Consider the following 55,554-nt stretch of genomic DNA (forward strand, 5'->3'; position numbering starts at 1 on the left):
CCTTCATAGACGAAGCCGTCCGGCGTGGTCAGCTTGCCCTGACCCTCGCGCAGACCAGCCACGAAGGCACCGGTATAGACCGTTCCATCGGCATAGGTCGCCTGACCCTCGCCATGGCGCTGGCCGTCCTTCCAGGCGCCGTTATAGACATAGCCGTCGGGATAGGACATGCGCCCCTGCCCGTCATTGCGCGCGTTCCTGAAATTGCCTTCATAGACCATGCCGTTGGCATAGCGGGCCTTGCCCTCGCCCTCGATCACCCCCTCGGCCCACTGCCCTTCATAGGTCGAGCCGTCGGGATAGGTGATCTTGCCGGACCCGTCCGGCCGGTCGTTCTTCATCTGGCCGACATAGACCGAACCGTCGGGATAGGTGATCTGGCCCTGCCCCTCCATCCGGCCCTCGACCCAGTCGCCGCTGTAGACATAGCCATCGGTGCCGGTGAAGGTGCCCTTGCCGTGACGGCGGTCGGCCTTGAAGCTGCCGTCATAGACATCGCCATTGGCATAGGTCGCAACGCCCTGGCCCTCGCGCTGGCCGCGCTGCATCTGCCCCTCGTATCGGTCGCCCGAGGCCTGGACCAGCACCCCCGTTCCCGACATTTGCCCGGCCGCCCAGATGCCGTCATAGACCATGCCGTCGGCCATGGTCAGCTTGCCCTTGCCGGCCCGCTGTCCGGCCAGCATCCCGCCTTCGTAGACCGCGCCGTCGGGATAGGTGATCCGGCCCTGCCCCTCCTTGACGCCGGCATTCCACTGGCCCTCGTATTTGTAGCCGTTGGGCTGGGTCAGCGTGCCCTTGCCCTGATGCAGTCCCTTGACGAACTGGCCCGTGTAGACGCTGCCATTGGCGTAGCGCGCCACCCCCTCGCCGGTGATCTCGCCGGCGATCCAGTCACCCTCATAGGTGCCGCCATCGGGATAGGTGATCTTGCCGCGCCCCTCGGGCTTGCCCTTGACGAACTGGCCGACATAGACCGATCCGTTGGGAAAGGTGGCCTTGCCCTGCCCCCGGATCTCGCCCTCGACCCAGTCGCCCTCGTAGACATAGCCGTTGGGCAGCGTATAGGTGCCCTGCCCGTGCTGACGGCCGTTGCGGAACGTGCCTTCGTAGACACCGCCATCATCGTATTGCTTGGTGACGACCTGCGCATCCGCGCCGCTTGCGCCCGCCATCAGCGCCAAAGCCAATGCACCCGCCGTCGCCGCTGCCGCTGCCCGTTTCATCGCCACGCCCTTCGTCTTTTGCCAAAGGTCTAACCCATGGCCGCGCCGCGCGCAAAGCCCGACTTTCCCTTTCCGGCGCCATCCCCTATCACGGGCGCGAGAGAAGCCCGGGGCCACGCCATGACCGACCGTTTCCGCCTGACCATCGGCCAGTTGAACGCCACCGTGGGCGATCTGCCCGGCAATGCCGCCAAGGCACGCGACGCATGGCAGGCCGCGCGCGAGGCCGGCGCCGACATGCTGGCCCTGCCCGAGATGTTCATCACCGGCTACCAGACCCAGGATCTGGTGCTCAAACCCGCCTTCACCGAAGACGCCATGGCCCGGATCATGCGGCTGGGCGCGGATTGTGCGGATGGTCCCGCCCTGGCCATCGGCGGTCCGTGGCGCGACGGCGACGGTCTCTATAATGCCTGGTTCGTCTTCAGGCAGGGCAAGCTGGTCGCCCGCGTGCTGAAACACCACCTGCCCTACAAGCAGCTTTTCGACGAATTGCGCCTGTTCGACAGCGGCCCGATCAGCGGCCCCTATCCGGTCGGACCCGCCCGCATCGGATCGCCGATCTGCGAGGACGGCTGGTATCCCGACGTGACCGAGACGCTGGCCGAGACCGGGGCCGAGATCCTGATCGTGCCGAATGGCAGCCCCTATCATCGTGACAAGCTGGATCTGCGCATGGGCCACATGGTCGGTCGCGTGATCGAAACCGGCCTGCCGCTGGTCTATGTCAACATGGTGGGCGGCCAGGACGACCAGATCTATGACGGCGCCAGCTTCGTGCTGAATCCCGGCGGCAGGAAGGCGGTCCAGTTGCCGCCCTTCACCGAGATGCTGGCCCATGTCGATTTCATCCGCACGGGCGAAGGCTGGCAGGCCCAGCCGGGCCTGATGGCGCCGCAACCCGATGCCTGGGAACAGGATTATCAGGCGATGATGCTGGGCCTGCGCGAATATCTGCGCAAATCCGGCTTTCGCAAGGTCGTGCTGGGCCTGTCGGGCGGCGTCGATTCGGCGCTGGTGGCCACCATCGCCGCCGACGCGATCGGGCCGGAAAACGTCCGCTGCGTGATGCTGCCATCGCAATACACCTCGCAGGCCAGCCTGGATGATGCCGCCGATTGTGCACGGCGTCTGGGCACGCGGCTCGATACCGTCCATATCGAAGGGGCCCGCGACGCGGTGACCGATGCGCTGGCCCATCTGATGGCCGGCACCGCGCCCGACACCACCGAGGAAAACATCCAGTCCCGCCTGCGGGGCGTGATGCTGATGGCGATCAGCAACAAGTTCAACGAGATGCTGCTGACCACGGGCAACAAGTCCGAGGTCGCGGTCGGCTACGCCACGATCTACGGTGACATGGCCGGCGGCTATAACCCGATCAAGGATCTCTACAAGACCCGCGTGTTCGAGACCTGCCGCTGGCGCAACGCCAATCACCGCGACTGGATGATGGGTCCGGAGGGCGAGGTGATTCCGCCGCAGATCATCGACAAGCCTCCCTCGGCGGAGCTGCGCCCCGACCAGAAGGATCAGGATTCGCTGCCGCCCTACGAGGTGCTGGACGCGATCCTCGAAGGGCTGGTCGAAAAGGATCTGGCCCTGAAGGATCTGGTCGCCCGGGGCTTTGACGCCGAAACCGTCAGGAAGGTGGAAACGCTGCTCTATGTCAGCGAATGGAAACGCTATCAGGCCGCGCCCGGCCCGCGTATCTCGACCAGGGCCTTCTGGCTGGACCGGCGCTATCCGCTGGTCAACCGCTGGCGCGACGAGGTGTAGACAAAAAAGGGGGCTCCGCCCCCGTCCCTTCGGGACTCCCCGGGGATATTTCACGACCAAGGCAAAATGGAAAACGCCTCATCCGCGCGGGATGAGGCGCCTGCTTCGGGGGCGGTCATCGGCATCCCCGCCCGAACCGCAAGACAATTCATATGCTGCCAGGGTCGGGGAAAGGCGAACCGCCTGCTTTGAACGGCGAATAACCCGCCGGGGTGCAAAACGCCGGCCGCGCCATCAGATGCAACGGCCGCCATCCACCTCCATCGCGACGCCGGTGATCATCGAGGCCTCGTCCGAGGCCAGGAAACAGGCGGCGTTGCCCAGATCCTCGGGTGTCGAGAAGCGGCCCAGCGGGATCGTGGACAGGAATTTAGCCCGCATCTCGGGCGTGTCCTCGCCCATGAAACTTTTCAGCAGCGGCGTTTCGCCCGCGACCGGGTTCAGCGCGTTCACCCGGATGCCGAAAGGGGCCAGTTCCACCGCCATGGCGCGGGTTGCGGTGATCAGCCAGCCTTTCGAGGCATTGTACCAGTTCAGTTTCGGCCGCGGCGAAACCCCCGCGGTCGAGGCCACGTTCACGATGGCGCCCCGCCCGGCCTGCTTCATCAGCGGCACGATCTTGCGCGCGATCAGATAGATCGACTTGCAGTTGATCGCCAGAACCCGGTCGAAATCGGCTTCGGAAACCTCTTCCATCGGGGTAGGCAGATGGGTGACGCCGGCATTGTTCACCATCACGTCGATCCGTCCATAGGCGTCGATGACCTCGGCCACCATCGCCCCGACGCTGCCCGCATCCGCCACATCGGCCCGGATCGCCCGGCCGCCGATCCGGGCCGCGATCTCGCGGGCGGCAGCCTCGTTGATGTCGGCCACCACGACCTGCGCGCCCTCGGCCGCGAATTTCCGCGCGATCCCCGCCCCGAAGCCCGAGCCGCCGCCGGTGACGATGGCCACCTTGTCCTGAAGTCTCATCTTCTTTCCCCTCTTTCCCCGTCTTTCAGGGCACCTCGATCTTGCCCATCAGCGGCACGTCATCCCGCTGACTGACGCTGTGCCGTTCGATCATGCGGTGCACGACGGGATCGCCCTCGCCCCGGTGCAGCGCGCGCAGCGCGACCGTGACCTCGGCATCGGTCTTGGTGCGGCGCAGGTTGTGGCGGACATATTCGTCCCAGGTGGCGATGTGATAGCTTTCCGACCACAGGTCAGGATGTTCCAGATCGCGCAGAAGGGCCCAGTTCCGGGCTCCGTCGCGCCGGCGGATGTTGCGCCGCTGGCGCATGAGGCGCAGGAACTCGGCCACGTCGTCCTGCGCGATGCGGTAATCGACCATGATCATGATCGGCCCCGATCGCCCACGCAAATCCAGCCGCAGGGCCGGTTCGCGAAAGCGGTTCACCGGGTCCAGATCGGCGGTGCCGAATTCGGGGGCCTTGAACCAGACGCCGATGAGGGCGCCGAACAGCAGCACGAAGCCGGCAAGGGTCAGCGCCGTGCCGGTCCCCTCGGCCCCGGCGACGCTGCCCCAGACCCAGGATCCGGCCGCCATGCCGCCGAAGGTCAGGGTCTGATACAGCGCCAGCGCGCGCGCCACGACCCAGCGGGGCGTGGACAATTGCACCGTCACGTTGAACAGCGACAGCGCCAGCACCCAGGACGCGCCCGCAGGCAGCATGGCCAGCGCGTGCAGCCAGATCGAACCGGTCTGCCCCAGCACGATGGCCGAACCGGCGAAGCCTGCGAAGGCCAGACGCACGATCATCTCGTTGTCGTGGCGCGCGCGGATGCGCGGGCTCAGCACCGCGCCGGCGATCGCGCCCAGCCCATAGCAACCCAGAAGGAAGCCGAACAGCAGCGAGCCGCCCTGGGGCTGGCTCTTGGCGACCAGCGGCAGCAGCGCCAGCACCGAGACGGCGGCAAAGCCGAACAGGGCGCCGCGCAGGATCACCCGCATCAGGTTGGGCGACAGCGCGACATAGCGCAGGCCCGCCGCGACGGCGGGGCCGAAGGCTTCGGGCGGGGCGTTGCGCGGGGCGATGCCGGGCTTCCAGCGGCTCAGCGCCGCCAGCAGCGGAACATAGCTCAGCGCATTGACGGCAAAGGCGGCGGCGGCACCGAAGGCGGCCACGATGATCCCGCCCGCGGCCGGGCCGACGCTGCGCATCATGTTGAAGCCAACCGAATTCAGCGTCACCGCCGAGGGCAGGTCGGCGCGCGGCACCAGATCGCCCATGCTGGCCTGCCAGGGCGGATTGTAAAGAGCCTGCCCCGCCCCGATCAGGAAGGTAAAGGCCAACAGCATCCACGGCGTCAGCCAGCCCTGCCAGGCAACGATGGCCAGGATCACCGACACGCCCGCCATCAGGCATTGCGCCGCGACCAGCAGCGTCTTGCGGTCGAAGATGTCGGCCAGCGCGCCCGAGGCGATGGCAAGCAGCATGATCGGCATCGTGTTGGAGGCCTGGACCAGTGCGATCAGCGTCGCGCTGTCGGTCAGTTGCGTCATCAGCCAGGCCGCGCCGACCGCCTGGACCAGCCCGCCGAAATTGGACACCAGGGTCGCGCTCCAGAGCATGCGGAAGTCGCGATGGCGGAACGGCGCGAGGGCCGAGGGGCGGGGCGCGGTGGGCTCGGACAAGACTTTGCCTGTATCGGGTTTGCCCGCAGCCTAGTCAGACCGGCCCGGAACGGCAATGCGGTCCGAAGCGGATCGCAGGCTGCGACGCGATCCGGCCTTTCGCCGATCTGCGCCGGGCTCGGGAAATCGGAGACGGAAGGACGTGGCCCCAAGCGAAAGCCCCCGGCGCCAAGAGGGGCCGGGGGAATCGAGACATCGGTGAGGTTGCCGCCCCCGCGGGGTCAGGCCCGGTTCACCAGCCGGATGATCAGCAACAGAATGACCGCGCCGATGGTGGCGTAGATGATCGAGCCGATGATCGAGCCTTCGGCACCGATGGCCAGCCCCATCGCAGGAAACAGGAAGGCCGCGATGACCGCGCCGACAATGCCCACCACAATGTTCATCAGCACGCCCTGGCCGTGCCCCTTCACCATGAGACCGGCCAGCCACCCGGCGATGGCCCCGACGATCAATGCAACGATAAGACCCATTGGACTCTGCCTTTCTGAAAGTTCGCGTTCATATTCTCGCACTTGCGTGAAACCAAACGCACGCTGATTTGTTCCCTTTTCGTAAAAACTTGATCGAGATGACGCCCATTGGCAACAAGACCGGCCGAATCGGCTTGATCGGAATGTGCATGGGTTGACGCTGTTCGCATGGGGCGGGCTGATGACCTCATGCAGGAATCACGGCCGGTTCTGCCGCCGGCGGTGACATCCGGAACGAACTCTTGCTGCCTGCGGCCGCGCCTCTGCCGGCGATGGTCCGCGACAAATGAAGGATTGAACGCATGCTGCGCCTCGTTTCCCTTGCTTCGGCGATTGCCCTTGGGCTTGCCGCCTGCGCGCCCACGACCCAGACGACATCCGCCTCGCTGCTGGCCGGTCCGCCGGTTCCGGCGGTCTATCAGGCCCGCACCGATACCGGGCCGCAGGGCGAGCCGGTCAATATCCCGGCCGTTCGCGCCGCCTATCTGACCGAACGCAACCAGCGTCAGCAGGTCGCCTATAACGGTCCGGAAGACCCCGGCACGATCATCGTCGATCCCTATGCGCGGGTTCTCTATTATGTCACCGCGCCCGGCGTGGCGATGCGCTATGGCGTCGCGGTCGGCCGCGCCGGCAAGGGCTATAGCGGCACGGCGACGATCCGGCGCAAGCAGGAATGGCCCGACTGGCGCCCGACCGACAACATGATCCGCACCGAACCCGAGCTTTACAGCCAGTTCGCCGGCGGATTGTCGGGCGGGCTGGACAACCCGCTGGGATCGCGCGCGCTGTATCTCTACGAGGGCGGCCGCGACACCTATTACCGCATCCACGGCACGATGGATCCGTCCTCGATCGGCAAGGCCACCTCGGCCGGCTGCATCCGCATGTTCAACCAGGATGTCATGGATCTGTTCAACCAGGTCGAACTTGGCACCAAGGTGAAGGTGCGCAGCCAGGCCGAGAGCCTGCGCATCGAAGGCCCGATGCGCGAAACGCCCGAGGGTTACGTCCAGCCCGAGGGTGGTGGCATGGCGGCGGCCGATGCCGGCGTTCCCGGCGCCACGGCGGGCGGGGCGCCGACGACCACCGTCATCACCGCCAGCGGCGTTGCGCCGGTCGACAGCATGGGCTTCGCATACTGAGGCGGCCGCGCGACGCGACGTCTTGCAAGGCCCCGGCACCGCGCCGGGGTCTTTGCCGTTGCAAAGGGACGCGAATTTTCGCACCCTCCGAAGCGGATTGCGCCGGATCCAGGGGATTGCGATGCCGAATTACACCAAGCTGGAAAAGGAAATCCTGACGCCGGGTCAGGTCGCGCTGGTCGCGGCCAGCCGCGCCCCGGCGATCGGCGCGCTGAAGGATGCGGCGCTGTACCGCGCGATAGCCGAGATCGAGGCCGAGATGACCGGGGCCAGCGGCCCGGTCACCGAGGGCCGGCCCGGTGCGGCCGATCTTCTGGCCACGGCCCTGCGTCGGCTTCACCTCGAGCGGCGCAAGCGCAAGCTGCCCCTGGCGCCCGCTACCAAGGCCGCAGGGCAGCAGCCCGCCGGGGACAAGCCGTCGCGCGCTGTGGCATCGTCGGCCGCGCGCCGCGCCCCCGCGTCGAGCACGCGCAAACCGGCAGGGCGAGCCAAGGCCGAGACCCGCAAGACCGACCTGCGCACAGGCTCGCGCCGCGTGGCGAAGGCCAAGGCGCCCGCGACCCAGCCCGCATCTGCACCGGCACCGGCACCCGCCGCCCAGCCCGCGGCCCCGGCCGAACCGCCCGCCCCGACGGTCACGCCCGACGCCTCGACGGCGGCCGCAAACGAAGCGAAGTCACTGCGCAAGGCCGCGCGCAAGGCTGCGCGCAAGGCCGAACGCAAGGCCGCGCGGCTGGCCCAGATGGAGGCCGAGAAAAAGGCCCGCACCGCAGAACGCAAGGCCGCCCGGCAGGCCGAAAGGGATGCGAAGAAAGCCGAAAAGCAGGCCGCGCGTGACGCCAGAAAGGCCGCCCGCAAGGCCGAACGCGCCGCCGACAAGGCCAAGATCGAGATCGCCGAGGCGGCGGTCGAACTGAAGAAGACCCGCAAGAAGGCGAAGAAGGGCTGAGTCCGGGCCGCAAGGCAGGCTCCTTTCGGAAAGAGAGATTGTCGTGACGCGCATCCTTGCGATCCTGGCGATCCTGCTTCTTCCAACCGCCCCGGTCGCCGCCCGGCCCGCCGTCGATGCCGTCCACGGCCGCCCCCCGGCCCGGCAAAGCGACGAGATCCGCTGCACCGATGACGGCCGCGATTGCGTGCGGCGGTCCCGCTATGTGGCGGATGTCTGCAAGCTGGTGGAACGCAATGCCGCGCAGCGCGGGCTGGATCCGAATTTCCTGGCCCGCCTGTTGTGGAAGGAAAGCCGGTTCGAGCCGGGCGCGATCAGTCCGGTCGGCGCGATGGGGATCGCGCAATTCATGCCTGAAACCGCCCGGCTTTACGATCTGGACGATCCGTTCAACCCGGCCCAGGCGATCTTCAAGGCGGCGTGGTATCTTCGCTATCTTACGGACATGACGGGCAATATCGGGCTGGCCGCGATTGCCTATAACGGCGGCGAGGCACGGGCGGCGCGGTTCATTGCCAGCGAAACCGTGCTGCCCTACGAGACGCAGGACTATGTCGAGGCGATCACCGGATTCAACGCATGGCGCTGGCGCGACAATCCGCCCGAGACGGCGGACCTGAAGCTGGCTCTGGATCCCGACCGGCCGTTCCGGCCGGCCTGCGAATCGCTGGCCGGCAATCGCGGCCTGCGCGAATTCGTCGTCGAGCCGCGCGTCTTTCCCTGGGGCGTGATCGTCGCCAGCCATCGCAGCCGCGCGGTCGCGCAGGGACAGGTGGCGCGGCTGAACCGGACGCTGCGCCCGCTTCTGGATGGCAGGCGCGTGGGCTATGTCAGAAAGCGCCTGAGCGGAATCGCGCAGCCCGTCTATACCGCCCAGATCGGCTATGAAAGCCGGGGCGAGGCCTATGCCTTCTGCATCAGGCTGAAACGGCTGGGCGGCAACTGCATCGTGCTGAAGAACTGAACCGCGGCGCGCGGCCTACAGAAAGCTTTGCGGGTCGATATCCACCGCCAGCCGCAGGTTGGTCGGCAGCTTGTGCGGCGCCAGCCAGTCGGCGATGGCCGCTTGCAGCGGCGCCTGACGCGGGGCGTGGATCAGCATCCGCATCCGGTGACGCCCCCGGATGCGGGCGATGGGCGCGGGCGCCGGACCCCACAATTCGGCGCCGGCGTGATCCAGAGGTCCGGCATGGGCGGCAAGGTGGCGGGCGAAATCGCTGACCACGCCAAGGTCGGGATGCGACAGGATCACGCCCGCCAGCCGGCCGAAGGGCGGCATCCCGGCGGCCTGGCGGCCGGCGGCCTCGGCGTCCCAGAAAGCCTCGTCATGGCCCGACAGGATGGCGCGGATCACCGCGTGGCCGGGCTGGTGGGTCTGCAGCAGCGCAAGGCCCGGCGCGGCACCCGACTGGCGACCGGCCCGGCCCGCGACTTGCCGCATCAGCTGGAAGGACCGCTCGGCCGCGCGCAGATCGGCGCCTTGCAGGCCCAGATCGGCGTCAATCACGCCGACCAGCGTCAGGCGGGGAAAGTTGTGGCCCTTGGCGACGATCTGGGTGCCGATGATGATCTGGGTATCGCCATCGGCGATCCGGGCGATGGTGTCCTTCAGCGCGCGGGCCGAATGGAACAGGTCGGATGACAGGATCGTCGCCCTGGCGTCGGGGAAGGTCGCGGCGACCTCTTCGGCGATGCGTTCGACGCCGGGGCCGATCGGGGCCAGCCTGCCCTCGGCCCCGCAGGCGGGGCAGGCGGTCGGGATGGGGCGCGTCTCGCCGCATTGATGACAGACAAGGCGGTTCTGGAAACGGTGTTCGACCATCCGCGCGTCGCATTGATGGCAGCCGATCTGTTCGCCGCAGGCGCGGCAGACGGTGACCGGGGCAAATCCGCGCCGGTTCAGGAACAGCAGCGATTGTTCGCCGCGGGCCAGCCGCGTCTTGACCGCCCCTTCCAGCGTGGGCGAGATCCAGCGTCCTGCCGGCATCTCCTCGGCGCGCAGGTCGATGGCGGCCATGTCGGGCAGTTCCGCCTCGCCATAGCGGCTTCGCAGGTCCAGCCGGGCATATTTGCCGCTGGCCGCGTTGACCCAGCTTTCCAGGCTGGGCGTGGCCGAGGCCAGAACCACATGCGCCCCCGCGATCGAGGCGCGCAGCACCGCCATGTCGCGGGCGCTGTAATAGACCACATCCTCCTGCTTGTAGCTGCTGTCATGTTCCTCGTCGACGACGATCAGGCCCAGATCGTGGAAGGGCAGGAACAGGGCCGAGCGGGCGCCGACCACCAGCCCGACCTCGCCCCGGCCCGCCATGTGCCACAACCGGCGGCGTTCGGTCCGGGTGATACCGCTGTGCCATTCGCCGGGCCGCGCCCCAAAACGCGCCTCGACCCGGTCCAGGAATTCCGCCGACAGCGCGATCTCGGGCAGCAGGACCAGCGCCTGACGACCGGCGCGCAGGCATTCCGCGACGGCTTCCAGATAGACCTCGGTCTTGCCCGATCCGGTGACCCCGCGCAGCAGGGTGGTGCCATAGCCACCCTTGCGGATGGCGGCGCGCAGGGTGTCGGCGGCGGCCTGCTGATCGGGGGCCAGCGGCTTGCCGGGCCGACCGGGATCGAGGCGCGGATAGGGGGTATCGCGAGGAGCCTGGATCTCGGCCAGCGTGCCTTGTGCCACCAGGCCCTTGACGACCGAGGTGCCGACACCGGCCAGTTGGGCCAGTTCGGACGGCGCGAAACCGGCGCCGCCGTGGCGGGCGATGACGTCCATGACGCGGCTTCTCGCCTCGGTCATGCGCGCGGGCGGATCGCCGGCGGGCACGATGAGCCGGCGCGCGGCGGGCGGCTGGTCCAGGTCGGGGGCGCGGGTCGCCATGCGCAGCATCAGCGGCGGCGGGGTCAGGGTGTAGTCGGCGGCGCGGCTGAGGAAGTCGAGGAACCCCGGCCGGAACGGTTCGGCATCGAGGATCCGGGCCACGGGGCGCAGCTTGGCCAGGTCGAAATCGCCCCTGCCCTCGCCCCAGACCAGGCCCAGAACGCGGCGCGGCCCCAGCGGCACCAGCACCAGCGCACCCTGCCGCACGCCGTCTTCGGGGGCGAGGTAGTCCAGCACGCCGACCGGCTCGCAGGTCAGGACCGCGATGCGGGATCGGGGGGCGAGGAAGGCGGCGGGGTCGGGCATCATGCGCGATAAAGACGCCGGGGGATGCAGGTTGCAAGGGGTTCTCGACCGTCCAGGGCTTGCGGTCGGCCCGCACTGTATCAGCCCCGCCCCGGCCGCGCCCATCCGCCCCATGGGACCGGCGCCCGGACGCCGCCATGCGCGTGACATCGCATGCAAGGCATGCCCGGATCATGCATGGCCTGACACGATCATGGCTGCGCCCGCCCGCGGACGGCCGCAGCCCTTCGCGCCATTCCCGGGCGCGGCCCGCCGCCCCTTTCCGGGCCACGGCTTTTGCGCTATCACCCGGCCCGTAGCCTATCAGAGGAGCCGGGCCATGAAATTCTTTGTCGATACCGCCGATGTGGATGCCATCAGGGAGTTGAATGAGTTGGGTGTGCTGGACGGCGTCACCACCAATCCCTCGCTGATCCTGAAGGCCGGCCGCAACATCGAAGAGGTCACCCGCGAGATTTGCGATATCGTGGACGGACCCGTCAGCGCCGAGGTCGTCGCCGAGAAGGCCGAGGACATGATCCGCGAGGGCAAGCACCTGGCCAAGATCGCCGACAACATCGCCGTCAAGGTGCCGCTGACCTGGGACGGGCTGAAGGCCTGCAAGGCGCTGTCCAGCGAAGGCCAGATGGTCAACGTCACCCTGTGCTTCAGCCCCGCCCAGGCGATCCTGGCGGCAAAGGCCGGGGCAACCTTCATCAGCCCGTTCATCGGGCGGCTGGACGACATTCACCTGGATGGCGTGGACCTGATCGCCGATATCCGCGAGATTTATGACAATTACGGCTACGAGACGCAGATCCTCGCCGCCTCGATCCGTTCGGTCAATCACATCATCGAGGTCGCCAAGATCGGCAGTGACGTGATTACCGCACCTCCGGCCGTTATCAAGGCGATGGCCAAGCACGTCTTGACCGACAAGGGGCTGGAGCAGTTCACTGCCGATTGGGAAAAGACCGGTCAGAAGATCGGCTGAAACAGCCGCGGCAAGGCGGCGGAAAGGGGCAGAATGAGCGTCGAATCGACCGCCGAGGCACAGCAGGATCCGGGTCTGGATCCGGAAACCCGAGACCGGTTGCTGGCCGATCCGGGAATCCTGCTGGCCGATCGCGACCTGATGCGGGCGCTGGTCGCCGCCCGCGAATCCGAGATCGGCGAGAACGTGATCGACATTCGCGGCCGTGCGATGGAGGCGCTGGAGACCCGGCTGGACCGGCTCGAGTCGCAGCACGAGAACGTCATCGCCGCCGCCTATGACAACCAGTCGGGCACGGCGGTCGTTCATCGCGCCGTGGTCGGGCTGATGGAATCGGCCGATCTGACCGAGCTGGTGGACAGTCTCCAGGCCGATATCGCGCCGCTGCTGCGGGTCGAAACCCTGCGGCTGGTGGTCGAGGAAGAACCCGAGATCGCGCATCTGCCCGAGGATGTGGTGATCGCCCCCGAAGGCGCGTTGGGCCGGATTGTCACTGCGGGAAGGCGGGTGCCGCGCGGCGACGACATCGTGCTGCGACCGGCCTCGCCCATCACCCGCCCGATCCATGGCCGCGACGTGGCGTCCGAGGCGCTGCTGCCGCTGGATCTGGGCGCGCGGCGGCCGCGGGCGATGCTGGTCATGGGCAGCGCCGATCCGGCGCGCTTCATGCCCGCGCAGGGCACCGACCTGCTGCGCTTTTTCGGGCAGGTGTTCCGGCTGATCCTGCTGGGCCGCCTGAAATCGTGACCGCGGCGCCCGGCCCGCTGGCCCTTGCCCCCGCCATGGCGGCGGCCCTGGCGCGCTGGCTGGAAACCGAGGCCGCGACGCGCGACCGCTCCGATCATACGATCCGGGCCTATCGTGCCGACCTGCTGGCCTTCCTGGCCTTCCTGGGTGGCCATCAGGGCGCGCCCGCCACGCCGAAATCGCTGGCCGCGCTGCGACAGACCGACATGCGGGCCTTTGCCGCCGCCGAACGGGCGCGGGGACTGGGCCCACGGTCGCTTGCGCGGCGGCAATCGGCGGTGCGCAGTTTTCTGCGCTGGATCTCGGATCGCGAGGGGTTCGACCTGTCGCCCGCGCTGTCCAGCCGCAGCCCGAAATACGCCCGGTCGCTGCCCCGGCCGCTGTCGCCGGCCGAGGCGCGGGACGCGCTGGAAGTCGTGGCCGACGGGCATGGCAGCCCCTGGGTCGCGGCCCGCGACGTGGCGGTGATGACGTTGCTCTGGGGTTGCGGATTGCGGATTTCCGAGGCGCTGGCGCTGCACGGGCGCGACTGGCCCTTTCGCGAGGCGCTGACCATCACCGGCAAGGGAGGCCGGCAGCGGCAGGTGCCGATCCTGCCGGCCGCGCGCGCGGCGGTCGGAACCTATCTGGCGCAATGCCCGTGGCGGCTGGCGCCCGATCAGGCCCTGTTCCGGGGCGTGCGCGGCGGGCGCCTGGGACAGGACCAGATCGCCGGGGCGTTGCGACGGGCGCGGGCGTCGCTGGGCCTGCCGCCCAGTGCCACGCCACATGCCCTGCGCCATTCATTCGCCACACATCTGTTGGCCGCCGGCGGCGATCTGCGCACGATCCAGGAATTGCTGGGCCATGCCAGCCTGTCCACCACGCAGGTCTATACCGGCGTGGACGACGCGCACCTGATGGCGGTCTATCGCGCGGCGCATCCGCGCCGCTAGCGGCCGCGGCATCGCCGCTTCCGGTGGAACCGTCAGGCGGCTTGAACCGCCGCGCGCCGCTGGCCATGTCCTGGCCTGCACCTTCCGGCGCGACGCCACGGGGCCGTCGCGTCTCGCAGGGGGTTGAAGGCAGGGGAAAGATCGCGCCTTGTCGCGGCGAACCGGCGCGCGGGCAGGCGCGTTATGGCACAACGATCAGAAGGATGCGACGATGACGACTCATGCGATCTTCAACCGGCCGATGGATGCCGAGGTGCCGCACGGCCTGGATCAGGCGATCTTCGGGATGGGCTGCTATTGGGGGGCCGAACGGCTGTTCTGGCAACAGGACGGTGTCTGGCTGACCGAGGCAGGCTTTGCCGGCGGCTCGACCGAAAACCCGACCTATGAGCAGGTCTGCAAGGGCGATACCGGCCACGCCGAGGTGGTGCGCGTGGTCTTTGACAGTTCGCTGATCAGCTACGATCATCTGCTGCAATTGTTCTGGGAAAACCACGATCCGACGCAGGGCGACCGGCAGGGAAACGATGTTGGCCCGCAATATCGCAGCCTGATCATGGTCTTCAATTCCAGCCAGCGACACGCCGCCGAGGCCTCGAAGATCGATTACGGCAACCGGCTGGCGGTCGAGGGCTTTGGCAAGATCACCACGCAGATCATCGACAAGGGCGCGTTCTGGCCGGCCCCCGAGGCGCATCAGCAATATCTGGAAAAGAATCCCGACGGTTATTGCGGGTTGAAGGGGACAGGGGTAGAGGCGTCCCTGCCCAACCCGGACCCGATCTGATGCCCACCTTCACCGCCCTGACCCATCTTGCCGGCCGCGAACCCGCCGAGGCGCTGGCCGAGGCCTGCGAGGATCTGACCCCCGAACCCGTCGGCGCCGGCGTGTTCGAGATCGAGGACGGATCGGATCGCTGGGAGGTCGGGCTCTATTTCCTCGAAGCCCCGGACGAGGTGGCCCTGGCGCTGCTGGCCGCCGCATGGCGGGCCGAGCCTTTCGTGATCTCGGAACTGCCCGAGGTCGATTGGGTGGCCCATGTGCGGCGCGAACTGACACCGGTCGAGGCGGGTCGCTTCTTCGTCCATGGCGCCCATGATGCCGACAAGGTGCCCCAGGGCGTCGAGGCCCTGTGCATCGAGGCCGCGATGGCCTTTGGCACCGGCCACCACGGCACCACCAAGGGCTGTCTGGAGGCGCTGGACCGGCTGGCCGATGACGGCTACCAGGCGCATCGGATTGCCGATATCGGCTGCGGCACGGCGGTTCTGGCGATGGGGGCGGCACGGATCTGGCCGGTCACGGTCGTGGCCGGCGACATCGACCGCGTGGCGGTCGATACCGCGGCGGCCAATGTGATCGCAAACGGGCTGGACGGCCGGGTGGAATGTATCGAGGCCACGGGTTTCGATCATCCGATCCTGGAACAGGCCGCGCCCTTCGATCTGGTATTGGCGAACATCCTCAAACAACCGCTGATCGATCTGTCGCCCGAAATGGCGCGCCATGTGTCGCCCGGCGGCAAGATCATCCTGTCCGGGATCCTCGGCGATCAGGGGCAAGATGTCATCGCGGCCTATGAGGCGGCGGGATTTGCGCTGGACCGGCGCGACGATCTGGGCGAATGGGTCACATTGACGATGACCCGCCGGCCGGCCGGGCCGGCCTGATTGCATCGGCTGCAAGGCCGCGCTAGCCATGCGGGCCAGGGGGATGCGGGCCGATGCCGGAGATCACGAGATGAGCGCGCGGGCCGATATTCCGGCGCCGCACCCGGCCAATCCGCTGGTCGCGGCGGTCTGGATGCTGGGTGCGGTCGCGTCCTTCACCTCGATGGCGGTGGCCGGGCGCGCGGTGTCGCTGTCGCTGGACACGTTCGAGATCATGGCCTGGCGCTCGCTGGTCGGGATCGCGATCGTCGGCGGCCTGATCACGCTGCGCGGCCGCTGGCATGTCGTCAACCTGCGCGATCCGGGGCTGCACCTGGCCCGCAACATCTGTCATTTCACGGCGCAGAACCTGTGGTTCTTCGCGATCTTCTCGATCCCGCTGGCGCAGGTCTTCGCGCTGGAATTCACCGCGCCGCTTTGGGCGCTGGTGCTGTCGCGCTTCTTTCTGGGCGAACGGTGGACGCAGGCGCGGATGATTGCCGCCGCCCTGGGGTTCGCGGGTATCCTGCTGGTGGCGCGGCCGGGCGCGGCGCCCTTGACACCGGGCCTGATCGCGGCGGCGGGCAGCGCGGTGGGTTTCGCGCTGACCTATATCCTCACCAAGCAGCTGACCGCGCGGGTCGGCGTCGCCTGCATCCTGTGGTGGATGACGGTCATGCAGGCCGTCCTGGGCTTTCTCCTTGCCGGGCTGGACGGGGATGTCGCCCTGCCCTCGGGCCAGACGGCCTTGTGGATCGCGCTGATCGGCGGGGCCGGGCTGACGGCGCATTTCTGCATCGCCAACGCCCTGCGGCTGGCGCCCGCGACGCTGGTCATGCCGTTCGATTTCCTGCGCCTGCCGGTGATCGCGCTGGTCGGCATGGTGTTTTACGACGAGCCGATCGGACCTCTGGTCATCCTGGGCGCGACGCTGATCCTGACGGGAAACTATTTCAACATCAGGGCAGAGGCGCGCAGGCGGGCTGCGGTCTAAAGCGGTATGATTCCAGGTCGAAACGTATCCTGCCTTCTTGAAACATTGGCTGCATCCATTGGGTGAAAAGCAGTCGAGCAGAAGCCATTCCCTGCACATCAAGGTCATGTTCCGCTAACCGCCCGATCGGCGGGCGCGTCACGATCGCGATCGGCGGCTGCCGCCCTTGTCGCAAAGGCGCGATCCTGATGCGCATCGCCTTGTTCAGCACGCCGGCAGGCCGGGTTGGGACGACGGGCGCGCAGGGCGAGGATCGGCGGCACGGCTCGCCGGCTTGCGCGACCGATCTCAGCGGCGGACCAGTTTCCGCTCGATATAGTCGCGCAGTTCCTCGACCTCGGCGCGGCTTTCGCGCAGCCCGTCCATCGCGGCCTGCAGTTCCGATTCGGTCCCTGCAAGGCGGCTGGACAGGTCTGCCTCGACCTCTTCCAGGCGCGCGACGGCCTGGTCGCGCTGTTCTTCGGTATCGTGCAATTGCTGGGCCATTCGGTCCAATTCGGACATGTCGGCACGGGTGCGCCGGGTCAGGCGATGGACGATCCAGCTTGCGATCCAGCCCAGCAGGAAGGCGCCGAACAGGATGATGGCGGTGACGGTGATGAATTCGGTTCGGTTCATGCGCTCTGGTTCTGGTCGCTCTGGTTTTCGCTATGGCGCGGGGGTGGTGTCTTGCTGTTCCTGCCCGGTCGCGGATGTCGCGGCATCCTCGGGCCGGGGCGAGGGGCGGGGCGTGTCGGCGCCGGGCGTCTGAACCGGAAGCCTAACGGTTTCGTCGCGATCGTCCAGTGCCGGAACCTGTTCGCTGACCCCGACGGTCGCCGGAACCGCACGGCTTTCGCCCGCCTGCGGCCTTTGCGGTCCCTGAACGGCATCGATCGACGTGGCCGCGCCGCCTTCGGGCGCCATTCCCGAGGAGGTCGCGATGTCCGGCGCGGGCGGTCCCTGCAGCGGCGCGACCGGCTCGCTGGTGACACCCTCGCGCAGGATCGGCACCGGCAGCGGGGTATTGCGGATCGGCATCTCCGACAACAGACGGAACTCGATGCGCCGGTTCTCCTCGCGCCCGGCCTCGGTGTCGTTGCTGGCGATGGGCTGGCTTTCGCCATAGCCGCGTGCGGTCAGGTTGGCGGTGTCGATCCCGGCCTCGGCCATCGCCGCCACCAGCGCCTGCGCACGGGCACGCGACAGATCGGCGTTGAACCCTTGCGATCCCTGCGCATCGGTATGCCCGCCGGCCTCGATCTGGAAATCCGCGCATTCGGTCATCGCCTCGGCCAGCCGCGCCAGCGTCGGCTGCGGATCGCCCGCGATGGTGGACTTGCCCGGCTCGAATCCGATCTCGGATTCGGACATGATCAGGTTCAGCCGCCGCACACATTCCTGACCATCGGGCAGGTCCAGCGCCGGGTCCAGCCGGCGGTCATAGCGGATCGACAGGGCATAGCGCGCGCCGGCCCCGATCCGGTTCGACAGGGCGGCCGCGGCATTTTCGGCGGCATTCGGATCGCCCGAGGTGCCGGCCATCCGCAGCATGTCGGGAGTGACCTGAACGGTCCCGCTTTCCAGAACGGCCATCGCCTCCAGCGCGCCGATCACGCGCACCGTCCAGCCATCCGGCACCGCCGCATCGCTGCGCAGGCTGCTGTCCACCTCGGAAAAGCGGGCGCGGGCAAAGCTGTCCACCGCCTCGCGCATCGGCACGTCGGCGATCCGGCCGCGCATCGACAGCGCCCGGTCGCCGCTCAGCGCGGCGATGAATTCCGCCGGCCCGGCATCCTGCCCGGATTCACGCTCTAGTTCGGCATGAAGCGAAAAGACGCGCGGCAGGGCCTGTTCCAGCCGACCGGCCGCTTCGTCAAAGCGCACCTGCGTCACCGCCTCGGGCGCGGTCAGAGCCACGTCGGCGTCCGAAATCGTGACCGTTCCCTGCCCCAGCCGCGCCACCGCCGCGATGGCCTGCTCGGCGGCCTCGTCCCAATCCGGGCTTGGTGCGCCAAGGCCCAGGGTGCAGCCCGGCTTGCCCTGCAACCCCGCGCTCAGCGCCGCCTCAAGGATCCGCTGTCGCCCGTCTTCGGTTGCGGCCGAGCAGGCCTCGAACCTGGGGCCGTCGCCGTCGATGACGAATCGCATCGTGAACGGCGCGATGACCGGACGCGGCGCGGTGATCTGGCTGGTCAGCCTGACGCCCTTGGGCACGGCGCGTTTCAGCGCGGTTTCCAGCCGGCCCTTTTCGGCGCGGCTGTCGGTGATCGCGGCCACCGTCACCGCGCCCGGCTGGATCGAGATCTTGGCGCTGCCGGCCATCTGGGCAGCCTGGATGCCGTAATCCAGCGCCGCCTGCCAGCCCTCGGGCAGCTTGTAATCGGCGGTCTCCAGCAGGTCGGTCACTTTCGGCGCCGAGGTTTCGCTGCGCAGCGACCGCAGCAGCGCGTTGCGGTCGGTCGAGGCCGGAACCAGCCCGATCAGCGAAATGCCCTGCGGGTTGCGCAGCAATTCGACCTTGAAATCGGGCGGGTCCAGCGCCTCGGCGGCGGCGACGGTCATCTGATCCAGGATGCGACTGGAATCGACTGCCGTGGCGGCCTGCGTCATGGCGCGGAAACGGTCCACCTCGCTTGGCGCGGTGCCTGTCAGCCGCACCTGCAACCCGTCAGTCTCGACCCCGGCCCAGTCATATCCTGCGCTGCGCAGCGCGACCTGGACATCCTGCAACGACCGATCTTCGATGAAAGCCGCCGTGGATCGCGCGCCCCACCAGCTCAGCCCGCCCGCCAGAGCGAGGACGAGGATCGTGGCCAAAGTCGGGGAAATCCTGCGGCGCAAGGGTGCCATGCGATGGGCCTTCGGCTGTTGCGGGTCGCATCCCTCTAGCGTCGGCCCGCCGGGCGTGCAATCAGCTCAGCCCGGCAAGGGCGAGAAACAGCGCAAGGATCAGCCCGGCATCGCGGTTCGACCGGAACAGGCGAAGACAGCTATCACCATGATCCGGCTTGAAATTCTTCAGCTGCCAGGCCAGATGCGCGGCAAAGCCGGCCAGACCGATAGCGGCGATCAAGAGATTGCGATGGCTCAGCAGGATGGCCAGCCCCAGCAGGGCGACCGCCAGCATCGCGATGCGCGCCAGATAGCGGGGGCTGTTTCTGCCGAACAGGCGCGCGGTGGATTTGACCCCGATCAGGGCGTCATCCTCGACATCCTGATGGGCATAGATCGTATCGTAGAAGATGGTCCAGGCGATGCCGCCCAGCCAGGCCACGACAGGGGCCAGATCGACCTGGCCCGCATGGGCCGCATAGGCCAGCATCACCCCCCAGTTGAAGGCAAGACCCAGGAAGATCTGCGGCCACCAGGTAAAGCGTTTCGCGAATGGATAGATCGCCACCAGCGCCAGCGAGATGACGCCCATCCAGATCGCCGCCGGGCCCAGTGTCAGCAGGATCGCCAGCCCGACCAGCCCCTGTGCCAGCAGCCACAGATAGGCGCCGCGCAGGCTGATGGCGCCCGAGGGAAGGGGCCGCGACCGGGTGCGGGCGACCTGCGCGTCGATGTCCCGGTCGGTGATGTCGTTCCAGGTGCAGCCCGCGCCACGCATGACGAAGGCGCCGATGGCGCAGGCGATCACGATCCAAAGATCGAAGAGCCGCGGCGCATCATACATCATCGCCAGCCCGACGCCCCACCAGCAGGGCAGCAGCAGCAGCCACGTCCCGATGGGCCGGTCGGCCCGGCTGAGGCGCAGCCAGGGCCGCCAGCGCTCGGGCGCGTATCGGTCCACCCAGTTGCCCTTCGGCGCGTCGATGACGGCATCTGGCCTTTCGGTCCGGCTTTGCATAGCGTCTGGCCCATCATGGCAAGGATCAGATTGTTCATAGATCACCCGCTGGCGCCCCGGCAAGCCGTGCCGCTGGCGCCCGCGCAGGCGCATTACCTGTCGGGGGTCATGCGACTGGGCGCGGGCGCGGAAATCGCGGTCTTCAACGGCCGCGATGGCGAATTCGCGGCCCGCATCGCGCAGGCGGGCAAGCGCGGCGGAACGCTGGATGTCGGCCAACAGACCGCCCCGCAGCGCGATCCGCCCGATCTGTGGCTGTTGTTTGCGCCGATCAAGAAGGCACGCACCGATTTCATCGTCGAAAAGGCCGCCGAACTGGGCGTTGCCCGCATCCTGCCCGTGCAGACCGACTTCACCAATTCCGAACGCATCCGGCAGGACCGTCTGCAAGCCCACGCCATCGAAGCGGCCGAACAATGCGGGGGTACCTTCGTGCCGCCGGTCGCGGATCTTCAGCCCCTTGCGCGGCTTCTGGACGGATGGGATGGCGCGCGCCGTATCCTGTGGGCGGACGAGGCAATGGCGGGCCCGGCCGAGACGCTGGCCGGTCTGCCGCAGGGGTCGTGGGCCATCCTGATCGGTCCCGAGGGCGGGTTTTCCGAAGCCGAGCGATCGCGTCTGGCGGCATCGCCCTTTGTCGACCGAATCAGCCTGGGCCCCCGGATCCTGCGCGCGGATACCGCTGCCGTTGCGGCAATCGCGCTGTGGCAGGCCGCCCTGGGGGACTGGCGCGCAGACAGGCAGAAAAAGAACCCGGCATAGCGACATTCCGTGACCGTTTTGCGACCATCGGGACCGCCCAAGCCGCTTTAATCCCTGCGTTTCTTGCATATCGGCCTTGCGGGACGCATGGCTGGTATTCCGCCTTTGCGCGACCTATCTACCCGGCATCCGAAACACTGCCCTGTGAAAGGGCAAACTGGAAATGCAGGTGATATGATGTCGGCCATAGAAACGAACCGCAGCCTTGCTGTCGGAGGTGTTGGCAACGTCGTCGCACGCATCGCCGCGCTGGTCTCGGGGTGGAACGACACCCGCATGACCCGGCGCGAGCTGAGCCGCCTGTCGGATCGCGAGCTGGACGATATCGGTCTGTGCCGCGGCGACATCGAGCGGATTGCGCGCGGCTTCTAAGGCTTCAACGCAGACAAGACGAACGAACCCCCATGCAATCGCGCGGGGGTTTTTTCTTTGCCCGCGTCACCGCCTGGATCGAGGCGACGCTCAACCGAATCCTTCGGCGGATTCCCGACGCAACCCTGTTCCGACTCCGTTTCTTCGCCAGCCCGGAATACATGCAGCGCAACGCAGCCGATTCACGAACAGGATCATCCTGTTCTAGCGCTCGGCCACCAATCTGCGGCCGGACGGGCGCAGAGGCCGCGACGGGGCGACGGGGCCCTGCGGCTGCGGCTCTGGCTGGGTCGCGATGTCGGCCATCGGAGCGGTGGTGAACGGCCGCGATGCGGCGCTGGTGGTGGTGGCAGAGGCCACGGCGGCAGGGCTGATCCCGCCGCCCTGCCAGGCCAGTTTCTGCAATGCATCGGCACCGCGCCGGGCCGATCCGGCCAGCGAGATCAGCGACAGACACGCCCCCGCCAGCAGAATCAGCACCGACAGACCGACCAGACCCATGAAGACCGACAGCGGCGGAATGCCTTCGGACTGACGGATCTGCACGAAGACCGCCCCCGACAGCGCAATCAGGCCGATCACGAAGACCAGACCGACCAGCCGCTGCACCCATGTCATCAGATCCGCCCGCATCGCCTGCCCCCTTCTTGCTTTGCTTCCGACCTGCCACCGCTTGCCGCCCGTTTCAAGCAAGGCGGGCGGCGAATGAGGTCATATTGTCGTGCGCCGCGGCGCCGATCGGAAGGCGGATGGCGGCCGGCCCACCGCGAACCCTGCAGGGTTTCGGACGACGGCGAAAGCCGGGCCAGACGCGCCGGCGGCAATTCAGGGGGTCTGGCGGCTGACCAGTGCTTCGACCGCCTCGGCGGTGCGGCGGGTGTTGTTGTAGATGCCCAGCCCCAGATAGATGATCCCGCCCACGACGATCAGATAGATCGCGCCGCCGAACAGAACCGCGAGGCCGCGCAGGAAGCCGCCCTGATCGCTGAACATCACCACAAGGCCGCTGACCACCACCGCGATCGCGCCCAGCGTGATGAATATGTTGACGATCCATTCCATCGACCGGATGAAGAAATCGCGCATCTGCAAATACTCCGGGGCTGACAATCCGATCAGCGTGACACGCGATGCGCGATCACGCAATCGTCAGTAGGAGTATTCGGCATAGATGCGTGACAGATCGCCCTGCCATTCGCCGTGATATTTCGCCAGCAATTCGTCCGCCGGAACGCGGCCGGTCTCGACGCTTTCCCTCAGCGCGTTCAGGAAATGCGTCTCGTCGGGGATCAGCCCGCCGGCGCCCTGCCGCGCGCGGTTCTTCAGGCCCTGTTCGGCGATGGCCAGCACTTCGCGCGCCAGATCGTGCAGGCGGATGCCGCCGGCTTCGCCCTGCAACGCTTCGCGTCCGGCCGCCCGGCGCAGCCCTTCGCGCGTCTCGTGGTCCCAGCCCTTGACCAGATCCCAGGCCGCGTCCAGCGCCTGCTGGTCATAGGTCAGCCCGACCCACAGCGCCGGCAGCGCGCATAGCCTGCGCCACGGCCCGCCATCGGCGCCGCGCATCTCGATGAATTTCTTGACCCGCGCCTCGGGAAAAACCGTCGTCAGGTGGTCGGCCCAATCCGACAGCGTGGGAATCTCGCCCGGAAGGGCCGGCAATTCGCCCTTCAGGAAATCGCGGAAGGACTGGCCCAGAGCATCGAGATAACGACCGTCGCGATAGACGAAATACATCGGCACATCGAGGACGTAATCCACCCATGCCTCGTATCCGAAGCCGTCCTGGAACACGAAGGGCAGCATCCCGGTGCGCGCCTCGTCAAGGTTCTGCCAGATATGGGCGCGCCAGCTTTTCATCCCGTTGGGCTTGCCGTCAAGAAACGGAGAATTGGCGAACAGCGCCGTCGCCACCGGTTGCAGCGACAACGCGACCCGCAGCTTCTGGACCATATCGGCCTCGCTGGCGAAATCCAGGTTCACCTGCACGGTGCAGGTGCGATACATCATCTGCGTGCCCAGCGTGCCGACCCGGCCCATGTAGTCGGTCATCAGCCGGTAGCGCCCCTTGGGCATCATCGGCATGTGCTCCTGCGACCAGATCGGCGCGGCGCCAAGACCGATGAAGCCCGCGCCCATATCATCGGCCACGGATTTCACCTCGGCCAGATGGCCGTTCACCTCGTCGCAGGTCTGGTGGATGTTCTCGACCGGAGCGCCGGACAATTCCAGCTGTCCGCCCGGTTCCAGGCTGACATTGGCGCCGTCGCGTTCCAGCCCGATGATCTTGCCCTGCTCTAGGACCGGCGACCAGCCGAAGCGTTCCTGCAGGCCGGTCAGCATCGCCTTGACCGAACAATCGCCCTCATAGGGCAGCGGCAGCTTGTGATCCTTGCAATAGCCGAATTTCTCGTGCTCGGTGCCGATCCGCCAGGCCTCGCGCGGCTTCTCGCCCGAGGCGATATAGGCGGCAAGCTGATCGCGGCTTTCGATCGGGCCACCGCCCTGCTGGGGTATCGACATCGGACGGACCTTTCGCGGATTGCCGGTCGGTCACAGGTGGCAACAGCGGACCGTCAAGTCAACCCGCCGTGATCGGGCCTGCGCCAGACCAGCCGCGTCGCGTCGGGCTGTTCGCTGACATGCGCCAGCGCCTGCGAGACGGCGCCCATGTCAAGGCCCGGAAGCGCGGTAAAGCCGTGGGCCAGGACCTCGGCCCCGGCGGCATCGACGGGAATCAGCAGCGCCTCGCCTCCGGCGCTGCGCAGCCGCCAATGCGCCTGCCCGTTCAGCCGCAAAAGGCGGATCTCGACCAGATCGCGCAGCGCGATCTCGCCGCCCGGATCGGTCGCCCCGTAATAGCGGATCGCGCCCTCGATCAGTTCGACCACGCCAGGCGCCTCGATCGGGCGGCGAAAGGGCAGCCTGCGCCGGGCGCCGATGGCCAGCGACGCGCCGACCAGCAGCATCGCAAGCCCGAGCGCGGCGAAGAACCAGCCGCCGCGCAGCGTCAGCCACAGGCCCGCCAGCGCGATGGCGCCGGCGACCAGAACCTCGGACCAGCGCGACAGCCACGCGGCAATCTCGGGGCGGATCAGCGGCCGCATCGGGGCGCGACCTCGGCGGGCTGTTCGAAGATCACGATCCGCATCCGCCCCGCCGGTACAAAGCCGATCGCGGTATAGGTGCGGGCGGCAGCCTCCGACGCCGCGAACAGGAAGGCGCGGCCGGCGCCTGCTGCGCGCGCCTCGGCCAGGTGCAGGGCCAGCGCGCGGCGGGCAAGACGCTGACCGCGCAGCGTCGGGGGAACATAAACGCCGCCGACCTGCACGATCTCGGGCAGCCGCGCGTTGAAACCGGTCAGCGCGACCGGCTGGCCGTCGCGGGTGGCCAGCCGCAGCGAATCCCTGGCCAGCCACAGCGGCAGTTCGGCCACGGCATTGTCGCGCGCCTGCGCAGGGTCGTCACCCATGATTTCGATCCGGTAGGCCGCGCGCCAGTCGATCAGAAGCGGCAGTTCCGCCTTGCGCGGCGCGCGAATCGAAAGTCCGGCCGCGTCGGGCATCCGCAGATCGTTCAGCGCCAGGGCGAAACACGGTTCGATCCGGTCGAGGCGCGTCGGATGACGGTCGAGGCGCAGCGCCGCAAGGATGCGGGCAATCTGCGCGGCCTCGCCGTTGAGACCGGTGATGGAAAGATTTTTCAGCACCGCGGGCAGCGCGTCCCAGTCCTGCGAATCGGCATCGCGCATCTGCGGAAAGCAGACGCCGGCATTCGACAGGCCGAGGAAGGCGGTCCAGCCTGCATTGCGCCACAGATGCAGGGCGCGCGGATGATCGCCACCGATGCCGCGCTCCAGCAGGTTGGCAGGCAGGAAGATCGGACCTTCCGCGCGGTCGGCCAGCGCATCCAGCGCCTGCGCGATCTGCGATTGCGCGACCGCGATCACGGGCGGACGAAGCGGCTGGATATCGGCAGGCCGAAGGTCACCACCGCTTCAGCGCATCCTCGTCGCTGTCTTTCGCCGCGACCCATGCGCCGGCGCCGTCCGGGCCGATCTCGCGCTTCCAGAAGGGGGCGCGGGATTTCAGCCAGTCCATCAGATAATCCGCGGCCTCGAAGGCGGCACGACGGTGGCGGGCGGCGGTGGCGACCATCATGATCGGCTCGCCCAGGTTCAGGCGTCCATGGCGGTGGATGATCTTCCAGTCGGCAAGGCCGAAGCGGGCGGCGGCCCTGGCGCCGTATTCGGCCAGCACACGCTCGGTCATGCCGGGATAATATTCCAGCTCCAACGCCAGCATCCGGCCGGTATCGTCGCGCACGATGCCGGTAAAGGTGACGACGGCGCCGGCGCCGCGACCGAAATTCTCCATCTCGGCGGCAAGATCGAAGGGACCGGCCTGGACACGCGCCGACACGGGTCAGCCCCCGGTCATGGGCGGGAAAAAGGCCACCTCGCGGGCATCGTCCAGCGGCGCATCAAGATCGGCCAGTTCCTGATCGATCGCGCAACGCACGGCGCCCATGTCGGCAAAGGCCGACGCGTGCCATTCGTCGCGGTCGGCCAGTTCGGCGACCAGATCGCGCAGGGTCGCGGCCCGGGTCTCGATTCGCTCGCGAGGCTGGCCGATCCGTTCGCGCAGCCATGCGAAATAAAGGACATCAAGCATCATGCGCGGGATCCTTCAGATAGGGCAGCGCCTTGACGAAATAATCCCAACCTGTCCAACCGGTCAGCACCGCCGCGATCCAGATCAGCACCAGCCCGACCTGATTGGCAAGATCGGACCAGCTGTCGGACCAGGGCAGCCTGCCCTCGCCCACCAGCGGCGGCTCGCCGTGTTCGACAAAGGCAAGCCCCGTGCCCAGGAACAGGACCGCGATGGCGACCATCTGGAAGGTCGTCTTCCACTTGGCCAGCTTGGTAACCTTCAGCAGCTTCGCCTGCGCGCCCAGGAATTCGCGCAGGCCCGACACCAGGACCTCGCGGAACAGGATCACCGTGGCGGGCAGGATCAGCCAGGGATTCATGCCGGAATAACCGGTGATGACGATGATGGCGATGACCACCATCGCCTTGTCGGCAATCGGATCCATGGCCGCGCCGAACCGGCTTTCCTGTTTCCAGGCGCGGGCCAGATAGCCGTCGAACCAGTCGGTCACGGCCGCGACCAGAAAGATCGCCAGCGCCGCCCAATCGGCCCAGGGCCGATGAAAATAGAGAAACATCAGCGGCACGGCGGGCGCCGCGGCAAGCCGCAGAAGGGTGAGGATATTCGGGATTGTCCAGCGCATGGCGGCAAGCTAGTGCCTGCGCGCACGGTTGGAAAGAGGCGCTGGTGTCACACGGGACCGATCTGCCGCCCCGGCCACGCGACCGGCGCGCAGTCGGGGCGTGAGGCGGCCTGCCGTCTGGTCAGTTTCCATCGCGGCCCGGCATGCGGCCCTGCGGGATCACGATGCCTCGAGACTGGCCGGATAGAGATCGAAATCACGCCCGGCAATGGTCAGGTGCATCGCCTTGATCCGGTTCTCGCCGAAACGGTGCAGGCGGCGGCCGCGGACCGAGACGGGATCGCCCGGCAACGCCTGCGCCGGGGTCAGCCCCGCCGCCATGTTGCGGGCGCGGCGGCCCAGTTCGATGGTCCAGTTCATGCCGTCATGGGCGCGGACCTGCAGCGTCGCATCGCTGCCCGAGATATTGTTGTCGATGACGATCGCCTCCAGCACGATCGCCTCCTTGTCGAAGTCGGACCAGCGGTCGCTGGCAAGAATGTCGTCGGGCGCGAAGACGGGTTTGCGATCCGCTGAAATGCCGAAAGACGGTACGCGGGGCATGGCAGCCTCCTTCATCAAAAGGGGTGAGCAGATCGCAACCATAGCGCGAAGAGCCGAGTCTCGCGCGGTAGGAAAACACCGCAAAAACTGACCGGGCGGATAGGTGCCGAAGGCAGGGCTTGAACTTGTCTCGATGGCCCATCAGTGTCGGAAAGGATCGACAAAATCGCGCCCTGGCGAACCATGACAGGCGGAAGCGCCGGCGGCTGAAATTGTTCCCCGTGGAAAGACCGGTCCACAAAGCGATGGTAGGCAAATTCCGACCGGGCCGGGCACGAGAACACAGCAGAAGGACCAGCGCATGCCGCCTGATGGCACCCAAGACCAGCTTGCGCAGATCGGATCGCTGTGGATCGACGGGCCGCTGTCATGGCTGGAAATCGCCTCGATCCGCAGCTTTGTCGAACTGGGTCACGATTTCGTTCTCTATACCTACGGCCATGTGCCGAACCTGCCCGATGGCGCGGTGCTGCGCGATGCCCGCGAGATCTGGCCCAATGACGACATCATCGTCCATGCCAAGGCGAAAAGCCCCGCGATCCATGCCGATGTCTTCCGCGCCGTCATGGTGCGCGACACGCCGCGCGTCTGGGTCGATACCGATGTCATCGCAATGCAGCCCTTCCGCGCCGGGATGACCTGGTTTCTCGGCCATGAACGCGACGACAAGCTGCTGCTGGGCAATGCCGTCATGGGATTTCCGCCCGAATCGCGGACCAAGGATCTGCTGGCCGAATTCCTCACCTCCGATTATCCGATTCCGCCCTGGCTGCCCGGCCACCGTCGCGGACGGATGCAGGCCGAACGCGATCGCGGCGGCGACATGGATCTGGGCACCCTGCCCTGGGGCACGACCGGTCCCCGGGCGCTGACGCACTTTGCGCAGGAAACCGGCGAGATCATCTATGCCCAGCCCAGCGATGTGTTTTTCCCGATCAGCTTCCAGAAACGCAAGCTGCTGATCGAGAACGTCAATCACGCCCGAGCCCGCGAACTGATCGAGGACGGCGGCGCGCTGGCCGTCCACCTTTATTCGCGCTGGATGCGCAAGCATACCCGCAAGGCGCGCGGCGGGGTGCCACCGCGCAAATCCTGGATCGGTCATTATCTGGAACGGAAAGGTTTTGTCGACTACGACGCGATCGAGGCCGAGGCCACGAGGACCGTCGCGCGCAAGAGGGCGGGACCGCTTGAAAAGCTGGACCGGATCGACGAAACGACGTTTTTCGCCGACCTCGCGCGGCGCCAGGAAAACCTGCCGATCCCCGCCAATACCTCGCGCCACGGAAATGTGGTGCTGACCACGATGGCCAAGGACGAAGGCCCCTATCTGCTGGAATGGGTCGCCTATCATCACCTGCTGGGCTTTACCGACATCCTTTTTCTGACCAATGATTGCAGCGATGGCACCGACGAGATGCTGGACGCGCTGGCCGGGCTGGGGCTGCTGTCACGGCTGGATAACGGCGCCTGGCGCGACAAGCCGCCGCAACCGCGCGGGATCGCGCGAATCGGCAACCACCCGCTATTCGCCCGTGCCGACTGGCACCTGCTGATCGACCTCGACGAATTCTTGCAGATCAGGACGGGCGATGGTTCGGTCGATTCGCTGATCGACGTGATCAAGACCAACGGCGCGACGGCGATGCCGGTGACGTGGCGCTTTTTCGGATCGAACGGGCAGGCCCGCTATCGGGACGATTTCGTGACCACGCGCTTTACCGCCGCCGCCGACGACGATTTTGCCAAGGGCTACGGCGTCAAGACCCTTTATACCCATCAGCCATGGATGAAGCTGGCCATTCACCGCCCGCATCTGAAGCCGAAATACCTCAAGACCGACGAAAAGCAGCTGCGCTGGGTGAATGGCTCGGGCGAGGTGCTGAACGGGCGCAGGATCGCATGGAAGCAGAAGATGGACGAGGCAGGCTATGGACTGGCGCAGTTGAACCATTACGGCGTGAAATCGGGCGAGGAATTCCTGATGCGCCGGCTGCGCGGCGATATCCTGAACAATCACGGCAAATATGACGACGCCTATTTCCGCACCTATGATCAGAACAGCCTGCGCGACGAGGGCGCGGCCGAAATGGCGGGCCGGGTGCGGGCGCTGTGCGCGGCGCTGATGGAACAGCCCGCCGTGCGCGCGGCCCAGGATCTGATCACGGTCCGCCATGCCGAAAGGCTGGCCCGACTGCGCGCGTCCGAAGGCTATGCCCGGCAGATCGAGGCCCTGGGTTTCCGGCTGTAGCCTGGCTCAGCCCAGCACCTCGCTCAGCGCACGGATGAAGATGCGGGCGCCCGGTTCGATCAGGTCATCGGGGAAATCGTAATCGGGATTGTGCAGGCTGGCGACATCGCGGCCCGCGCCCAGCAGGAACATGGCGGCGCGGGAACAGCCGCCGAAACGGCCGAAATCCTCGGAGGCGCGCATCGGCAGGCCATTCGAGCCGACAACGAACCCTTCGGCGGCAAGCGCGCGCGACAGGATCGCGGTCGCCTCGGGGTCGTTTTGGCAATGGTGGAACACGTCGTGCCAGGTGATCGCATGGGCCAGTCCCGCGGTGGCGGCCGCCTGTCCAACGGTGCGTTCGGCTGCCGCGACCAGCCGGGCCATCCCCTCATCCCTCTGCGTGCGCAGCGTCGCCCGCAATTCCGCCTCGCCGGGCGCGATGCCGAATGCCGGCTCGCCCAGCCGGGCATGGGTGATCGTGACCAGCGAGAAGGCGGGATCGGATTGCTGGCCGCCCGACCCGAGCGCCGTCAGCGCGGGGACCAGCGCGGCCAGCGCCATGGCCGGCGAGACGCCGTGTTCGGGCTGCGAGGCATGGGCGGTGCGGCCGGTCAGCGCGATCTTCATGCCGCGCGAGGCGCAGTTCATCGGCCCCTCGGCCAGCAGCGCGTGACCCTGCGGCACGCCGGGCATGTTGTGCAGCGACAGCGCATAATCCGGCACGAGGCCGGCGAATTGCGGATCCGCGATCACCTTCGCCGCGCCCGATCCATCCTCTTCGGCGGGCTGGAACAGCAGGATGGCACGCCCGCGCGGCGGCCTGTTCCGCCCCAGCCAGCGCGCGACGGCGGCCAGGATCGCCATATGCCCGTCATGCCCGCAAAGATGCCCCTTGCCCGCCGATTGCGAGCACCAGTCGTGCGCCCCCTGTTCCTGGATCGGCAGCCCGTCAAGCTCGCAGCGCAGCATGACCGTGCAGCCCCTGGACAAACCCTCGAAGATCGCGGCGACGCCGAACCCGCCCAGCCCGGTCGCGATCCGGTCCGCCCCGGCATGGCGCATCGCCGCCGCCACCCGCGCGGCGGTCTGCCGTTCATCGCCGGACAGTTCCGGGCGGCGATGCAGATCGCGCCGCCATGCGATCAGTTCCGCGATGTCGCTGTCGGTCAGGACGCGATCGCCCTCGGATCGGGTCATGGCGCTGTCTCCTGAGGCTGCCGTGCCGGCGGGATTGAACAGAACCCGCTTGCGGCAGGCAACCCGGCAGTCAGTATCTGATCCTGGCCAGCCTGCGCAATTCGTCCGCGCTTGTGGTCGGATAGCCGAAGAATTCCAGATAGGCGGGGATCTGTTCGAACAGCATGTCGGTGCCGATCTGGGTCAGGCAGCCCCGCGCCCGGGCGGCGGCCAGAAAGGCGGTTTCCTCGCGTTTCATGACCACCTCGCCCACAAAGGTCCGGGGCGACAGACGCTCGACCGGCATCGGCATCGGATCGCCTTCGGCCATGCCCATCGGCGTGGCGTTCACGACGATGTCGAAACCCGCCGGATCGTTCCGGCCGGTCTCGACCCGCAGGGCGGGACAGGCTTCTTGCAGCTTCGCGGCAAGGCGGTCGGCTGAGGCGGCATTGATGTCGAACAGCGCCAGACGCGCCGCACCCGCGCCCGCCAGCGAGGCGGCGATGGCCGAGCCCACGCCGCCCGTGCCCACGACCAGGACCGAGGCCCCCGCGACCGCACGACCCTTGCGCAGCACGCCGCGCACAAAGCCTTCGCCATCGAACATGTCGCCGATCAGGGCGCCCGCCTCGTCGCGGCGCACGGCGTTGCAGGCGCCGCAGATGCGCACGGCGGTGCTGACCTGATCCAGCAGGTCCACGACCGCGACCTTGTGCGGCATGGTGATCAGCGCGCCCGCGAAGTTGCGCAGGCGCGCAAGCAGCGGCATGAAGGCCGGAAAGTCCGCCGTTTCGCATCCCATCGGCACGACCACGGTGTCGATGCCCCTGGCCTCGAACCAGGGGTTGTAGATCATCGGCGCCTTGAAGCTTTCCGTCGGCACGCCAAGATGGGCGATCAATTTGGTATGGCCAGAGATCATCGGTTCCTGTCCTTCAGGATCGGTTCAAGATCGGGTCGTGCCGGGAACACATTGCCGAAAGGCGGGGCGGGGCCGTCGGGGTTTGGCAGGGGGCCGGCGGGGTTGGGGCTGCGCCGGCGGGGGCGAGGCCGGTGGGGCAGCCCCGATCACGCACGCGGCATGTCCTTGGCACGCAACAGCCGCTTCAGCGCGGCGATGCGGAAGGGCGCGTTCGCGGCGCCATAGCCGTCATACCCGCCGCGCCGCTCGACGATCTCGAAGAACAGCCCCCCGGTCAGCGGGCGCCCGTAGAACTGATAGAACTCGGCCTCGCCCTCGGCCTCGTAGAGGATGTTCCAGCGGCGCAGGCGGGCGATGCGGTCGTCGTCCAGCCCATAGCGCGCCTGAAGATCGTCGTAGTAATTTTCCGGGATCTCCAGCGGCTGGAACCCCGCGCCCGCCATCGCCCGGGCGCTGGCAAGGATGTCGCGGCTGGCCAGCGCGATATGCTGCACGGCCGATCCCATGCTGTCGGCCAGAAAACCGCCGGCCAGCGTGCGGTGCGATTGGGCGCCGTTCAGGGTGATCCGCGTGGCGCCATCGCGGGATGCGATGGCCTGGCTGCGCACCAGCCCGTCGGGATCGGCCACGTCGATCATCGGCCGGCGGTCCATGTCGAAGATGGCGGTGTAGAACAGCGTCCAGCTGAGCATGTCCTCGTAATTCATCGTCTCGGCCAGATGATCGACGCGGATCAGGCCGAAATCGGTCGCGCTGTCGCCGGTGGCCTGGAATTCGATCCGCCAGACATCATCGAGGCCGCTTTTCGCGTCGATGAAATGCAGCACCGATCCGCCGACGCCGCGAATCGCCGGGATGTCCAGTTCGCCGGGGCCGGGCGGCTGATGGAACAGTCTGGCGTCCAGCGCCGCGGCGCGGACGACGGTGGCCTGCGCATCCTCGACCCGCAGCCCGATATCGCAGACGCCAGTGCCGTGGTTCAGGAAAAAACTGTGCGCAAAGCCGGTTTCCTCGGTATTCACGACGATGCGGATGCCGCCCTGCCGCCAGACGGTGACGCGCTTGTTGCGATGCACGCCTTCGCGGTGAAAGCCCATCCGCGTCAGCGCCGCTTCCAGCGCCGGGGCCTCTGCCGCGTCCGAGGCAAATTCGATGAACTCGACGCCCTCGACGCCGAGGTTTTCCGGGATCGGCGGCAGATCGACATGCAGCGCCGGTTCGGCGCGGCGGACCTGATCCATCAGCCAGATCAGCGAACGATGGCCGTCGCGCGCGATGCCTTCGGGGCTGCCGCCGCGGAACTGGTCATTGAAGATTTCCAGCGACAGCGGCCCGCCATAGCCGGTCGCCGTCACGGCACGCATGAAATCCACCACCGGCAGATCGCCCTCGCCCGGCATGGTGCGGAAATGGCGCGACCAATACAGCAGGTCCATGTCGATCATCGGCGCATCGGCAAGCTGGACGAAAAAGATCCGGTCGCCCGGAATGCGGCGGATCGTGTCCGGGTCGATCCTGCGGCCCAGCGTGTGAAAGCTGTCCAGGATCAGGCCCAGTGCCGGATGATCGGCCCGGCGCACGATTTCCCAGGCGTCGCGGTGGTCGTTGACGTGACGGCCCCAGGCCAGCGCCTCGTAGCCGATCCGCAGGCCCCGCCGGGTGGCGATCTCGGCCAGTTCGGCCAGATCATCGGCGGCGCGGTCGATCCCGCCCATCGCCTGCGGATGGACCGAGGAACAGATCAGCATCAGCTCGGCGCCCAGTTCCGCCATCAGGTCGAACTTGTGCCGGGCACGATCGAAGGCGCGGGCGCGCAGCGTGGCGGGAAGCCCCTCGAAATCGCGGAAAGGCTGATACAGCATCACCTCCAGCCCGTGATCGCGGATCATCCGGCCGACCTCGCGCGGGTTGGCCGCATCCTGCAGGAAATCCTGTTCGAAAATCTCCAGCCCGTCGAAGCCGGCCGCCGCGATGGCGGCCAGCTTTTCGCGCAGGTTGCCCGCGATCGAAACCGTCGCAATGCCCGTTTTCATTCCCAGCCTCCCTACGCGCCCGAGCCGGGGGCGTCCTGGTCGTGTTCGATCCTTTCCAGACCGATCTTGCGGCGAAACCTGCGCCAGACCGGGGTCTGGCTGACGAAGATCATCACCACCATCGCCGCCAGAACCAGCGACAGCGGGCTGGTCGCGATGCCCCTGAACAGGCCCGCGACGCTGCCCTGTTCGGAAATGATCGCCCGGCGCCAGTTCTCGTCCAGCAGCCGCGACAGGATCACGCCCAGGATCACGGGGCCAAGCTGGTAGCCATAGGATTTCATGAAATAGCCCAGCACCCCGAAGGCCAGCATCCAGTAGACATCGGTGATCGCGTTGTTGACCGCATAGGCACCGACGATGGACAAAAGCAGGATCAGCGGCAGCAGCACGGTGCGCGGCATTTCCACGATCCTGGTAAAGATGCGGATGCCGGTCAGCCCGAAGATCAGCATGAAGATGTTGGCCAGCACCAGCGCGCCGGTGATGAACCAGAACATCTGCGGCTGATCGATCATCAGCATCGGGCCGGGATTGAGGCCGTGGATATACAGCGCCCCGATCATGATCGCGGTCACCGCATCGCCCGGAATGCCCAGCGTCAGCATCGGGATGAAGGCACCGCCGACGGCCGCGTTGTTGGCGGTCTCGGGGGCGACCAGACCCTCGCGCGCGCCTTGGCCGAAGGGCACTTCGGGGTTCTTGGTCACGCGCTTGGCGTGGTCATAGGCCATCAGCGCCGCGATGTCTCCGCCGGTGCCGGGCAAGGCGCCGATGATCACGCCGATGGACGAGGTTTGCAGCGACAGCGGCAGGTATTTCAGGATCGAGGACCAGGTCGGCACGATGCGGCTGATGGTCTGCTTCACCGCGGTCTTGTCGACATGGTGCAACTGCGCCAGCGCCTCGCTGACGCCGAACATGCCGATCATCACGGCGATGAAGCTGATCCCGCCCCAAAGCTGGGTGAACCCGAAGGTAAAGCGTTCCTCGGCTGTCAGCGGATCCATGCCCACGGTGCCGATCAGCAACCCCAGGGCGCCGGCAAAGATGCCCTTGACCAGGCTTTCGCCCGACAGTGATCCGACCAGCAGGATGCCCAGGATCGCCAGCAGCATGAAGTCCCGAGGCTGGAACGTCAGCGCGAAATCGCTGACCGCGGGTGCCGCGACGGCCAGCACGATGATGCCGATCAGCCCGCCGACGAAGGACATCACGGTGGAAATCCCGATCGCCTCGCCCGCCAATCCCTTCTGCGCCAGCGGATAGCCATCCAGCGCCGTGGCGATGGCCGAGGGCGCGCCGGGGATGTTCAGCAGAATCGCGGTGCGCGATCCGCCATAGACCCCGCCCATGAAGATGCCGACCATCAGGCACAGCGCCGGATAGACGTCCCAGGTGAAGGTAAAGCCGATCAGGATCGACACCGCCATGGTGACCGACAGGCCGGGGATGGCGCCGACATAGACACCCGCGAAGGTGCCCGCCGCGACCAGGAACAGCAGTTTCGGATCCAGCCAGGGGGTCAGGAAATAGCCAAGGGCCTCCATTATCGGGCCCCTCCGAACAATTGGCCGAAGGCGGCCAGCATCTCGGCCTCGGGGACGATCCCCGACGGCATCAGAACGGTAAAGATCAGCCGGAACACGATATAGACCAGCAACAGCGCAAAGGCCGACACGCCCAGCGCGAAGATCAGCCCGCCCCGGCGCAGATACAGGATCGAGAGCGTCAGAAACAGCAAAGAGGTCGGCAGAAAGCCCAGCGGGACCAGCAGCAGGGCATATCCCGCGATGAACAGCATCATCACGATGACCGCGGGCGGCAGGATGTCCTTCAGAAAGCCCGTCTGGTCGCGCTGCGTGTGGCGCCAGCCATCCAGCAGGACCAGGCCCGAACTGACGACCATGGCCAGCGCGACCGCCATCGGCAGCGCACCGGGCGAGCTGAGCGATTCGAATCCCGCGATGGCATAGGCCGACCACAGCAGGACCAGACTGACGATGAACAGAACCGCGTTGAAGGCGATCTCGCCCGCGCTGCGGTGGCGCTTGTCGTGCATGACCGATCCTCCCGAAGGTCATTGCAGGGACTTTCCCGGCCGCGTGGGCCGGGAAAGATCGCATCGCGAGCCGCAGATCAGGGCCGCGGGATGCCGAATTCCTCGGGCGACTTCTTGGCCAGCCCGGCATCGGCAATCAGCCAGGTGGTAAGCGACTGCCATTTCGACAGGAACTGGGTTGCCGCATCGCCCGACAGGCTTTCGATGACATAGCCGCGATCGCCCATCAGCTTCACGAAATCCTCGCTTTCGGCGCCCTTGGCATAGGCATCGACGAGCTTGGCGACCACGTCCTCGGGGGTGCCGTTCTTGACGAAGACTCCGAAGAACGGCCCCCAGGGCAGGTAATCGGCATATTCGGGATTGGTCTCGCCCAGGGCCGGAACCTCGGGCAGGGCTTCGGCGGGCTTGGTATCGATCAGCGAGATGGCCTTCATCCGGCCGCCCCTGATACCCTCGATGGCCGCGCCCAGCACGGCCGGCATGACGTCCACCGCGCCGCCCTGCAGCGCGGTCAGCGCCGGGCCGTCGCCGTCATAGGGAACCTCGGTCACAGGCAGTTCGGTCTTGGACCGCAGCAGCGCGGTGACCACGGACGGCACGCCGCCCGGACCGGTCGAGCCGAACTTGACCTGGTTCGGGTTGGCCTGGATATACTCGACCATCTCGGCGAAGGTGTCGAAGGGCGCGTCGTTGTTGGCGACCAGGATCGGCACGCCGCGGGCCAGGATGTTGATCGGCGTGAATTCCGAATAATCGATGTCGCCGAGGCCCATCACCTTGTAGAGCAACGGATTTTCCGCGCCCATCAGCAGGGTATATCCATCGGCCTTCTGGGCATAGACGTATTTCGTGGCGATCGCGCCGACGCCGCCGGTCATGTTCTTCATGACCACCTTGCCGCCCAGAACCTTCTCGGCCTGAGGCGTGACGGTGCGCATGACGGTATCGGTCGAGCCGCCCGCACCCCATTGAATGATTCCCTGGATTTCCTTGGCGGGATAGTCCTGCGCCAGAACCGCGGTGCCGGTCAGTCCGGTGGTCAGCGCCAGCACGGCGGTGAATTTGATCAGGGTCTTGGTCATGATGTCCTCCCTTGCTCCGGGCTTTTCCCGGATCTCCATGGTCCGACCATGCCAAGGTCCGACCTTTACGGCAAATACCAATTCATGCGGATCGTGAACATGATGTTAATGGTTGCGCCTCATCGCGCCCTCTTCTGTTCCCATGGGCGCGATTCGGTGGCGCGTTCCAGTTCGCGTCGCAACTGCCGGATCGCATATTCGGCAAAGCCGGACAGAACCCGGCCGGCCTTGGTGACGACATAGATGGTGATGGGCGCCTCCTCGATCAGCCTCAGCCGCACGACGCCCGGCATATACAGTTCCGCGACCGAGAATTCGTCGATGATGGCAACGCCAAGGCCGTGGCGGACAAGGCTGACGACGGTCTGCGCAAAGCGTCCCCGCATCGAATAGCGCACCGGCAGACCGGCATCGCGCAGCGGCCTGGTGCAGACCGATCCATAGGGGTCGTTCGGCTCGACCCCGATCATCGGGAACCGGACAAGATCGTGGACCGAGACCTGATCGCGGCCGGCCAGTTCGTGACCCTCGGGCACGATCGCCGCCAGCCGGCCCTGGGCCGCGATCTCGTTGGTGATGCCCGCATTCTCGATCGCGGTGCTCATCATCACGAATTCACCGCGATCCAGCATCAGATAATCGATGGTTTCCTCGATCTTCAGGATGTTCAGGTCGATGAACAGATCGGGAAAGCGCTGCCTGACCCGCCTGACGGCGCGGGCGGCGATGAATTGCGCGACCGATGGGGCCGAGGCGAAGGACAGATCCACCGCCTCGCCCCGCTGCAACGAGGCCACGGCGCGGTTGAGGTTCTCGACCCCGCGAAAGACCCGGCCGATCTGGTCGAAGATCGCGCCTGCCTCGGCCGCCGGGACATAGACCCCGCCGCGCCGCTCGAACAGGCGCAGACCCAGCGTTTCCTCGGTATGCTTGACGAGCCTGCTGATGCCGGGCGCCGAGACGTTCAGCATCCTGGCGGCACCGGTGATCGTGCCGGTCAGCATGACGGCGCGGACGACCTCGATCTGGCGCAGGGTCAGTTGATGCATGGGCCAATCATCCGATGATCTGTGCTCGGGCGAACAGAAGGTCAGAACTCGCGCAGAATGTCATGGGGAAAGATGGCGCCTCGCCGTGGGATCGGGCAAGCGCAAGCGGCGGGATGTTGTCGCGGCCTTGCCCGGCACGCGGTAACCGCCGGGTTACAGATCTGCAATCTGCGCGTCAGCCCGGCATCACCCGACGCCCCCATCTCTCAGTCCAGCAACAAGAACGGAAGGAGTGCATCGGATGAAACGACTGAAATCGACCCTCGCGGCGATCCTGATGGTGGCGGCAGGTGCCGCGGCAATCGGGCTGGGAACCGTCATGGCCGTCGCCGCGCTGGTGATCGGACTGGTCATCGCCGTCGCCGCCCGGCTGGCGATCGGGTCCGGCGCTACCGTCCCGGCCTCGGCGGACACCGTCGACGGCGAAGCCGCCGCGACCCCCTGAAACCGGACCGCAAGCTTGCCCGATCCCGCCCCGCCGATCCCCTCGGCGGGGCGTTTGCCTGTCCGGACCGCGGTTCGACTTTCAACATTACGCAGATGTAATCGCGCGGCGATTTGATGGTCAGGCCGGCTTCCCAGCTTGAGTTCATCGAAAGGCATCACGCCAATCGACGAACCGAAAGGAAAGAGAACGATGACACGCAAACTGCTTACCCTTCTGACCGCTGGTGCGGTGTCCGCGACGGCCCTGGCCGGCGGCGCGGCCTTTGCCAAGAATGACGGCGGTGACCAGGCCGAGGTTCAGGCTTTCCTGAGCGCCTCGCAGGACATCACCGCAGCCATCGGCGCCGCCGAGGCGGCCGGCGGCGGCACCGCGGTCGCGGCCGAGTTCGGTCAGAGCAAGGGCACCGCCTTCTACGAAGTCGATACCATCGCCAAGGGCAAGCAGGTCTCGGTCGAGATCGATGCCAGCACCGGCAAGGTCATCCAGACCAAGGATGAGGGCGACGGCGACAAGGCGGAAAAGGAAGACATCACCGATCCCGCGCAGCTTGGCGCACCGCTGGCCCAGCTGGTTGCCATGGCCGAGAAGAGCGGCGGCGGCAAGGTGATGGCGATCAGCGCCGACCACGACAACGCCAAGTCCGGCGTGATCGAGGTGGAACTTGCCAAGTCCGACGGCACCACGCAAGACTTCGCGATGGCGGCCGATGGGACGATGACCAAGGTTGTCGCCAATCAGGACGAGGATCAGGACGGGCAGGACGAAGACGCCGACTGATCCTTCGGTCGGAAACGATGAACCCGCCGGCCCCTCCCTTGGGGGCCGGCCAGGTGCTGGAAGCGAGGGACGGATGCGGATTCTGGTGATCGAGGATGACCGCACGACAGGGGACTACATCCTGGCAGGACTGCGCCAGGAGGGTCATGTCGTCGACCTGTCCCGCAACGGTCGCGACGGCCTGCTGACCGCGCAGACCAACGATTTCGACGTTCTGGTGGTCGATCGCATGCTGCCGGATCTGGACGGGCTGTCGCTGGTGCGCACGTTGCGCGCGGCCAGGAACCTGACGCCCGCGCTTTTCCTGACCGCACTTGGCGGCGTCGATGACCGGATCGAGGGACTGAATGCCGGCGGCGATGATTATCTGGTCAAGCCCTTCGCCTTTGGCGAATTGTCGGCCCGGCTGTCGGCGCTGGCCCGCCGCCCGCAGATGCGCGATGATGAATCGGTCCTGTCCGCCGGCGATCTGCGAATGGACCTGATCCGGCGCAAGGTCACGCGCGGCGGGGTCGAGATCGATTTGCTGCCGCGCGAATTCGCGCTGCTGGAATGCCTGTTGCGCCGAAAGGGCCGCGTGCAGACCCGCACCATGCTGCTGGAAGCGGTGTGGGAGCTCAGCTTCGATCCGCAGACCAATGTGGTTGAAAGCCACATCTCGCGGCTGCGCGGCAAGATCGACAAGCCCTTCGAGACCGAACTGATCAAGACCGTGCGCGGCGCCGGCTACAGGATCGAGGCATGAGGGCCGAATGGGCGGATATCCTGCGCTCGACCCCGATGCGGATGACGCTGCGGCTTGTGGCGCTGTTCACGCTGATCAGCCTGCTGACCTTCGCCGCGACCTGGTGGCTGGCCAACCGGGCGCTGCTGGACGCCACCGAAGCCGGGCTGGATGCCAGTCTGGACGAATTGTCCGCACTGGGCGACCAGAAGGACATCGCCGAGGCTGTCGGACGGCTTGCGGCGCGGGCCGATCCGGAAAACACGATCGTGATCTTCGACCGCGCCGCCGGCCTTGTCGGCAATTATCCGGACAGGGTGCCCGGATCGGGGCTGCGGGAATTCGATCCGGCCGATCGCGGTGACGGTTTCTCCAGCCGCTACATCGTCAAGAGCCGCGAGGTGCCGGGCGGGATCCTGACCCTGGGTCAGTCCGCCGATGCCTTCGACGAGATCCGCGAGGTCTTCGGGCAGGTCCTGTCCTTCACGCTGGCGCCGACGCTCCTGCTGGTCCTGGCCGCAGGGATCTTCAGCGCGCGGCGTTCGGCCCGCCGACTTGCCGCGATCGAGCACACGCTGGACCGCCTGCGCGGCGGCGAATTGTCGGCGCGCCTGCCGGACATGCCGGGCCCCGCCGACGATCTGTCGCGTGTCGGACGCGGCATCGACCGGCTGGCCGAGGCGCAGCAGGCATCAACCGAGGCGCTGCGACAGGTATCGGCCGATATCGCCCATGATCTGAAGACCCCGATCCAGCGCCTGTCGGTGCAGCTGGCGCGGGTTCGCGACGACCTGCCCGACGGCGTCGCGCCAGAGGCGCTTGATCGCGCCGAGGCCGAGATCGACGGCATCGTCGCGATCTTCCATTCGCTTCTGCGCATCGCCCAGATCGAGGGCGGCAGCCCGCGGACGCGCTTTGTGCCGGTGGACCTGGCCGGCCTGGCCGCGACGATGGCCGAGGTCTACGAGCCCGCGGCCGAGGAAAGCGGTCACGCCATGACGGTCGAGACGGGCGGCGAGGCCCGGATCATGGGCGATCGCGCCCTGCTGGGCCAGGTGATCGCCAATCTGATCGAAAACGCGCTGCGCCATACGCCGCCGGGCAGCGCGGTGACGCTGCGCGTCGATGGACCGCGCCTGATCGTCGCCGATAGCGGGCCGGGGATTCCGGCCGGCGAGCGCAGGAAGGTGCTGCGCCGTCTCTACCGTCTGGACCGCAGCCGCACCACGCCCGGCAGCGGGCTTGGCCTCAGCCTTGTCGAGGCCATCGTCAAGCTGCACGGCGGAACGATCGATCTGCAGGACAACGCGCCGGGGCTGAGGGTGCTTGTCAACCTGCCCCCGGCCCCGGCATGATCGGCATCGGGATCGACGGATCGCGCCGAAGCCGGGGACCGGCTTGCCCGTGCCGGCCGATCCGGACAGGTTGCGGTCATCGAAGAACCGGACGAAGCCATGAACACGGGATCTGATCCGCACCATCGCAAGCCCGCCAGCGCCCTGGCCCGGACGGTTCCGATCACCGCGGCGATCCTGCTGCTGGCCGGTCCGGTTCTGGCCCAGGACAGTCTTCTGTCGCCCGCCGGACCCGTCGCCGAGGCGCAGCGAAGCGATCTGATTCGCGTCACCCTGATCACGATGATCGCGGTGGTGCCTGTGCTGGTCGGCGTTCCGGTCATCCTGTGGCGCTATCATCGGGTCAGGGGCAACGGGTGCTATCGCCCCGGCAAGCTCTACCGTCCCGACTGGGAATTCTCGGGCCCGCTGGAGGCGGCGATGTGGGGCGTGCCCTTCGCCATCATCGCGGTGCTCGGCTGGTCGCTGTGGCAGACCACGATCCGGCTGGATCCCTATGCGCCGCTGGGCCCGGACCCGTTGGAGGTTCAGGCGATCGGGCTGGACTGGAAGTGGCTGTTTCTCTATCCCGAACAGGGAATCGCGACGCTGGATGCACTGGTGTTGCCGGCGGGCAGGCCGGTGCGCGTCGCGCTGACGACGGACACGGTGATGCAAAGCTTTCGCGTGCCCGCGCTGGCCGGGCAGATCTATGCCATGCCGGGGATGCGGACCGAACTGAACCTGATGGCCGACGCGCCCGGCCGCTGGCGGGGCGACAACATCCAGTATAGTGGTCGCGGATTTGCCGGGCAGACCTTTTCCGTGGTCGCGCTGGACCCGGCCGGCTGGCGCGACTGGGCCGGCACCCCCGCGCAAACGCCGCTTGACCCGGCCACCTATGCCCGCCTGGGGCGGGCTGGCAGCCCGGCCCAGGCGCGGGCGCTGCTGGGCCTGGGCGCGCGGGACGCACCACGGCTTCGGCTGGTCACGCCGGATCTCTTCGATCGGGTGATCGCACGCTATCGTGCCGGGCTGCCGGTGCCGCCCCGCGACCAGCCGGGGGCCCCGGCCTATGCCGGGGGTGGATGATCATGGGCGCACCGTTCGGGCGCCTGGACTGGTCGGCCACGCCATTCGACGACTTCCTGCGCAATCCGTCCCTCAACGAGGCCGTGTCCTCGGGTGCCGCGCTGACCGTGGTGTTGGGCGCGGCGGCGACATTGTGGCTGCTGACGCGCCACCATCTGTGGGGACCGCTTTGGCGGGACTGGCTGACCAGCCCGGACCACAAGCGGATCGGCATCATGTATGTGGTGCTGGCCGGGGTGATGTTTCTGCGCGGCGTGCTGGAAGGCGCGGTGATGCGCACCCATCAGGTCAGCGCGCTGAACGGCGGAATCCTGTCGCCCGACCATTATGCACAGCTCTTCTCGACCCACGGAACGATCATGATCTTCTTCGTGGCGACGCCGCTGGTGACGGGGCTGATCAACTTTGCCGTCCCCTTGCAGATCGGGGCGCGGGACATGGCGTTCCCGGTGTTGAACCAGGTCTCGCTGGGGCTGACGGCGTCGGGGGCGGGACTGGTCATGCTGTCGCTGGTCCTGGGTCAGTTCGGGACCGGTGGCTGGACGATGTATCCGCCCTTCACCGGCGCCACCTTCAGCCCCGGCCCGGGGGTGGACTACTGGATCTGGGCGGTCGGCCTTTCCGGGATCGGCTCGACCCTCGCCGGGATGAACATCGCGGTGACGATCTACAAGCTGCGTGCGCCGGGCATGACCTTCCTGCGGATGCCGATGTTCACCTGGACCGCGCTCTGCACCGCGATCATGATGGTCTATGCCTTCCCGGCGGTCACGGCATCGACCGCGATGCTGGCGCTGGACCGTGTGGCGGGGTTTCATTTCTTCACCAACGACCTGGGCGGAAACATGATGCAATACGCCAACATCTTCTGGATGTTCGGCCACCCCGAGGTCTATATCGTCGTGCTGCCGGCCTTCGGCGTCTATTCCGAGATCTCGGCCACCTTCGCGGCCAAGCGGCTTTATGGCTATAACAGCCTGGTGATCGCGACGATGGCCATCGCGGTGGTCTCGTTCGCGGTCTGGCTGCACCATTTCTTCACCATGGGACAGAATGGCCGCATCAACGCCGCCTTCGGCATCGCCACCATGGTCATCGCGGTGCCCACCGGCGTGAAGGTCTATGACTGGATGGCGACGCTGTTTCGCGGCCGGGTGCGGATCACGGTGCCGATCATCTATCTGACGGGGTTCTTCATCCTTTTCGTCTTCGGCGGGCTGACCGGGGTGATCCTGGCCAATCCGGCGATCAACTATCAGCTGCACAATTCCCAGTTCGTGGTCGCGCATTTCCACAACGTTCTGGTCCCGGGCACGCTGTTCGGCATGTTCGCAGGGATTCATTACTGGTTCCCCAAGGCCTTCGGCTTTCGCCTGGACGAAAAGCTGGCGCGGCGCACCGCGCTTTTGTGGGTGGCGGGGTTCTGCCTTGCATTCCTGCCGCTGTACTGGCTGGGACTGATGGGAATGCCCCGGCGGGCGGCCAGCTATGACAACCCCGCCTTTCAGCCCGCGATGTGGCTGGCTTTCGGCGGCGCCGCGATCCTGGTCGCGGCGCTGGCAAGCCTGATCCACACCTTCTGGGCCAGCGCGCGCAACCGCGCGGCGCTGGCCTGCCCGCTGGGCGATCCATGGGACGGGCGCAGCCTGGAATGGGCGACCAGCGCGCCGCCGCCGCCCTACAATTTCTGGGCCATCCCCAGCGTCAGGGCGCTGGACCCCTTTACCCTCGAGAAGGCCGAGGGGACGCCCTATGCCGAGGCCGACGCCTACGAGGATGTGGACATGCCGCGCCACACGGCCCTGGGAATGATCGTCGCGGTCGCGGGTGGCGCGCTTGGGCTGGCGATGGTCTGGTGGATCTGGTGGCTGGCCGTGCTGTCCGGTGCCGCGATCGTCGGCGCCGTCGTCCTGCGCGCCTTCGCCACGAACACGCATGAAACCATCCCGGCGGCCGAGGTCGCGGCCGCGCATCGCCGCTTTCTCGCCGCGATCCGGACGGCCCGCGCCATTGGCCGCGACGACGAGATGCTGCCCGCCAATCGCGGCCTTGCCGATCCGGCGGTGCCGGCATGAGCCATCGCGCGCATCCCGGCCTGAATCTCGGCGCCGCGCAAGGCGACGCGGGCAGCCGGACCGAAAAGACCGTCTTCGGCTTCTGGGTCTTTCTGATGAGCGACATGATCACCTTCGGGATCCTTTTCGGCCACTACGTCGTGATGCAGCGCGCGCGCGCGGGCGGTCCGGGGCCCGAGACGCTGTTCGACCTGCGCAGCGTCGCGCTTCAGACGGGGCTGCTGCTGACCAGTTCCTTCACCTACGGGCTGGCGAGCCTTGGGCTGAAACATGCGGGAACCGCCCGCGCCGTGTTGCCCTGGCTTGCGGTGACGGCCGCGCTTGGGGCCGGGTTCCTGGCGCTGGAGCTGCGCGATTTCGCCAGCATGGCGTCCCGGGGCGGCGTTCCGCAGCGCAGCGGCTATCTGTCGGCGCTCTGGGTGCTGGTGGGGCTTCACGGCCTGCATGTCACGATGGGTCTTTTCTGGATGGCGGTGATGGCCGCGCTGATCGCGGTGCAGGGCCTCACGGACCGGGTAAAGACCCGCCTTCTGCTGCTGGGTCTCTACTGGCACTTTCTGGACCTGATCTGGATCGGGATCCTTTCGGTCGTTTTTCTGGGAGGCATGGCATGAGCGACGATCGGCGAGGCGAGCTGCGGCGCTATGTCCGCGGATTCGTCGTTTCGGCGGCGCTGACGGGTCTGGCCTTCTGGGCGGTCGCGGGCAGCGGCCTGACGCGCCCGTCCGCGCTGTGGATCGTGGCGCTGGCCGGTATCGCGCAAGTGGCGGTGCAGTTGCGTTGCTTTCTGCATATCGGCTGGCGTCAGCAGCGCGAGGATTTGCACCTGATCGGGTTTTCGCTGTTGCTGATGGGCCTGATGATCGGCGGAACGGTCTGGATCATGGGCAGCCTCGGGGACCGGATGCAGCAACAGGCCGAAACGGCCGCGGCGCCGGACCGCTGAGCCGCGCGGGCCCCGCGCAGAAGGCCGGCAGGCCGCGCCCCCGGCGTCCCGCGCCCGGTCGGCAGGAACCGGCGCGACGCGGCCCGCGTCGGCCGTCAGGTCAGGGCGGTCAGTTCGCTCAGTTCCACGACCCGCCGTTCGGCCATCGACCGCTGCGCGGCAATTCCCATCAGCACCGCCCATTTGCCGTCCAGGACCGAAACATCCGGCGCGCGGCGTTGCCCGCGCACGAGTTCCAGGAACCCCAGATGCTGGTAGAAGGTCGAGCCGTTGTGATCGCCGGCATCGAGGATGGCCGGATCGACCGGGATCTCGCGGATCCGCGGGCCCTTGGGATTGCGCGGCGAATAGATGACCTGCGGCACCGGCGCAGCGCCCAGATGCGGCGGCCAGAACCGGTTCGGGCCGGGCACCAGCGCCTCGATCTTGCCGCTGGGGCCAAGTGCCGAGATTTCCTCCTGATAGCGCGCGCCCTCGGCGAACATGCACAATTCCAGCATCGCCTTGGCGCCGTTCTCGAAGGCGACCAGAACATAGCCGTGGTCCAGAATATCAGGCGTTTCACCGGAATAGCTTTCGTCCAGATGGTTGGCCGCCTGCCCGCCCATGGCCATGACGCGCACCGGGTCCGATTTCAGCGCCAGTCGCATGAGGTCGAAGAAATGACAGCATTTCTCGACGAAGGTGCCGCCGGTATAGCGGTTGAAGCGGTTCCACGACCCGACCTTGTCCAGAAAGGGAAAACGGTTCTCGCGGATGGTCAGCATCTTGATGCCTCCGGTCACGGCCTCGGCCTCTTCCAGCAGCCGGGCGACGGGCGGCATGTAGCGATATTCCATCGCCACCCAGACCGGCGCCGGATAGCTGGCGGCGAAGGCATCGACGGCGGCGGCGTGGTCGGGATCGGTGAAAAGCGGCTTTTCCACCAGGACCGGCAGCGGCCGCCGCCTTGCGATGGCCTGCAATTGTTCGACGTGGCGGAAATTGGGGCTGGCGATCAGCAGGCAGTCGATCTCGGGGATGTCCAGAAGCGCGTCGAGATTGTCCACGAAACGCGCATCGGGGGCGAATTGCGCGGCACGAACCCGCATCAGCGCATCCGGTTCGAAGATCGCGCCGACGGCAGCATTGTCCAGAAGCGCGATGTTGCGCAGATGTTCCTGACCCATCATGCCGCAGCCGATGATGCCATAGGTGATGGTCCGGGTCTGGCCGCGCACAAGCGTTTCGGTGGTCATGGGGATCCCTCTTTCGTCAGGCGAGGCGCTGGACATAAAGCGCCTTTTCGGTGTCGTACCAGGTGCGGGAAAATTCGACCGCCTCGGCGCGCTGCGCCCAGGACAGCCGTTCGATATAGGCGGTCACGGTACCGGGGGGCAGCGCAAAGGCCGTGGGCGACCAGTCCGGGACCGCGCCGATCCCGACCCGGTCCTCGGCCCGGCTGATCCACAGTTTCAGCGCCCGCTTGTAGGTCAGGTAAAGCGAATCCTGGATCAGATCCCGCGGCACGATGCCGGCGCCGCCGTCCAGCCAGATTTCCTCGATCGCGACGATCTGGTCATCCAGATAGCGCAGGCGGCGAAAGCGGGTGCCGTGATCCGAGGTGCCATAGGCGGGCTGGCCGGCATCCTTGGGCAGATAATCGGCCGACAGGATATCCGCCGTGGGCAGCCCGCCGCCGCCGCGCACCAGTTCCAGCCGCAGCATCGAATAGACCGAATCGACCGCGCCACCCGCACGGACATAGTTCCCCGACCCCTGCCGGCGTTCCAGAAGGCCCTTCCTTTCCAGCAGCAGCAGCGCCTTGCGCAGCGTCCCGACGGTGGTGCCATGGGCCTTCGCGAAATCGCGTTCGGGCGGCAGCTTCTGACCATCGACCAGCCGCCCCGAGGCGATGTCCCGGATCAGGATCTCGCTGATCTGCATGTAGATCGGCAGCGCGTCGGGCCGGTGGCCTGCGGGTCTGCCCCTGTCCTGCATGATTTCGCCTGTCCCGTGCGACCAGAATTGATACCCTATTGATTTACACCAAAGGCGGAGCTAGTAAAGACCGAATTTCAGCGACCCGAGGGAGGGAACATGACCATTGTCCCGGTGACATCTGCGGATCTCGACGCGGTCGAGGTGGCCTGGTTTTCGGCGCTCTGCTCGGATGATTACCAGTTTCTCGGGGTGCCGGACGGCGATCTCCGGTCGTCCTGGGATCATTGTTCGGACATCGTCAAGACCGCCGAGGCACAGGGCTTCGGCAATATCCTGTGCCCCTCGTCCTATCAGGTGGGCCAGGACACGCTGAGCTTTGTCGCCGGCTGCGCGCCGATCACCGAACGCATCAACCTGCTGGCCGCCGTGCGCTGCGGCGAGATGCAGCCGATCATGCTGGCGCGCACCATCGCGACGCTGGATCACATGTTGCAGGGGCGGCTGACGGTAAACATCATCTCGTCCGACTTTCCGGGCCAGAAAGAGGACAGCAAGCACCGATACAAGCGGTCGCGCGAGGTGGTCGAGATCCTGAAACAGGCCTGGAGTCGCGACCAGATCGATTACGAGGGCGAGGTCTACAGCTTTGCCGGCCTGACCACGGATCCGGCCAAACCCTATCAGCAGGGCGGGCCGATGCTGTATTTCGGCGGCTATTCGCCCGACGCGCTGGATCTGTGCGGGCAGCATTGCGATGTCTATCTGATGTGGCCCGAAAAGACCGAGGACATCGCCGCCAGGATGAAGGCCGCCCACGAGGCCGCCGAACGATACGGGCGGACGCTGGATTACGGATTCCGCGCCCATGTCATCGTCCGCGACACCGAGGCCGAGGCCAGGGACTATGCCCGCTACATCGCCAGCAAGCTGGACGACGAACTGGGGCAGGCGATCCGCGAACGGGCGCTGGATGCGGGCAGCCTGGGCGTCAGCCATCAGGCGCGCAACCGCGAACTGGCCGACCTGGAAGGCTATGTCGAACCGAACCTTTGGACCGGGGTGGGCCGGGCGCGGTCGGGCTGCGGCGCGGCCATCGTCGGCTCGACCGATCAGGTTCTGAGCAAGCTGGAGGAATTGCAGGGGATGGGGATCCGCGCCTTCATCCTGTCGGGCTATCCGCATCTTGACGAGGCCGAACATTTCGGCAGCCGCGTGCTGCCGCAGATGAAGACCTGCCAGCTGAACCGGGTCCGGGGGCGGGTGCCCGATGCCCTGCCGCGCACGCCGCTGGGCGCGGGGGTGCGGCGCTGATGGATACGCTGGGGGATTTCGCCGCCGACCGGGTTCGCATTGCCGAGGGTCTCAGCCTTTCGCGGCTTGTCTACGGCATGTGGCGGCTTGGCGATGATGCCGACATCTCGGCCGGGCACGTGCGCGCCAAGATCGACGCGGCGCTGGACCGGGGCATCACCACCCTGGATCAGGCAGACATCTATGGCGATTATACCGCCGAGGCGATCCTGGGACAGGCTTTCAGGGCCGATCCGGGACTGCGCAACAGGGTCGAGCTGGTCACGAAATGCGGTATCGTCGCGCCCTGCGGACGATACGCGGACGCGGCCTGCAAGCATTACGACACCTCGGCCGCCCATATCACCGCCTCGGTCGAGAAGTCGCTGCGCGACCTGGGCGCCGATCATATCGACCTGCTGCTGATCCACCGCCCCGATCCGCTGATGGATCCCCACGAGACCGGAGCGGCGCTGGACGGGCTGATCCGGTCGGGCAAGATCCGCGCCGCCGGCGTGTCGAATTTCCGGCCCTGGGATGTCGAGCTGCTGCAAGCCGCCATGCGGAACACGCTGGTCACGAACCAGATCGAATTGTCGCTGGCCCGGCCGCAGCCCTTCGCGGATGGCGATCTTGCCTTTCACCAGCGCCGCGGCGATCCGGTCATGGCCTGGTCGCCGCTGGGCGGCGGCAGCCTGATGCGGGGCGATACCGCCCTGACCCGGCGGATGGACGCGCTGGCCGGGGAATTCGGCGTCGATCGCGCGGCCATCGCGGTGGCTTTCCTGCTGCGGCACCCGGCGACGATCCTGCCGGTTCTGGGCACCAACTCTCTGGTCCGCATCGCCGCGATCCCGGATGCGCGCAAGGTCGATCTGACCCGCGTGCAATGGTTCCAGCTCTACGAGGCGGCGCTTGGCCGCGAGGTGGCGTGATGCACATGGCCGAACCCCGCAGTTTCGTTCCCGAACCCCAGAACGGGCGCGACCTGCGCGACGCCTTTGGCCTGTTCGCCACCGGCGTCACCATCGTCACGACCGGCGATCCGTCCGGCTGCGCGGCGATCACCGTCAACAGCTTTTCCTCGGTCTCGATGGATCCGCCGCTGGTGCTGTGGTCGCCGGCGCGCCGGTCCCGCCGCTATGCGCAATTCGCCGAGGCGCGGCATTACGCGATCCATGTCCTTGCCGCCGACCAGCACGAACTGGCCTTTGCCGTGGCCCGGGACGCGACGGCGCTGCAGGATCTGCCGCTGGGCCGGAACGGCTGGGGCGTGCCGGTGCTGGACCAGTGCCTCGCGCGGTTCGATTGCCACCGTTACGCGGTGCATGATGCCGGCGATCATGCCATTGTGGTGGGCGAGGTGCTGCGCGCCACGATGCAACAGGGCGATCCGCTGGCCTTCTTTGGCGGGCGGATGGCACGGATCGACAACAACTGACTGCGCCACCCGACCCTGAGGAGGGGGGGACGGCGCATGAGGGGGGAGAGCGAATGGTCTTGCTGGAGGCGTCGATCCGGGCCCTGTCCTGGGTGAACGGGCATCTGCTGAGGATCGGCTATGGCATCGGCATCGCGGCCATCGCGATGATGGTCGCGGTGACGCTGGTGCAGGTCTTCTTCCGCTACGTCCTGAACAACGCCCTGCCCTGGCCGGACGAGGCGGCGCGCTTCGGCATGTTGTGGATGACCGGGCTGATGGCGCCGATCGCCTTTCGCCGCGGCGGCTTCGTGGCGATCGACATCCTGATCTTCGCCCTGCCCCGCGCGGCGGCGGCGATCCTGAACATCGTGCTGCTGGCCGTCAGCCTGACGGTGCTGATCGTGTCGCTGAAGATCGGCTGGTCCGAGGTGACGGGGCTGGGCGGACGCTTTGCCTCGGCCTCGCTCTATCTGCCGACCTCGGTCGATTTCAGCACCTGGCAGCGACTGCCGCGCAGCTGGATGATGGCCGCGCTGCCGGTGGGGATCGTGCTGCTGATCCTGGTCAATGTCGAACTGATCCTGCGCAATCTGGCGCAGGTTCTGGGTCTCGTCGAACTTCCGCCCATTCCCCATTCCGAGACCGAGGGCGCCGAGTGATGCTGATCTGGTTCCTGCCGCTGTTCCTGGTCTTCCTGATGATCGGCCTGCCGGTCTTTTTCGGCCTGCTCGCGGCGCCGGGAATCCTGCTTGTCCTGAACGGGCAGGAACGCGACCTGACCTTGCTTTACCGCAACCTCTACAACGGCATGGACAGCTTTCCGCTGATGGCGATCCCGTTCTTCATGCTGGCCGGCGAGATCATGAATCGCGGCGGCATCACCCACCGGCTGGTCGAATTCAGCCAGGCGCTGATGGGGCATTTTCGCGGCGGGCTGGCGCATGTGAACGTGCTGTCCTCGATGCTGTTCGCGGGGCTGTCCGGATCGGCCGTGGCGGATACCTCGGCGCTTGGCTCGATGCTGATACCGGCGATGGAGCGGCAGGGCTATACCCGTCGCTTCGCTGCCGCGATCACCGCGGCCAGTTCGGTGATCGGGCCGATCATTCCGCCATCGGGGATCATGATCATCTATGCCTATGTGATGGGCGAAAGCGTCGCGGCGCTGTTTCTGGCCGGGCTGGTGCCCGGCGTGCTGGTCGGCGTGGGGCTGATGGCGCTGATCAAGATCATGGCCGACCGCTACGACTTTCCGGTGGCATCGCGTCGCTATGGCTGGGGCGAACGCGGGCAGGCCAGCCTGAAGGCGTTCTTTCCGCTGATGACGCCGGTGATCATCCTGGGCGGCATCCTGGCAGGCGTGTTCACGCCCACCGAGGCGGCGGCGGTCGCGGTGTTCTATGCGCTGGTGATCAGCCTGTTCGTGCTGCGGACGCTGCGCCTGTCGGAACTGCCCGACGTGCTGGGCCGCGCCGGCATCACCTCGGCGGTGGTGCTGCTGCTGGTCGGGGCGGCGATGTCGTTCAAGACCGTGGTGTCGCTGTCGCAGGCGCCGCAGATGATGGCCGACGTGATCCTGACGCTGACCGAGAATCCGCTGCTGATGCTGTTTCTGATCAACCTGCTGCTGTTCGTGGTCGGCATGTTCCTGGATGCGGGGCCGGCGATCATCATCCTGGGTCCGATCCTGGCGCCGGTCTTTACCCAGCTGGGCGTGGACAGCGTGCATTTCGCCATCATCATGTGCGTGAACCTGACCGTCGGGCTGGCCACGCCGCCGATGGGGCTGGTGCTGTTCGTGGCCTCGGCCGTGTCGGGGGAACGGGTGACGACGATCGCCCGCGCCATCCTGCCATTTCTCGCGGTCGAAATCCTGGTGATCTTCCTGATCACCTATTTCCCCGCGATCTCCATGACGATCCCGCGTCTGACCGGGTTCGCGAACTGAATGTCATTCGAACCAAGAGGGAGGATCTGATGTTGACGAAGACAATCACGACGGCGGCGGCGCTGGCCATGGCGGCGCTGCTGGCGATCCCGGCCGCGGCGCAGGAATATACCCTCCGCGCCGTCGCCAATTCCAACGAGAGCGACGAGGATTACGACGGCCTGCAGGTCTTCAAGTCCTATGTGGAAAGCGCCTCGAACGGCGCCATCGCGGTCGAGATCTACATGGGTACGCAATTGTGTTCGAACGGGGCCGAATGCCTTCAGGGCGTGGCCGATGGATCCATCGATGTCTATATCTCGACCTCGGGCGGGGCGGCCGGCCTGTTCCCCTATGTGCAGGTCCTGGACCTGCCCTACCTGATGCAGGATGACCGCGTGGCCGAGAAGGTTCTGTCGGGCGATTTCACGCGCACCATGCGCGAGATGGCGCTGGAGGATTCGGGCGGCGCGATCCGGCTGATGACCATCGGCAATACCGGCGGCTGGCGCAACTTTGCCAATACCAAGCGCCGCGTCCAGACGCCGGCCGATCTGAAGGGCATGAAGATCCGCACCGTGGTCGCCGACCTGCCGCAGGAACTGGTCAGAACCCTGGGCGCCGCGCCGACGCCGATCCCCTGGCCCGAACTGTTCACCTCGTTGCAGACCGGTGTGGTGGACGGCACCAAGAACGGCATCACCGACATCATGTCGATGAAATTCCCCGAGGCCGGGCTGCAATACCTGACGCTGGACGGGCACGCCTACATGGGCGCGCTGTGGTGGATGTCCAACGAGAGGTTCATGGCCATGCCCGAAGACATGCGCCGGGTCGTGGTCGATGGATTCTACCAGCTTCAGCAGGCCACCTTCGCTTCGCCCAAGCGCAAGTCGATCCCCGCCTATGAGGAATTCGTCCAGGGCGGCGGTGATCTCTATGTGCCGACGCCGGAGGAAAAGCAGGCCTTTGCCGATGCCGCCCGGCCGGTCTATGAATGGTTCACCGCCAATGTCGAGGGCGGGCAGGAAATCTTCGACGCCATGAAAGGCGCTGTCGAGACCGCGAACCAGGAACTGGACACGGAACGCGCCCGCGATATCCAGTGACGCCTTGGCGGGCGGACCTGCGGGGGTCCGCGATGATCCCGCAGGGCGCGGCGTCGCGCAGCGCGCGCAGCCCGTAAGCCGGGGGCGATTGGGCCAACCGGGCGGCGGCAGCAAACCGCGAGGGGGAAAATCATGCCTGCCAGCAAGGAATTCGATCTGATCGTCATCGGCGGCGGGACCGGCGGGAACGGGGTCGCCCGGATGGCTGCCGGCGCCGGCTGGAAGGTGGCCAGCATCGACAGCCTGCCCTTCGGTGGCACCTGTGCATTGCGAGGCTGCGATCCCAAGAAGATGCTGGTCGCCGTGACCGAGGGGATCGAACAGGCCCGCAACCTGGACGGCAAGGGCCTGAAGACACGGCCTTCGGTCGATTGGCCGGACATGATCGCCTTCAAGCGCAGCTTCACGGACGCGATGCCCGGCCGTATCGAGGGCGGGCTGGAGAAAGCCGGCGTCACGGTGCTGCATGGCCAGGCACGGTTCACCGGCCCCGACCGGATCGTGGTGAATGGCGAAACCCTGTCGGCACGCCACTTCCACATCGCCACCGGCGCCCGGCCGATGACGCTGAACATTCCCGGCGAAGAGCTTCTGGCAACCAGCACCGATTTTCTGGAATTGCCCGAACGGCCCGACAGGATCGTGTTCGTCGGCGGCGGATTCATCGCGATGGAGTTCGCCCATATCTCCCGGCGCGCGGGGGCGCGCGAAGTCACGGTCCTGGAAATGCAGGACCGGCCGCTTGGAAATTTCGATCCCGATCTGGTCGACGTTCTTGTCGAAGCAACGACCGAGCTGGGCGTCGATCTGCGGACCGGGGCGAAGGTTCTGAAGATCGAAAGACGCGGACAGGACTTCGCGGTGACTTGCGAGACGCGGCAGGGGACGGAAACGGTCGTCTGCGATCTCGTGGTTCATGCCACCGGCCGCGTGCCCAATATCGACCATCTCGACCTTGAAGCCGCGGGCGTCGAATACGGTCGCAAGGGCATCAGGGTCAGCCCCTTCATGCGCACGACCAACCCGGCCATCTTCGCCGCCGGAGATTGCGCCGATAGCGGTCCGAATCTGACCCCCGTCTCGGCCCTCGAGGGCCGGATCGCAGGCAAGAACCTGCTTGCCGGAAAGGATGAGCGCCGGGTGGATGATCGGCCGATTCCAAGCGTCGTCTTCACCTTGCCCCAGATGGCGACGGTCGGCCTGTCCGAAGCTGCCGCGCGCGACAGGGGATTGGATTTCGAGACCCGTTTCGCGAAGACGGCGGACTGGTATTCGTCGCTGCGGGTGGGTGCGAAACACAGTGCCTACAAGGTTCTGGTCGAAAAGGCGACCGGCAGGATCCTGGGGGCGCATCTGCTTGGCCCCGGTGCCGAAGAGCAGATCAACCTGTTCGCGATGGCGATGGCTGCGGGCCTGACCGCGACCGCGATCAAGGGCGTCACCTTTGCCTATCCCAGCTTTGCGTCGGATATCGGCTCGATGGTCTAGACTGCGCATTGGCCGGGTCAAACCGGCAGGAATTTACCAAACGCGCCGACGCCATGCCCATGCGCGGGGCCTTGTTGCCGCGCCGTCAGCGCCCCCCCCAATGCGTCAAGGCTGGGATCGACGGTGCGGGAACTCTGCTGCCGCGATCCGCCTAGCCGTCGCTGTCGTCTTCCGATGCGCAATAGATCAGATACAGCGCCTCGATCATCTGATGCACTCGCGGGTCGGCGATACGGTAGAAGATCGTCTGCCGGTCGCGGCGCGTCGCCACCATTCCCGCGTCGCGCAACCGGGCAAGATGCTGGCTCAGCGCAGACTGGCTCAGGTCCAGTTGGATCTGCAACGCTCCGACCGATTGCTCACCCTCCAGAAGATGGCACAGCACCATCAGCCGGCTGGTGTTCGCCAACAGGCCAAGCTGCCCCGCGACCTCTGCGGCGCGCGCCTGCAAGACCGGCAGCGAGGGCCGATTTTCTTTTATATCAGTGTTGACTAATTTAGCCATTACTTACATATAACGACTCATCCGGCGAAAGCCAAGGGTAACGAATGAGAGGAGACCGGCATGGAACCCGTCGTCGCGACCGATTTCACACCATGGCTGTCGCTGACCGGCGGTGTGCTGATCGGAATCAGCGCGGTGACGGTGATGGGCCTGTTCGGCAAGATCGCAGGGATCAGCGGCATCACGAAGGGCCTGACCGGCCTTGTGCCGGGGCTTGGCGGACCCGACGACCGCGGGTGGCGGCTTGCTTTCCTGCTGGGCCTGGTCGCGGCGCCGGTCGCTGTCCTGCTGGTGACCGGATCGTTTCCGCAACAGACCGTATCCGGCAACCTGCCCGGCATGGCCCTTGCGGGACTGCTGGTCGGGACGGGCACCGCACTGGGATCGGGCTGCACCTCGGGACATGGCGTCTGCGGTCTGGCGCGCCTGTCGC

General features: G+C 66.9%; 56 protein-coding genes (1 of these 56 only partly in view). 29 read left to right on the forward strand and 27 right to left on the reverse strand.

Features of this window, described 5'->3' with window-relative positions:
- A partial coding sequence (locus B4A72_RS11920) for a 2-isopropylmalate synthase (RefSeq protein ID WP_292978692.1) occupies positions 1–1,226 on the reverse strand: 1,226 nt, incomplete at its 3' end.
- 120 nt (positions 1,227–1,346) lie between these two features.
- Between B4A72_RS11920 and B4A72_RS11925 the strand changes: the two genes are divergently transcribed.
- The gene (locus B4A72_RS11925) at positions 1,347–3,005 is read left to right on the forward strand and encodes an NAD+ synthase (RefSeq protein WP_292956757.1); all 1,659 of its coding nucleotides are present in this window, start codon (positions 1,347–1,349) and stop codon (positions 3,003–3,005) included.
- Positions 3,006–3,239: 234 nt separating this feature from the next.
- Here the strand turns inward: B4A72_RS11925 and B4A72_RS11930 are convergent, their stop codons facing one another.
- The 3 genes from B4A72_RS11930 to B4A72_RS11940 all read right to left on the reverse strand — a co-directional run bounded on the left by B4A72_RS11930 (position 3,240) and on the right by B4A72_RS11940 (position 6,119).
- Positions 3,240–3,980 carry a glucose 1-dehydrogenase gene (locus B4A72_RS11930; protein WP_292956754.1) on the reverse strand — a complete coding sequence of 247 codons (741 nt, stop codon included), beginning with the start codon at positions 3,978–3,980 and terminating at the stop codon, positions 3,240–3,242.
- 25 nt (positions 3,981–4,005) lie between these two features.
- Entirely contained in the window at positions 4,006–5,646 is a 1,641-nt protein-coding gene (locus B4A72_RS11935) for an MFS transporter (protein ID WP_292978694.1), read from the reverse strand.
- Between the two features lie 221 nt (positions 5,647–5,867).
- Entirely contained in the window at positions 5,868–6,119 is a 252-nt protein-coding gene (locus B4A72_RS11940; protein WP_292956748.1) for a GlsB/YeaQ/YmgE family stress response membrane protein, read from the reverse strand.
- Positions 6,120–6,421: 302 nt separating this feature from the next.
- Between B4A72_RS11940 and B4A72_RS11945 the strand changes: the two genes are divergently transcribed.
- The 3 genes from B4A72_RS11945 to B4A72_RS11955 all read left to right on the forward strand — a co-directional run bounded on the left by B4A72_RS11945 (position 6,422) and on the right by B4A72_RS11955 (position 9,177).
- Positions 6,422–7,264, forward strand: coding sequence for a L,D-transpeptidase (locus B4A72_RS11945; RefSeq protein WP_414692170.1), 843 nt, complete (start codon positions 6,422–6,424; stop codon positions 7,262–7,264).
- Between the two features lie 121 nt (positions 7,265–7,385).
- Entirely contained in the window at positions 7,386–8,213 is an 828-nt protein-coding gene (locus B4A72_RS11950) for a hypothetical protein (RefSeq protein WP_292978696.1), read from the forward strand.
- A 43-nt stretch (positions 8,214–8,256) separates the two neighbouring features.
- A complete protein-coding gene (locus B4A72_RS11955) occupies positions 8,257–9,177 on the forward strand; it encodes a lytic transglycosylase domain-containing protein (protein ID WP_292978698.1) in 921 nt (306 codons plus the stop codon).
- A gap of 15 nt (positions 9,178–9,192) precedes the next feature.
- On the opposite strand, the gene B4A72_RS11960 is transcribed toward B4A72_RS11955, so the two are convergent.
- Positions 9,193–11,394: a primosomal protein N' gene (locus B4A72_RS11960; protein ID WP_414692500.1), complete on the reverse strand. Its 2,202-nt coding sequence runs from the start codon at positions 11,392–11,394 to the stop codon at positions 9,193–9,195.
- A gap of 319 nt (positions 11,395–11,713) precedes the next feature.
- Here B4A72_RS11960 and fsa point away from each other — a divergent pair, with 319 nt between their 5' ends.
- The 6 genes from fsa to B4A72_RS11990 all read left to right on the forward strand — a co-directional run bounded on the left by fsa (position 11,714) and on the right by B4A72_RS11990 (position 16,693).
- Entirely contained in the window at positions 11,714–12,367 is a 654-nt protein-coding gene (gene fsa / locus B4A72_RS11965) for a fructose-6-phosphate aldolase (RefSeq protein WP_292956736.1), read from the forward strand.
- Positions 12,368–12,400: 33 nt separating this feature from the next.
- Positions 12,401–13,114 (forward strand): DUF484 family protein, encoded by a 714-nt coding sequence (locus tag B4A72_RS11970; RefSeq protein WP_292956733.1) that lies wholly within the window; start codon positions 12,401–12,403, stop codon positions 13,112–13,114.
- A 35-nt stretch (positions 13,115–13,149) separates the two neighbouring features.
- Positions 13,150–14,049: a tyrosine recombinase XerC gene (locus tag B4A72_RS11975; RefSeq protein ID WP_292956809.1), complete on the forward strand. Its 900-nt coding sequence runs from the start codon at positions 13,150–13,152 to the stop codon at positions 14,047–14,049.
- 211 nt (positions 14,050–14,260) lie between these two features.
- Positions 14,261–14,836: a peptide-methionine (S)-S-oxide reductase MsrA gene (msrA, locus tag B4A72_RS11980; RefSeq protein ID WP_292956730.1), complete on the forward strand. Its 576-nt coding sequence runs from the start codon at positions 14,261–14,263 to the stop codon at positions 14,834–14,836.
- The gene (locus B4A72_RS11985) at positions 14,836–15,720 is read left to right on the forward strand and encodes a 50S ribosomal protein L11 methyltransferase (protein WP_292956727.1); all 885 of its coding nucleotides are present in this window, start codon (positions 14,836–14,838) and stop codon (positions 15,718–15,720) included. Before msrA ends, B4A72_RS11985 begins: the two co-directional genes overlap by 1 nt.
- Before the next feature lie 28 nt (positions 15,721–15,748).
- Positions 15,749–16,693, forward strand: coding sequence for a DMT family transporter (locus B4A72_RS11990; protein WP_335661260.1), 945 nt, complete (start codon positions 15,749–15,751; stop codon positions 16,691–16,693).
- A gap of 288 nt (positions 16,694–16,981) precedes the next feature.
- On the opposite strand, the gene B4A72_RS11995 is transcribed toward B4A72_RS11990, so the two are convergent.
- The 3 genes from B4A72_RS11995 to ubiA all read right to left on the reverse strand — a co-directional run bounded on the left by B4A72_RS11995 (position 16,982) and on the right by ubiA (position 20,525).
- Positions 16,982–17,311 (reverse strand): hypothetical protein, encoded by a 330-nt coding sequence (locus B4A72_RS11995; RefSeq protein ID WP_292956724.1) that lies wholly within the window; start codon positions 17,309–17,311, stop codon positions 16,982–16,984.
- Positions 17,312–17,341: 30 nt separating this feature from the next.
- Positions 17,342–19,525, reverse strand: a complete 2,184-nt coding sequence (locus tag B4A72_RS12000; RefSeq protein ID WP_292956721.1) for an OmpA family protein — start codon at positions 19,523–19,525, stop codon at positions 17,342–17,344.
- Between the two features lie 61 nt (positions 19,526–19,586).
- A complete protein-coding gene (gene ubiA / locus B4A72_RS12005; protein WP_292956718.1) occupies positions 19,587–20,525 on the reverse strand; it encodes a 4-hydroxybenzoate octaprenyltransferase in 939 nt (312 codons plus the stop codon).
- 15 nt (positions 20,526–20,540) lie between these two features.
- On the opposite strand from ubiA, the gene B4A72_RS12010 reads away from it, so the two are divergent.
- Both B4A72_RS12010 and B4A72_RS12015 read left to right on the forward strand, forming a co-directional pair.
- Entirely contained in the window at positions 20,541–21,287 is a 747-nt protein-coding gene (locus B4A72_RS12010) for a 16S rRNA (uracil(1498)-N(3))-methyltransferase (RefSeq protein WP_292978702.1), read from the forward strand.
- Between the two features lie 177 nt (positions 21,288–21,464).
- Positions 21,465–21,659, forward strand: coding sequence for a DUF1127 domain-containing protein (locus B4A72_RS12015; RefSeq protein ID WP_292956712.1), 195 nt, complete (start codon positions 21,465–21,467; stop codon positions 21,657–21,659).
- A gap of 204 nt (positions 21,660–21,863) precedes the next feature.
- Here B4A72_RS12015 and B4A72_RS12020 read toward each other — a convergent pair whose 3' ends face one another.
- The 9 genes from B4A72_RS12020 to B4A72_RS12060 all read right to left on the reverse strand — a co-directional run bounded on the left by B4A72_RS12020 (position 21,864) and on the right by B4A72_RS12060 (position 27,497).
- Complete coding sequence (locus B4A72_RS12020; protein WP_292956709.1) at positions 21,864–22,292, reverse strand: hypothetical protein; 429 nt, start codon at positions 22,290–22,292, stop codon at positions 21,864–21,866.
- A 192-nt stretch (positions 22,293–22,484) separates the two neighbouring features.
- Positions 22,485–22,805, reverse strand: a complete 321-nt coding sequence (locus B4A72_RS12025) for a hypothetical protein (protein WP_292956706.1) — start codon at positions 22,803–22,805, stop codon at positions 22,485–22,487.
- A 3-nt stretch (positions 22,806–22,808) separates the two neighbouring features.
- Entirely contained in the window at positions 22,809–24,179 is a 1,371-nt protein-coding gene (locus B4A72_RS12030) for a glutamate--cysteine ligase (protein ID WP_292978704.1), read from the reverse strand.
- 53 nt (positions 24,180–24,232) lie between these two features.
- On the reverse strand, positions 24,233–24,763 hold the full coding sequence (locus B4A72_RS12035; RefSeq protein ID WP_292956701.1) for a hypothetical protein: 531 nt from the start codon (positions 24,761–24,763) through the stop codon (positions 24,233–24,235).
- Positions 24,751–25,605, reverse strand: coding sequence for a GNAT family N-acetyltransferase (locus tag B4A72_RS12040; protein ID WP_292956698.1), 855 nt, complete (start codon positions 25,603–25,605; stop codon positions 24,751–24,753). Before B4A72_RS12040 ends, B4A72_RS12035 begins: the two co-directional genes overlap by 13 nt.
- A gap of 37 nt (positions 25,606–25,642) precedes the next feature.
- Entirely contained in the window at positions 25,643–26,077 is a 435-nt protein-coding gene (locus B4A72_RS12045) for a molybdenum cofactor biosynthesis protein MoaE (protein WP_292956695.1), read from the reverse strand.
- Between the two features lie 3 nt (positions 26,078–26,080).
- Positions 26,081–26,329 (reverse strand): molybdopterin converting factor subunit 1, encoded by a 249-nt coding sequence (gene moaD, locus B4A72_RS12050; protein ID WP_292956804.1) that lies wholly within the window; start codon positions 26,327–26,329, stop codon positions 26,081–26,083.
- Entirely contained in the window at positions 26,322–26,954 is a 633-nt protein-coding gene (pgsA, locus tag B4A72_RS12055; RefSeq protein WP_292956692.1) for a CDP-diacylglycerol--glycerol-3-phosphate 3-phosphatidyltransferase, read from the reverse strand. Before pgsA ends, moaD begins: the two co-directional genes overlap by 8 nt.
- A 159-nt stretch (positions 26,955–27,113) precedes the next feature.
- Positions 27,114–27,497 (reverse strand): hypothetical protein, encoded by a 384-nt coding sequence (locus tag B4A72_RS12060; RefSeq protein WP_292956689.1) that lies wholly within the window; start codon positions 27,495–27,497, stop codon positions 27,114–27,116.
- Between the two features lie 301 nt (positions 27,498–27,798).
- Here B4A72_RS12060 and B4A72_RS12065 point away from each other — a divergent pair, with 301 nt between their 5' ends.
- Positions 27,799–29,748, forward strand: a complete 1,950-nt coding sequence (locus tag B4A72_RS12065; protein ID WP_292956686.1) for a glycosyltransferase family 2 protein — start codon at positions 27,799–27,801, stop codon at positions 29,746–29,748.
- A gap of 6 nt (positions 29,749–29,754) precedes the next feature.
- On the opposite strand, the gene B4A72_RS12070 is transcribed toward B4A72_RS12065, so the two are convergent.
- From B4A72_RS12070 to B4A72_RS12100, 7 genes are all read right to left on the reverse strand, one after another.
- A complete protein-coding gene (locus tag B4A72_RS12070) occupies positions 29,755–30,927 on the reverse strand; it encodes an amidohydrolase (RefSeq protein WP_292956683.1) in 1,173 nt (390 codons plus the stop codon).
- A 70-nt stretch (positions 30,928–30,997) separates the two neighbouring features.
- Positions 30,998–31,831: a shikimate dehydrogenase family protein gene (locus B4A72_RS12075; protein ID WP_292956681.1), complete on the reverse strand. Its 834-nt coding sequence runs from the start codon at positions 31,829–31,831 to the stop codon at positions 30,998–31,000.
- Between the two features lie 146 nt (positions 31,832–31,977).
- A complete protein-coding gene (locus B4A72_RS12080; RefSeq protein ID WP_292956678.1) occupies positions 31,978–33,864 on the reverse strand; it encodes a bifunctional sugar phosphate isomerase/epimerase/4-hydroxyphenylpyruvate dioxygenase family protein in 1,887 nt (628 codons plus the stop codon).
- Between the two features lie 11 nt (positions 33,865–33,875).
- Complete coding sequence (locus B4A72_RS12085) at positions 33,876–35,414, reverse strand: tripartite tricarboxylate transporter permease (RefSeq protein ID WP_292956675.1); 1,539 nt, start codon at positions 35,412–35,414, stop codon at positions 33,876–33,878.
- Positions 35,414–35,926 (reverse strand): tripartite tricarboxylate transporter TctB family protein, encoded by a 513-nt coding sequence (locus B4A72_RS12090; RefSeq protein ID WP_292956672.1) that lies wholly within the window; start codon positions 35,924–35,926, stop codon positions 35,414–35,416. The genes B4A72_RS12085 and B4A72_RS12090 overlap by 1 nt, the downstream gene beginning before the upstream one ends.
- A 77-nt stretch (positions 35,927–36,003) precedes the next feature.
- On the reverse strand, positions 36,004–37,011 hold the full coding sequence (locus tag B4A72_RS12095; protein ID WP_292978706.1) for a Bug family tripartite tricarboxylate transporter substrate binding protein: 1,008 nt from the start codon (positions 37,009–37,011) through the stop codon (positions 36,004–36,006).
- 119 nt (positions 37,012–37,130) lie between these two features.
- The gene (locus B4A72_RS12100; RefSeq protein ID WP_292956663.1) at positions 37,131–38,060 is read right to left on the reverse strand and encodes a LysR substrate-binding domain-containing protein; all 930 of its coding nucleotides are present in this window, start codon (positions 38,058–38,060) and stop codon (positions 37,131–37,133) included.
- Positions 38,061–38,301: 241 nt separating this feature from the next.
- On the opposite strand from B4A72_RS12100, the gene B4A72_RS12105 reads away from it, so the two are divergent.
- The 8 genes from B4A72_RS12105 (at position 38,302) to B4A72_RS12140 (ending at position 45,456) form a co-directional block, all read left to right on the forward strand.
- On the forward strand, positions 38,302–38,505 hold the full coding sequence (locus B4A72_RS12105; protein WP_292956660.1) for a hypothetical protein: 204 nt from the start codon (positions 38,302–38,304) through the stop codon (positions 38,503–38,505).
- A gap of 192 nt (positions 38,506–38,697) precedes the next feature.
- Positions 38,698–39,285, forward strand: a complete 588-nt coding sequence (locus B4A72_RS12110; RefSeq protein ID WP_292956657.1) for a PepSY domain-containing protein — start codon at positions 38,698–38,700, stop codon at positions 39,283–39,285.
- Positions 39,286–39,358: 73 nt separating this feature from the next.
- Positions 39,359–40,030: a response regulator transcription factor gene (locus B4A72_RS12115; RefSeq protein WP_292956654.1), complete on the forward strand. Its 672-nt coding sequence runs from the start codon at positions 39,359–39,361 to the stop codon at positions 40,028–40,030.
- Positions 40,027–41,364 carry a sensor histidine kinase gene (locus B4A72_RS12120; protein WP_292956651.1) on the forward strand — a complete coding sequence of 446 codons (1,338 nt, stop codon included), beginning with the start codon at positions 40,027–40,029 and terminating at the stop codon, positions 41,362–41,364. Before B4A72_RS12115 ends, B4A72_RS12120 begins: the two co-directional genes overlap by 4 nt.
- A 99-nt stretch (positions 41,365–41,463) precedes the next feature.
- Positions 41,464–42,435: a cytochrome ubiquinol oxidase subunit II gene (locus B4A72_RS12125; RefSeq protein WP_292956648.1), complete on the forward strand. Its 972-nt coding sequence runs from the start codon at positions 41,464–41,466 to the stop codon at positions 42,433–42,435.
- A 2-nt stretch (positions 42,436–42,437) separates the two neighbouring features.
- Positions 42,438–44,510 (forward strand): cbb3-type cytochrome c oxidase subunit I, encoded by a 2,073-nt coding sequence (locus B4A72_RS12130; protein WP_292956646.1) that lies wholly within the window; start codon positions 42,438–42,440, stop codon positions 44,508–44,510.
- On the forward strand, positions 44,507–45,124 hold the full coding sequence (locus tag B4A72_RS12135) for a cytochrome c oxidase subunit 3 (RefSeq protein WP_292956643.1): 618 nt from the start codon (positions 44,507–44,509) through the stop codon (positions 45,122–45,124). Before B4A72_RS12130 ends, B4A72_RS12135 begins: the two co-directional genes overlap by 4 nt.
- A complete protein-coding gene (locus B4A72_RS12140) occupies positions 45,121–45,456 on the forward strand; it encodes a cytochrome o ubiquinol oxidase subunit IV (protein ID WP_292956640.1) in 336 nt (111 codons plus the stop codon). Before B4A72_RS12135 ends, B4A72_RS12140 begins: the two co-directional genes overlap by 4 nt.
- Positions 45,457–45,551: 95 nt before the next feature.
- Here the strand turns inward: B4A72_RS12140 and B4A72_RS12145 are convergent, their stop codons facing one another.
- Complete coding sequence (locus B4A72_RS12145; RefSeq protein ID WP_292956637.1) at positions 45,552–46,694, reverse strand: Gfo/Idh/MocA family protein; 1,143 nt, start codon at positions 46,692–46,694, stop codon at positions 45,552–45,554.
- Positions 46,695–46,710: 16 nt separating this feature from the next.
- A complete protein-coding gene (locus B4A72_RS12150) occupies positions 46,711–47,436 on the reverse strand; it encodes a GntR family transcriptional regulator (RefSeq protein ID WP_292956634.1) in 726 nt (241 codons plus the stop codon).
- Between the two features lie 99 nt (positions 47,437–47,535).
- Here B4A72_RS12150 and B4A72_RS12155 point away from each other — a divergent pair, with 99 nt between their 5' ends.
- The 7 genes from B4A72_RS12155 (at position 47,536) to B4A72_RS12185 (ending at position 54,616) form a co-directional block, all read left to right on the forward strand.
- Entirely contained in the window at positions 47,536–48,690 is a 1,155-nt protein-coding gene (locus B4A72_RS12155) for an LLM class flavin-dependent oxidoreductase (RefSeq protein ID WP_292956631.1), read from the forward strand.
- Entirely contained in the window at positions 48,690–49,604 is a 915-nt protein-coding gene (locus B4A72_RS12160) for an aldo/keto reductase (RefSeq protein ID WP_292956628.1), read from the forward strand. The genes B4A72_RS12155 and B4A72_RS12160 overlap by 1 nt, the downstream gene beginning before the upstream one ends.
- A gap of 5 nt (positions 49,605–49,609) precedes the next feature.
- Positions 49,610–50,110 carry a flavin reductase family protein gene (locus B4A72_RS12165; protein ID WP_292956625.1) on the forward strand — a complete coding sequence of 167 codons (501 nt, stop codon included), beginning with the start codon at positions 49,610–49,612 and terminating at the stop codon, positions 50,108–50,110.
- A gap of 53 nt (positions 50,111–50,163) precedes the next feature.
- Positions 50,164–50,751, forward strand: a complete 588-nt coding sequence (locus B4A72_RS12170) for a TRAP transporter small permease (RefSeq protein ID WP_292956622.1) — start codon at positions 50,164–50,166, stop codon at positions 50,749–50,751.
- Positions 50,751–52,040, forward strand: coding sequence for a TRAP transporter large permease (locus B4A72_RS12175; protein ID WP_292956619.1), 1,290 nt, complete (start codon positions 50,751–50,753; stop codon positions 52,038–52,040). Before B4A72_RS12170 ends, B4A72_RS12175 begins: the two co-directional genes overlap by 1 nt.
- Before the next feature lie 29 nt (positions 52,041–52,069).
- Positions 52,070–53,128, forward strand: a complete 1,059-nt coding sequence (gene dctP / locus B4A72_RS12180) for a TRAP transporter substrate-binding protein DctP (RefSeq protein WP_292956616.1) — start codon at positions 52,070–52,072, stop codon at positions 53,126–53,128.
- 132 nt (positions 53,129–53,260) lie between these two features.
- The gene (locus B4A72_RS12185; RefSeq protein ID WP_292956613.1) at positions 53,261–54,616 is read left to right on the forward strand and encodes a dihydrolipoyl dehydrogenase family protein; all 1,356 of its coding nucleotides are present in this window, start codon (positions 53,261–53,263) and stop codon (positions 54,614–54,616) included.
- Between the two features lie 151 nt (positions 54,617–54,767).
- Here B4A72_RS12185 and B4A72_RS12190 read toward each other — a convergent pair whose 3' ends face one another.
- A complete protein-coding gene (locus tag B4A72_RS12190; protein ID WP_292956610.1) occupies positions 54,768–55,121 on the reverse strand; it encodes an ArsR/SmtB family transcription factor in 354 nt (117 codons plus the stop codon).
- Positions 55,122–55,181: 60 nt separating this feature from the next.
- Between B4A72_RS12190 and B4A72_RS12195 the strand changes: the two genes are divergently transcribed.
- Positions 55,182–55,554: the 5' portion of a YeeE/YedE family protein gene (locus B4A72_RS12195; protein WP_292956607.1), read on the forward strand. It continues 77 nt past the right edge of the window; the window shows 373 of its 450 coding nt (coding positions 1–373); its start codon is at positions 55,182–55,184; its stop codon lies off the right edge, out of view.

This window comes from Paracoccus sp. UBA5162 (assembly GCF_002413585.1).
Lineage (GTDB): Bacteria > Pseudomonadota > Alphaproteobacteria > Rhodobacterales > Rhodobacteraceae > Paracoccus.

Bases quoted from the DNA above. Each gene is read 5' to 3' on its own strand.
- B4A72_RS11925 (WP_292956757.1), top strand. From the start codon at position 1,347: ATGACCGACCGTTTCCGCCTGACCATCGGCCAGTTGAACGCCACCGTG.
- B4A72_RS11930 (WP_292956754.1), bottom strand. From the start codon at position 3,980: ATGAGACTTCAGGACAAGGTGGCCATCGTCACCGGCGGCGGCTCGGGC.
- B4A72_RS11940 (WP_292956748.1), bottom strand. From the start codon at position 6,119: ATGGGTCTTATCGTTGCATTGATCGTCGGGGCCATCGCCGGGTGGCTG.
- B4A72_RS11945 (WP_414692170.1), top strand. From the start codon at position 6,422: ATGCTGCGCCTCGTTTCCCTTGCTTCGGCGATTGCCCTTGGGCTTGCC.
- B4A72_RS11950 (WP_292978696.1), top strand. From the start codon at position 7,386: ATGCCGAATTACACCAAGCTGGAAAAGGAAATCCTGACGCCGGGTCAG.
- B4A72_RS11960 (WP_414692500.1), bottom strand. From the start codon at position 11,394: ATGCCCGACCCCGCCGCCTTCCTCGCCCCCCGATCCCGCATCGCGGTC.
- fsa (WP_292956736.1), top strand. From the start codon at position 11,714: ATGAAATTCTTTGTCGATACCGCCGATGTGGATGCCATCAGGGAGTTG.
- B4A72_RS11970 (WP_292956733.1), top strand. From the start codon at position 12,401: ATGAGCGTCGAATCGACCGCCGAGGCACAGCAGGATCCGGGTCTGGAT.
- B4A72_RS11975 (WP_292956809.1), top strand. From the start codon at position 13,150: ATGGCGGCGGCCCTGGCGCGCTGGCTGGAAACCGAGGCCGCGACGCGC.
- msrA (WP_292956730.1), top strand. From the start codon at position 14,261: ATGACGACTCATGCGATCTTCAACCGGCCGATGGATGCCGAGGTGCCG.
- B4A72_RS11985 (WP_292956727.1), top strand. From the start codon at position 14,836: ATGCCCACCTTCACCGCCCTGACCCATCTTGCCGGCCGCGAACCCGCC.
- B4A72_RS11990 (WP_335661260.1), top strand. From the start codon at position 15,749: ATGCGGGCCAGGGGGATGCGGGCCGATGCCGGAGATCACGAGATGAGC.
- B4A72_RS11995 (WP_292956724.1), bottom strand. From the start codon at position 17,311: ATGAACCGAACCGAATTCATCACCGTCACCGCCATCATCCTGTTCGGC.
- B4A72_RS12000 (WP_292956721.1), bottom strand. From the start codon at position 19,525: ATGGCACCCTTGCGCCGCAGGATTTCCCCGACTTTGGCCACGATCCTC.
- ubiA (WP_292956718.1), bottom strand. From the start codon at position 20,525: ATGCAAAGCCGGACCGAAAGGCCAGATGCCGTCATCGACGCGCCGAAG.
- B4A72_RS12010 (WP_292978702.1), top strand. From the start codon at position 20,541: ATGGCAAGGATCAGATTGTTCATAGATCACCCGCTGGCGCCCCGGCAA.
- B4A72_RS12015 (WP_292956712.1), top strand. From the start codon at position 21,465: ATGTCGGCCATAGAAACGAACCGCAGCCTTGCTGTCGGAGGTGTTGGC.
- B4A72_RS12020 (WP_292956709.1), bottom strand. From the start codon at position 22,292: ATGCGGGCGGATCTGATGACATGGGTGCAGCGGCTGGTCGGTCTGGTC.
- B4A72_RS12030 (WP_292978704.1), bottom strand. From the start codon at position 24,179: ATGTCGATACCCCAGCAGGGCGGTGGCCCGATCGAAAGCCGCGATCAG.
- B4A72_RS12035 (WP_292956701.1), bottom strand. From the start codon at position 24,763: ATGCGGCCGCTGATCCGCCCCGAGATTGCCGCGTGGCTGTCGCGCTGG.
- moaD (WP_292956804.1), bottom strand. From the start codon at position 26,329: ATGCTTGATGTCCTTTATTTCGCATGGCTGCGCGAACGGATCGGCCAG.
- pgsA (WP_292956692.1), bottom strand. From the start codon at position 26,954: ATGCGCTGGACAATCCCGAATATCCTCACCCTTCTGCGGCTTGCCGCG.
- B4A72_RS12060 (WP_292956689.1), bottom strand. From the start codon at position 27,497: ATGCCCCGCGTACCGTCTTTCGGCATTTCAGCGGATCGCAAACCCGTC.
- B4A72_RS12065 (WP_292956686.1), top strand. From the start codon at position 27,799: ATGCCGCCTGATGGCACCCAAGACCAGCTTGCGCAGATCGGATCGCTG.
- B4A72_RS12070 (WP_292956683.1), bottom strand. From the start codon at position 30,927: ATGACCCGATCCGAGGGCGATCGCGTCCTGACCGACAGCGACATCGCG.
- B4A72_RS12075 (WP_292956681.1), bottom strand. From the start codon at position 31,831: ATGATCTCTGGCCATACCAAATTGATCGCCCATCTTGGCGTGCCGACG.
- B4A72_RS12080 (WP_292956678.1), bottom strand. From the start codon at position 33,864: ATGAAAACGGGCATTGCGACGGTTTCGATCGCGGGCAACCTGCGCGAA.
- B4A72_RS12085 (WP_292956675.1), bottom strand. From the start codon at position 35,414: ATGGAGGCCCTTGGCTATTTCCTGACCCCCTGGCTGGATCCGAAACTG.
- B4A72_RS12090 (WP_292956672.1), bottom strand. From the start codon at position 35,926: ATGCACGACAAGCGCCACCGCAGCGCGGGCGAGATCGCCTTCAACGCG.
- B4A72_RS12095 (WP_292978706.1), bottom strand. From the start codon at position 37,011: ATGACCAAGACCCTGATCAAATTCACCGCCGTGCTGGCGCTGACCACC.
- B4A72_RS12100 (WP_292956663.1), bottom strand. From the start codon at position 38,060: ATGCATCAACTGACCCTGCGCCAGATCGAGGTCGTCCGCGCCGTCATG.
- B4A72_RS12105 (WP_292956660.1), top strand. From the start codon at position 38,302: ATGAAACGACTGAAATCGACCCTCGCGGCGATCCTGATGGTGGCGGCA.
- B4A72_RS12110 (WP_292956657.1), top strand. From the start codon at position 38,698: ATGACACGCAAACTGCTTACCCTTCTGACCGCTGGTGCGGTGTCCGCG.
- B4A72_RS12115 (WP_292956654.1), top strand. From the start codon at position 39,359: ATGCGGATTCTGGTGATCGAGGATGACCGCACGACAGGGGACTACATC.
- B4A72_RS12120 (WP_292956651.1), top strand. From the start codon at position 40,027: ATGAGGGCCGAATGGGCGGATATCCTGCGCTCGACCCCGATGCGGATG.
- B4A72_RS12125 (WP_292956648.1), top strand. From the start codon at position 41,464: ATGAACACGGGATCTGATCCGCACCATCGCAAGCCCGCCAGCGCCCTG.
- B4A72_RS12130 (WP_292956646.1), top strand. From the start codon at position 42,438: ATGGGCGCACCGTTCGGGCGCCTGGACTGGTCGGCCACGCCATTCGAC.
- B4A72_RS12135 (WP_292956643.1), top strand. From the start codon at position 44,507: ATGAGCCATCGCGCGCATCCCGGCCTGAATCTCGGCGCCGCGCAAGGC.
- B4A72_RS12140 (WP_292956640.1), top strand. From the start codon at position 45,121: ATGAGCGACGATCGGCGAGGCGAGCTGCGGCGCTATGTCCGCGGATTC.
- B4A72_RS12145 (WP_292956637.1), bottom strand. From the start codon at position 46,694: ATGACCACCGAAACGCTTGTGCGCGGCCAGACCCGGACCATCACCTAT.
- B4A72_RS12150 (WP_292956634.1), bottom strand. From the start codon at position 47,436: ATGCAGGACAGGGGCAGACCCGCAGGCCACCGGCCCGACGCGCTGCCG.
- B4A72_RS12155 (WP_292956631.1), top strand. From the start codon at position 47,536: ATGACCATTGTCCCGGTGACATCTGCGGATCTCGACGCGGTCGAGGTG.
- B4A72_RS12160 (WP_292956628.1), top strand. From the start codon at position 48,690: ATGGATACGCTGGGGGATTTCGCCGCCGACCGGGTTCGCATTGCCGAG.
- B4A72_RS12165 (WP_292956625.1), top strand. From the start codon at position 49,610: ATGGCCGAACCCCGCAGTTTCGTTCCCGAACCCCAGAACGGGCGCGAC.
- B4A72_RS12170 (WP_292956622.1), top strand. From the start codon at position 50,164: ATGGTCTTGCTGGAGGCGTCGATCCGGGCCCTGTCCTGGGTGAACGGG.
- B4A72_RS12175 (WP_292956619.1), top strand. From the start codon at position 50,751: ATGCTGATCTGGTTCCTGCCGCTGTTCCTGGTCTTCCTGATGATCGGC.
- dctP (WP_292956616.1), top strand. From the start codon at position 52,070: ATGTTGACGAAGACAATCACGACGGCGGCGGCGCTGGCCATGGCGGCG.
- B4A72_RS12185 (WP_292956613.1), top strand. From the start codon at position 53,261: ATGCCTGCCAGCAAGGAATTCGATCTGATCGTCATCGGCGGCGGGACC.
- B4A72_RS12190 (WP_292956610.1), bottom strand. From the start codon at position 55,121: ATGGCTAAATTAGTCAACACTGATATAAAAGAAAATCGGCCCTCGCTG.